The organism is Pelagimonas sp. (genome assembly GCF_050633425.1).
Classification (GTDB): domain Bacteria; phylum Pseudomonadota; class Alphaproteobacteria; order Rhodobacterales; family Rhodobacteraceae; genus Pelagimonas.
This window is the reverse complement of the sequence record NZ_JBOEGM010000032.1, coordinates 1-55,572: the sequence shown is the minus strand read 5'-3', so window position 1 is coordinate 55,572 and position 55,572 is coordinate 1. Positions and strand designations below refer to the sequence as shown.

The 55,572-nt window shown below is 54.3% G+C and carries 59 protein-coding genes (1 of these 59 only partly in view); 29 read left to right on the top strand and 30 right to left on the bottom strand.

Features of this window, described 5'->3' with window-relative positions; all coding sequences use genetic code 11:
• The 3 genes in view from ACRBB0_RS22980 to ACRBB0_RS22970 are tightly spaced (at most 3 nt apart) and all read left to right on the top strand, a layout consistent with a single transcriptional unit that may run on beyond the window.
• Window positions 1–850 carry the final stretch of a hypothetical protein gene (locus ACRBB0_RS22980; RefSeq protein WP_431376813.1) on the top strand. 1,004 nt of this gene lie to the left of the window's left edge, so only the last 850 of its 1,854 coding nucleotides appear in the window; its start codon lies beyond the left edge, outside the window; it ends in the stop codon at window positions 848–850.
• A complete protein-coding gene (locus ACRBB0_RS22975; protein WP_431376812.1) occupies window positions 844–1,221 on the top strand; it encodes a hypothetical protein in 378 nt (125 codons plus the stop codon). Before ACRBB0_RS22980 ends, ACRBB0_RS22975 begins: the two co-directional genes overlap by 7 nt.
• A gap of 3 nt (window positions 1,222–1,224) precedes the next feature.
• Window positions 1,225–3,741 (top strand): Hsp70 family protein, encoded by a 2,517-nt coding sequence (locus ACRBB0_RS22970; RefSeq protein ID WP_431376811.1) that lies wholly within the window; start codon window positions 1,225–1,227, stop codon window positions 3,739–3,741.
• Between the two features lie 132 nt (window positions 3,742–3,873).
• Here the strand turns inward: ACRBB0_RS22970 and ACRBB0_RS22965 are convergent, their stop codons facing one another.
• The 6 genes from ACRBB0_RS22965 to ACRBB0_RS22940 form a co-directional block, all read right to left on the bottom strand.
• Window positions 3,874–4,671, bottom strand: a complete 798-nt coding sequence (locus ACRBB0_RS22965) for an NYN domain-containing protein (protein WP_431376810.1) — start codon at window positions 4,669–4,671, stop codon at window positions 3,874–3,876.
• Between the two features lie 51 nt (window positions 4,672–4,722).
• Window positions 4,723–5,916, bottom strand: a complete 1,194-nt coding sequence (locus tag ACRBB0_RS22960; RefSeq protein ID WP_431376809.1) for a GIY-YIG nuclease family protein — start codon at window positions 5,914–5,916, stop codon at window positions 4,723–4,725.
• Window positions 5,909–7,960: a DEAD/DEAH box helicase gene (locus ACRBB0_RS22955; RefSeq protein WP_431376808.1), complete on the bottom strand. Its 2,052-nt coding sequence runs from the start codon at window positions 7,958–7,960 to the stop codon at window positions 5,909–5,911. Before ACRBB0_RS22955 ends, ACRBB0_RS22960 begins: the two co-directional genes overlap by 8 nt.
• A 2-nt stretch (window positions 7,961–7,962) precedes the next feature.
• Window positions 7,963–8,367, bottom strand: coding sequence for a hypothetical protein (locus tag ACRBB0_RS22950; RefSeq protein ID WP_431376807.1), 405 nt, complete (start codon window positions 8,365–8,367; stop codon window positions 7,963–7,965).
• Window positions 8,360–11,119, bottom strand: a complete 2,760-nt coding sequence (locus tag ACRBB0_RS22945; RefSeq protein WP_431376806.1) for a class I SAM-dependent DNA methyltransferase — start codon at window positions 11,117–11,119, stop codon at window positions 8,360–8,362. The genes ACRBB0_RS22950 and ACRBB0_RS22945 overlap by 8 nt, the downstream gene beginning before the upstream one ends.
• Window positions 11,120–11,480: 361 nt before the next feature.
• The gene (locus ACRBB0_RS22940) at window positions 11,481–11,702 is read right to left on the bottom strand and encodes a hypothetical protein (RefSeq protein ID WP_431376805.1); all 222 of its coding nucleotides are present in this window, start codon (window positions 11,700–11,702) and stop codon (window positions 11,481–11,483) included.
• Window positions 11,703–11,871: 169 nt separating this feature from the next.
• On the opposite strand from ACRBB0_RS22940, the gene ACRBB0_RS22935 reads away from it, so the two are divergent.
• On the top strand, window positions 11,872–13,482 hold the full coding sequence (locus tag ACRBB0_RS22935) for an RcgA family putative transporter (RefSeq protein WP_431376804.1): 1,611 nt from the start codon (window positions 11,872–11,874) through the stop codon (window positions 13,480–13,482).
• Complete coding sequence (locus tag ACRBB0_RS22930; RefSeq protein WP_431376803.1) at window positions 13,472–14,476, top strand: alpha/beta hydrolase family protein; 1,005 nt, start codon at window positions 13,472–13,474, stop codon at window positions 14,474–14,476. Before ACRBB0_RS22935 ends, ACRBB0_RS22930 begins: the two co-directional genes overlap by 11 nt.
• Before the next feature lie 7 nt (window positions 14,477–14,483).
• Here the strand turns inward: ACRBB0_RS22930 and ACRBB0_RS22925 are convergent, their stop codons facing one another.
• Window positions 14,484–15,569 carry an OmpP1/FadL family transporter gene (locus tag ACRBB0_RS22925; RefSeq protein WP_431376802.1) on the bottom strand — a complete coding sequence of 362 codons (1,086 nt, stop codon included), beginning with the start codon at window positions 15,567–15,569 and terminating at the stop codon, window positions 14,484–14,486.
• A 599-nt stretch (window positions 15,570–16,168) separates the two neighbouring features.
• On the opposite strand from ACRBB0_RS22925, the gene ACRBB0_RS22920 reads away from it, so the two are divergent.
• Genes ACRBB0_RS22920 through ACRBB0_RS22845 form a run of 16 tightly spaced genes read left to right on the top strand, consistent with a single transcriptional unit; the run spans window position 16,169 to window position 28,133 of the window.
• Window positions 16,169–16,537 carry a hypothetical protein gene (locus ACRBB0_RS22920; RefSeq protein WP_431376801.1) on the top strand — a complete coding sequence of 123 codons (369 nt, stop codon included), beginning with the start codon at window positions 16,169–16,171 and terminating at the stop codon, window positions 16,535–16,537.
• Window positions 16,538–16,583: 46 nt separating this feature from the next.
• On the top strand, window positions 16,584–17,213 hold the full coding sequence (locus tag ACRBB0_RS22915; protein WP_431376800.1) for a lytic transglycosylase domain-containing protein: 630 nt from the start codon (window positions 16,584–16,586) through the stop codon (window positions 17,211–17,213).
• Entirely contained in the window at window positions 17,210–17,500 is a 291-nt protein-coding gene (locus ACRBB0_RS22910; RefSeq protein WP_431376799.1) for a TrbC/VirB2 family protein, read from the top strand. Before ACRBB0_RS22915 ends, ACRBB0_RS22910 begins: the two co-directional genes overlap by 4 nt.
• A 12-nt stretch (window positions 17,501–17,512) precedes the next feature.
• Complete coding sequence (locus tag ACRBB0_RS22905) at window positions 17,513–17,791, top strand: type IV secretion system protein VirB3 (protein ID WP_431376798.1); 279 nt, start codon at window positions 17,513–17,515, stop codon at window positions 17,789–17,791.
• Entirely contained in the window at window positions 17,781–20,144 is a 2,364-nt protein-coding gene (locus ACRBB0_RS22900; RefSeq protein WP_431376797.1) for a type IV secretion system protein B4, read from the top strand. The genes ACRBB0_RS22905 and ACRBB0_RS22900 overlap by 11 nt, the downstream gene beginning before the upstream one ends.
• Window positions 20,141–20,368 carry a hypothetical protein gene (locus ACRBB0_RS22895; RefSeq protein WP_431376796.1) on the top strand — a complete coding sequence of 76 codons (228 nt, stop codon included), beginning with the start codon at window positions 20,141–20,143 and terminating at the stop codon, window positions 20,366–20,368. Before ACRBB0_RS22900 ends, ACRBB0_RS22895 begins: the two co-directional genes overlap by 4 nt.
• Window positions 20,368–21,513 carry a lytic transglycosylase domain-containing protein gene (locus ACRBB0_RS22890; protein WP_431376795.1) on the top strand — a complete coding sequence of 382 codons (1,146 nt, stop codon included), beginning with the start codon at window positions 20,368–20,370 and terminating at the stop codon, window positions 21,511–21,513. The genes ACRBB0_RS22895 and ACRBB0_RS22890 overlap by 1 nt, the downstream gene beginning before the upstream one ends.
• Window positions 21,513–22,355: a type IV secretion system protein gene (locus ACRBB0_RS22885; RefSeq protein ID WP_431376794.1), complete on the top strand. Its 843-nt coding sequence runs from the start codon at window positions 21,513–21,515 to the stop codon at window positions 22,353–22,355. Before ACRBB0_RS22890 ends, ACRBB0_RS22885 begins: the two co-directional genes overlap by 1 nt.
• 15 nt (window positions 22,356–22,370) lie before the next feature.
• Window positions 22,371–23,024: a virB8 family protein gene (locus ACRBB0_RS22880; protein WP_431376793.1), complete on the top strand. Its 654-nt coding sequence runs from the start codon at window positions 22,371–22,373 to the stop codon at window positions 23,022–23,024.
• A gap of 1 nt (window position 23,025) precedes the next feature.
• Window positions 23,026–23,724, top strand: coding sequence for a TrbG/VirB9 family P-type conjugative transfer protein (locus ACRBB0_RS22875; protein WP_431376792.1), 699 nt, complete (start codon window positions 23,026–23,028; stop codon window positions 23,722–23,724).
• Window positions 23,721–25,058: a TrbI/VirB10 family protein gene (locus ACRBB0_RS22870; RefSeq protein WP_431376791.1), complete on the top strand. Its 1,338-nt coding sequence runs from the start codon at window positions 23,721–23,723 to the stop codon at window positions 25,056–25,058. The genes ACRBB0_RS22875 and ACRBB0_RS22870 overlap by 4 nt, the downstream gene beginning before the upstream one ends.
• Window positions 25,059–26,054, top strand: coding sequence for an ATPase, T2SS/T4P/T4SS family (locus ACRBB0_RS22865; protein WP_431376790.1), 996 nt, complete (start codon window positions 25,059–25,061; stop codon window positions 26,052–26,054).
• Window positions 26,041–26,247 (top strand): hypothetical protein, encoded by a 207-nt coding sequence (locus ACRBB0_RS22860; RefSeq protein WP_431376789.1) that lies wholly within the window; start codon window positions 26,041–26,043, stop codon window positions 26,245–26,247. The genes ACRBB0_RS22865 and ACRBB0_RS22860 overlap by 14 nt, the downstream gene beginning before the upstream one ends.
• Window positions 26,244–26,648: a hypothetical protein gene (locus ACRBB0_RS22855; RefSeq protein WP_431376788.1), complete on the top strand. Its 405-nt coding sequence runs from the start codon at window positions 26,244–26,246 to the stop codon at window positions 26,646–26,648. Before ACRBB0_RS22860 ends, ACRBB0_RS22855 begins: the two co-directional genes overlap by 4 nt.
• Before the next feature lie 10 nt (window positions 26,649–26,658).
• Window positions 26,659–27,744, top strand: a complete 1,086-nt coding sequence (locus ACRBB0_RS22850) for a type IV secretion system protein (RefSeq protein ID WP_431376787.1) — start codon at window positions 26,659–26,661, stop codon at window positions 27,742–27,744.
• A gap of 26 nt (window positions 27,745–27,770) precedes the next feature.
• Entirely contained in the window at window positions 27,771–28,133 is a 363-nt protein-coding gene (locus ACRBB0_RS22845; RefSeq protein WP_431376786.1) for a helix-turn-helix domain-containing protein, read from the top strand.
• 64 nt (window positions 28,134–28,197) lie between these two features.
• Here the strand turns inward: ACRBB0_RS22845 and ACRBB0_RS22840 are convergent, their stop codons facing one another.
• The 3 genes from ACRBB0_RS22840 to ACRBB0_RS22830 are packed head-to-tail and all read right to left on the bottom strand — an operon-like array spanning window position 28,198 to window position 33,536.
• Complete coding sequence (locus tag ACRBB0_RS22840) at window positions 28,198–30,264, bottom strand: type IV secretory system conjugative DNA transfer family protein (protein WP_431376785.1); 2,067 nt, start codon at window positions 30,262–30,264, stop codon at window positions 28,198–28,200.
• Window positions 30,257–32,974 (bottom strand): relaxase/mobilization nuclease domain-containing protein, encoded by a 2,718-nt coding sequence (locus ACRBB0_RS22835; protein ID WP_431376784.1) that lies wholly within the window; start codon window positions 32,972–32,974, stop codon window positions 30,257–30,259. Before ACRBB0_RS22835 ends, ACRBB0_RS22840 begins: the two co-directional genes overlap by 8 nt.
• Complete coding sequence (locus ACRBB0_RS22830) at window positions 32,961–33,536, bottom strand: helix-turn-helix domain-containing protein (RefSeq protein WP_431376783.1); 576 nt, start codon at window positions 33,534–33,536, stop codon at window positions 32,961–32,963. Before ACRBB0_RS22830 ends, ACRBB0_RS22835 begins: the two co-directional genes overlap by 14 nt.
• A gap of 662 nt (window positions 33,537–34,198) precedes the next feature.
• Between ACRBB0_RS22830 and ACRBB0_RS22825 the strand changes: the two genes are divergently transcribed.
• From ACRBB0_RS22825 to ACRBB0_RS22815, 3 genes are all read left to right on the top strand, one after another.
• Window positions 34,199–34,909, top strand: a complete 711-nt coding sequence (locus tag ACRBB0_RS22825; protein WP_431376782.1) for a ParA family protein — start codon at window positions 34,199–34,201, stop codon at window positions 34,907–34,909.
• Window positions 34,909–35,523 carry a hypothetical protein gene (locus ACRBB0_RS22820; protein ID WP_431376781.1) on the top strand — a complete coding sequence of 205 codons (615 nt, stop codon included), beginning with the start codon at window positions 34,909–34,911 and terminating at the stop codon, window positions 35,521–35,523. Before ACRBB0_RS22825 ends, ACRBB0_RS22820 begins: the two co-directional genes overlap by 1 nt.
• A gap of 492 nt (window positions 35,524–36,015) precedes the next feature.
• Entirely contained in the window at window positions 36,016–36,432 is a 417-nt protein-coding gene (locus tag ACRBB0_RS22815; RefSeq protein WP_431376780.1) for a hypothetical protein, read from the top strand.
• A gap of 185 nt (window positions 36,433–36,617) precedes the next feature.
• On the opposite strand, the gene ACRBB0_RS22810 is transcribed toward ACRBB0_RS22815, so the two are convergent.
• The 11 genes from ACRBB0_RS22810 to ACRBB0_RS22760 all read right to left on the bottom strand — a co-directional run bounded on the left by ACRBB0_RS22810 (window position 36,618) and on the right by ACRBB0_RS22760 (window position 43,803).
• Window positions 36,618–37,463: a DUF3560 domain-containing protein gene (locus ACRBB0_RS22810; RefSeq protein WP_431376779.1), complete on the bottom strand. Its 846-nt coding sequence runs from the start codon at window positions 37,461–37,463 to the stop codon at window positions 36,618–36,620.
• 515 nt (window positions 37,464–37,978) lie between these two features.
• The gene (locus ACRBB0_RS22805) at window positions 37,979–38,935 is read right to left on the bottom strand and encodes a hypothetical protein (RefSeq protein ID WP_431376778.1); all 957 of its coding nucleotides are present in this window, start codon (window positions 38,933–38,935) and stop codon (window positions 37,979–37,981) included.
• Between the two features lie 1,012 nt (window positions 38,936–39,947).
• Window positions 39,948–40,757 carry an N-6 DNA methylase gene (locus tag ACRBB0_RS22800; RefSeq protein WP_431376777.1) on the bottom strand — a complete coding sequence of 270 codons (810 nt, stop codon included), beginning with the start codon at window positions 40,755–40,757 and terminating at the stop codon, window positions 39,948–39,950.
• Window positions 40,754–40,960 (bottom strand): hypothetical protein, encoded by a 207-nt coding sequence (locus ACRBB0_RS22795; protein WP_431376776.1) that lies wholly within the window; start codon window positions 40,958–40,960, stop codon window positions 40,754–40,756. Before ACRBB0_RS22795 ends, ACRBB0_RS22800 begins: the two co-directional genes overlap by 4 nt.
• A complete protein-coding gene (locus ACRBB0_RS22790; RefSeq protein WP_431376775.1) occupies window positions 40,957–41,163 on the bottom strand; it encodes a hypothetical protein in 207 nt (68 codons plus the stop codon). The genes ACRBB0_RS22795 and ACRBB0_RS22790 overlap by 4 nt, the downstream gene beginning before the upstream one ends.
• A complete protein-coding gene (locus tag ACRBB0_RS22785; RefSeq protein WP_431376774.1) occupies window positions 41,160–41,573 on the bottom strand; it encodes a hypothetical protein in 414 nt (137 codons plus the stop codon). Before ACRBB0_RS22785 ends, ACRBB0_RS22790 begins: the two co-directional genes overlap by 4 nt.
• Window positions 41,574–41,629: 56 nt before the next feature.
• Entirely contained in the window at window positions 41,630–42,010 is a 381-nt protein-coding gene (locus tag ACRBB0_RS22780) for a DUF3768 domain-containing protein (protein ID WP_431376773.1), read from the bottom strand.
• Window positions 42,007–42,210 carry a hypothetical protein gene (locus ACRBB0_RS22775; protein WP_431376772.1) on the bottom strand — a complete coding sequence of 68 codons (204 nt, stop codon included), beginning with the start codon at window positions 42,208–42,210 and terminating at the stop codon, window positions 42,007–42,009. The genes ACRBB0_RS22780 and ACRBB0_RS22775 overlap by 4 nt, the downstream gene beginning before the upstream one ends.
• Window positions 42,203–42,436, bottom strand: coding sequence for a hypothetical protein (locus ACRBB0_RS22770; protein WP_431376771.1), 234 nt, complete (start codon window positions 42,434–42,436; stop codon window positions 42,203–42,205). Before ACRBB0_RS22770 ends, ACRBB0_RS22775 begins: the two co-directional genes overlap by 8 nt.
• Window positions 42,437–43,011: 575 nt before the next feature.
• The gene (locus ACRBB0_RS22765; RefSeq protein WP_431376770.1) at window positions 43,012–43,371 is read right to left on the bottom strand and encodes a hypothetical protein; all 360 of its coding nucleotides are present in this window, start codon (window positions 43,369–43,371) and stop codon (window positions 43,012–43,014) included.
• Between the two features lie 84 nt (window positions 43,372–43,455).
• A complete protein-coding gene (locus tag ACRBB0_RS22760; RefSeq protein ID WP_431376769.1) occupies window positions 43,456–43,803 on the bottom strand; it encodes a single-stranded DNA-binding protein in 348 nt (115 codons plus the stop codon).
• A 471-nt stretch (window positions 43,804–44,274) separates the two neighbouring features.
• Here ACRBB0_RS22760 and ACRBB0_RS22755 point away from each other — a divergent pair, with 471 nt between their 5' ends.
• Window positions 44,275–44,724 carry a thermonuclease family protein gene (locus ACRBB0_RS22755; RefSeq protein WP_431376768.1) on the top strand — a complete coding sequence of 150 codons (450 nt, stop codon included), beginning with the start codon at window positions 44,275–44,277 and terminating at the stop codon, window positions 44,722–44,724.
• Between the two features lie 72 nt (window positions 44,725–44,796).
• Here ACRBB0_RS22755 and ACRBB0_RS22750 read toward each other — a convergent pair whose 3' ends face one another.
• From ACRBB0_RS22750 to ACRBB0_RS22720, 7 genes are all read right to left on the bottom strand, one after another.
• Window positions 44,797–45,123: a hypothetical protein gene (locus ACRBB0_RS22750; RefSeq protein WP_431376767.1), complete on the bottom strand. Its 327-nt coding sequence runs from the start codon at window positions 45,121–45,123 to the stop codon at window positions 44,797–44,799.
• Window positions 45,124–45,126: 3 nt separating this feature from the next.
• Window positions 45,127–45,375 carry a hypothetical protein gene (locus ACRBB0_RS22745; protein WP_431376766.1) on the bottom strand — a complete coding sequence of 83 codons (249 nt, stop codon included), beginning with the start codon at window positions 45,373–45,375 and terminating at the stop codon, window positions 45,127–45,129.
• A gap of 70 nt (window positions 45,376–45,445) precedes the next feature.
• Window positions 45,446–45,868 (bottom strand): hypothetical protein, encoded by a 423-nt coding sequence (locus ACRBB0_RS22740; RefSeq protein WP_431376765.1) that lies wholly within the window; start codon window positions 45,866–45,868, stop codon window positions 45,446–45,448.
• Window positions 45,861–46,103, bottom strand: coding sequence for a type II toxin-antitoxin system prevent-host-death family antitoxin (locus ACRBB0_RS22735; protein ID WP_431376764.1), 243 nt, complete (start codon window positions 46,101–46,103; stop codon window positions 45,861–45,863). The genes ACRBB0_RS22740 and ACRBB0_RS22735 overlap by 8 nt, the downstream gene beginning before the upstream one ends.
• 142 nt (window positions 46,104–46,245) lie before the next feature.
• The gene (locus tag ACRBB0_RS22730) at window positions 46,246–46,794 is read right to left on the bottom strand and encodes a YcbK family protein (RefSeq protein WP_431376763.1); all 549 of its coding nucleotides are present in this window, start codon (window positions 46,792–46,794) and stop codon (window positions 46,246–46,248) included.
• Between the two features lie 172 nt (window positions 46,795–46,966).
• Window positions 46,967–48,805, bottom strand: coding sequence for a ParB/RepB/Spo0J family partition protein (locus tag ACRBB0_RS22725; RefSeq protein WP_431376762.1), 1,839 nt, complete (start codon window positions 48,803–48,805; stop codon window positions 46,967–46,969).
• 67 nt (window positions 48,806–48,872) lie between these two features.
• Window positions 48,873–49,208 (bottom strand): DUF1419 domain-containing protein, encoded by a 336-nt coding sequence (locus ACRBB0_RS22720; RefSeq protein WP_431376761.1) that lies wholly within the window; start codon window positions 49,206–49,208, stop codon window positions 48,873–48,875.
• A 724-nt stretch (window positions 49,209–49,932) separates the two neighbouring features.
• Here ACRBB0_RS22720 and ACRBB0_RS22715 point away from each other — a divergent pair.
• The 3 genes from ACRBB0_RS22715 (at window position 49,933) to ACRBB0_RS22705 (ending at window position 51,435) form a co-directional block, all read left to right on the top strand.
• Window positions 49,933–50,208, top strand: coding sequence for a hypothetical protein (locus ACRBB0_RS22715; protein ID WP_431376760.1), 276 nt, complete (start codon window positions 49,933–49,935; stop codon window positions 50,206–50,208).
• A complete protein-coding gene (locus ACRBB0_RS22710) occupies window positions 50,189–50,497 on the top strand; it encodes a hypothetical protein (protein WP_431376759.1) in 309 nt (102 codons plus the stop codon). Before ACRBB0_RS22715 ends, ACRBB0_RS22710 begins: the two co-directional genes overlap by 20 nt.
• Before the next feature lie 257 nt (window positions 50,498–50,754).
• On the top strand, window positions 50,755–51,435 hold the full coding sequence (locus ACRBB0_RS22705; RefSeq protein ID WP_431376758.1) for an SOS response-associated peptidase: 681 nt from the start codon (window positions 50,755–50,757) through the stop codon (window positions 51,433–51,435).
• Between the two features lie 235 nt (window positions 51,436–51,670).
• Here ACRBB0_RS22705 and repC read toward each other — a convergent pair whose 3' ends face one another.
• A complete protein-coding gene (gene repC, locus ACRBB0_RS22700; protein WP_431376757.1) occupies window positions 51,671–52,873 on the bottom strand; it encodes a replication initiation protein RepC in 1,203 nt (400 codons plus the stop codon).
• 610 nt (window positions 52,874–53,483) lie between these two features.
• Window positions 53,484–54,248 (bottom strand): hypothetical protein, encoded by a 765-nt coding sequence (locus ACRBB0_RS22695; protein ID WP_431376756.1) that lies wholly within the window; start codon window positions 54,246–54,248, stop codon window positions 53,484–53,486.
• Between the two features lie 268 nt (window positions 54,249–54,516).
• Between ACRBB0_RS22695 and ACRBB0_RS22690 the strand changes: the two genes are divergently transcribed.
• Window positions 54,517–55,509 carry an IS30 family transposase gene (locus ACRBB0_RS22690; protein WP_431376755.1) on the top strand — a complete coding sequence of 331 codons (993 nt, stop codon included), beginning with the start codon at window positions 54,517–54,519 and terminating at the stop codon, window positions 55,507–55,509.
• Window positions 55,510–55,572: the final 63 nt, after the last annotated feature.

Below are 55,572 nucleotides of genomic sequence, written 5' to 3'. Positions count from 1 at the left end.
GGAATACAAGGCGCTTATTGATGCGTGCGAAGCCGCAAAAACTAAGGTGCCGACACCGGTTTCTACTGTCCTGAAAATTTTCAAGGATACGGTTTCCAGAGGGGCCGATGATCCCATTGCCTTCAACATTGTGCGCGACCTTGCATTGCACATTAACAACGATTGCAACGACCCACAGACCGCTTTCAAGCTGTTAGATGGAGTCCTGACCTTTTCTGGCGCTCGACCTTCCCAAGAGCTTGGAAAAACTCTTGAAGAAGAACGAGCGGTTCTGCATCGCAATTGGAAAATGAACGAACTTGAAAAGAATTCCGGCAATTTGACAGGCATGTCGGAAACTGTGGGCGATTTGCTGAAATATGCGAGTGGATCTGAGCGCGCGGAACTTCAGCAGCTAAAGGCAAAGTTGGATCGAAAGCGATTTGGCAAGAAGTTGAAGTGGGGTATTTATGCCTCAATTGCGGCCGTCATTGGATTCTTCGTGATTGCAGATGAGATGGATAGGCCGTCTAGCCGCTCTACCTATCAGCCATCCTCCCCAAGCGTAGCGACACCAACGCCCGCGCCAAGCGCATCGGCTGAGGCTAGGCCGCCCGTAGGGCAAGGCTTGACATTCAATCGTTCGCAAATTCGTTATTGTGTTTTTCAGGGACAAAGACTTGAAACGATTAGAACGTTGACGAACACAAATTACCAGATTGATCGGTTCAATGAGCTCATCGCCGACTTCAACTCTCGATGCTCAAATTATCGATATAGAAGTGGCGCTCTAAGCTCGGTTCAGCGCGAGGCGCGTGAAAAAGCTGCTGAGCTGCGGGCAGATGCAAGGAGGATTGTTTCTTCATGGTAGGCTCAACCCCACAGACATTAAGCGCCGAAGCAGTCGCACAGCTTTGCGTCGAATTCTGGAAACTGTCCAATGCGACGAGGAAAGCCATTGATCGACTTCCAGACGGCGCAAGCCGCAGGTTGAAAAGCCAGCTGAACTTCTCAGACCGTCAATTGACGATGCTTGTTGACCAGCTCGGTTTAAAAATGATCGATTTTGAAGCCGAAGTGTTCCACGACGGATTGGCCGCGTCGGCAGACAATGCTGGAGACTATCCAGATGAAACTGATCTCGTGGTATCGAAAACGCTGGAACCAACCGTTATGGCGGATATGAAGGTTATCAGGTTAGGACGCGTCCTTGTTGAGCCGGCAAAAAGTGAAAAGGAATAAGCATTGTATCTTGGTATTGATCTCGGAACTTCGAACTCGGCAGTCGTCGGCCACATCGATGGTGCAACGCGTCTCTTCAAGACGTCGGATGGCACGGATGTGCTGCCCAGTGTGATTTATCTGGACAAGCGCGGGCACAGGTTCATCGGGAAATCAGCCTATGATCGCTTGCTTTCGGCTCCGCAGAATGTCGCTCAAGGATTCAAGCGATCGATGGGGACCAAGAATCCTATCTCCTTTGCGGGGCAAACGTGGACGCCGGTTGAGTGTAGTGCCGAAATCATCAAAGCGCTGGTAGGTCAGGCGATGACCGAGGCTGGCAATCAGGAAATTGAGGGCGTGGTCATCACAACACCCGCCGCATTCAACCAAATGCAGAGCGAAGACACCATCTCTGCCGCGCGATTGGCCGGTTTGGAAAAAGTAAGCCTGTTGCAGGAACCAGTTGCAGCTGCTTTGGCCGCAATTGCACACAGCAAACAAAATGACGGTGTTTTCTTAGTCTACGATCTCGGAGGCGGGACCTTTGACTTGGCTTTGGTCATGAGCACGGCGGGTGTCGTCAACGTGATCGCCCATGAGGGCATCAACATGCTTGGCGGTCGTGACTTTGACAGGATCATTTTCGACAGCATTGTGCGGCCCTGGCTTACGCTGACGTTCAACCTCCCAGCGGATTTTCAACGCAACGAAAAGTACAAGCATCTTTCGGACGTCTGCCGCCATGCTGCGGAAAAGGCGAAGATCCAACTTTCGGCGTCTTCGACGGCCTCCATTTTTGCGACAGAGGACGAAGTGCGTGCGTCTGATGAGGACGGTGAAGAAATCTACATCTCCATCGATTTGACGAGAGAACAGATGACCGATTTGATCAAAGATCGGATCGATGACTCGATTGCTCTTTGCCGCAAGATTATCACGGCCAACGGATACAAGAATGACGACATCTCAAAAATCGTCCCGATCGGTGGCCCTTCGAAGATGCCTATCATCCGAGACATGTTGCAGGCTGGCTTGGCAATCGAAGTGGAAAGCGGCCTTGATCCTATGACCGCCGTTGCAACGGGCGCTGCAATTTTCGCGGAGAGCCGAGAATGGGCTGGTGAAAGCTCCACGCAGAAGAGCGGGAAACAGAGAGAAGCCGTCACGGGCAGCGTCTCTTTGGCTTTAGACTTCAAGTCACGCGTTGCCAACGAAGCGACCAAGGTTCGGCTGAAACCGGCGGCAGACATGCCAACCGGGCATGAGGTGGAAATCCTTGATGAAGAAGGGTCTTCGACAGGCAGAATTCAAATTGATGGGCCACTCAGCATCAACGTAAATGTTCGAAAGAACGGCGAAAACCGTTTCAAGGTGACCGTGTTCGACCAACAGGGCAAGGCCGTCGAGGATGCGTCACGCGAAATCGTCATCACCCGAGCGGAAGCAAGTGCTGCAAGTGTCCCGATGACCTACACTCTGGCGGTCAAGATTCAGCATGGCTTTGTCGGATATGAGCGGAACAAGTTGGAGGTCCTTGTAAAGAAAGGGACGGCGTTGCCTACACAAGGTAAGCAAACCTTCCGAACTGGCAAGACACTCGTCGGGGGCGAGGATGACTTCATCGCAGTTGAATTTTATGAGATGGCAGATGACATCGACACCCCGGAACACAACCTACATATCGGTAATTTTCGCCTGAACAGTCGAGATGAATTGGAGCGCGGTGAACGGATCAATCGAGGTGACGATTTTGTCATCGATTGGAAAATGAGCGACAATGGTACGCTCAGCTTTTCGGTCGAATTGCCCTCATTGGGGCGTGTAATCGATGCGACCAACCTTTATCGATCCGAAGATGGCGGCATCAACTATGACGGCCAGCGTGGGGCAGAGGTTGCCACAACTATGCTCGCACGTGTTGAGAGCGATCTAGACGAGCTTGAAACCACGCTCGATGAAGATGCCGATCCAAGTGGCGACATTCGCAAGCGGATTGAACGTCAGCATGCGGCGCTTTCTACGTCTGTTGATGCAGACACGCATCGTTCGGTAGCCGAAGAAGCCCGCAAGCTTCGCCAGGAGGTTGCTTTGCTAAAGATGTCACCCGAGAACGAAGAACGGGTGCTGGATGACGAAGTCGCCAAAGCGGAAACATCCTTTGACGAGCTGCGAGATATTGCGCAACCAGTTGACACTGAGCGGCATGACAAGCTTTTGGTCACGACCCGCCGATCGATTCGGGAAAAGAACTATGATGCCGCACGTCGCTCACTAGATGAGATGCAAGGTATTCGCATGAAAGTCTTGGCCGAAAGCCCTGATTTCTTGATTGAAATTTTCAGACGTTTGGCAGAAGAGCATCACTTGGCGGTTGATGAAGCGCTTCATGCACAGCTGGTTGAAGCAGGTGTTGAAGCGGCAAAATCCGGTGACGTCGAAAGGCTGCGGATGATTATAGGGCAGATGTTTGGCAACCGAGTCTCGACCGGAGCTGATGCGACTGAAATTGTTGAACTGGCACACCTTTTAGGATCCTAGGACAATTGTTGCGGTTGGTGGATACCCCAGCCTATCTTCTTGCGCATATCTCACCCCTCGGATGGGCGCATATCATTCTAACCGGCGAATACAGATGGCGGAAAATTAAGACTGAAAGGTGAATATGGTGTTCTATGCCTTGCGAACTGACTTTGACTCGCCGGTAAGACGTACTCGAACAATGGTCGGGTTTTCCCCGACACGCTCGACTTCAGCGACACCAGAGGCGTCCACCAAATCAGTTAACCGCCGAAATCCGAAATTACGAGCATCGAAGTCGGAAGCTTGTTTGGCGAGGTGCGCGCCAACCCTTGCAAGATTTGCCTTCCCGTCATCTTCAGTAGTTGCATCAATAGCTTTGACAAGCATGTCGAGTGTGGCCGCATCCAGCACGACTTTCTTCTGACCAGTTTTGGTAGCAGGTTTTTTGAGCGCGGACGGACTGCCCTTGTCAAGGTTTCCGCCGTCCTCGTGTTGTTCAATTTCTGGCGTGTTCAGGATGTCGAAATAGACGAACTTGTCGCAAGCGGTGATGAATGGTCGAGGTGTTTTACGTTCGCCGAAACCGTAGACCGTTACACCCTGTTCTCGGACTCGGGCGGCCAGGCGAGCGAAGTCGCTATCGCTCGAGACAATGCAAAATCCTGAAAAACGACCAGTGTAAAGGAGGTCCATCGCATCGATGATCATAGCTCCGTCAGTCGCATTCTTGCCAGTAGTGTAGGCAAACTGCTGAACGGGCTGAATAGAGTGTTCGAGCAAACAGTCCTTCCAACCATTGAGATTCGGTTTGGTCCAATCACCATAGATGCGCTTAATACTCGCAGAGCCGTAGTTTGCTATTTCTGCTAGCAATCCCTCAACAATCTTAGGAGAAGCGTTATCACCATCAATCAATAGCGCAAGCGATTGGTTCTGTTCGTTCGTCATCGTATTCCTCAAAACCTAAAATGCCATTTGGCAGACACTTTCAAGCAATGTCTATGCCCCTCGCCTTGTTAGTTTTGCCCCTTGCGGATCATACCGGAAACCAGAGATCGTTCCGTCCTTGATCCGCTCGACCGCTTCCTTGATCACAAACAGCGGCACGAGAAACCACTCGCGAGGCACAACTGGCCGTCCAAAACGATCCATGATCTCGATCTCAAGCCGCGCGGGTTCAAAGATGCGATGGATCAGGTTTTCTAGCTTGGTCCGATTGATGTTATAGAGCTCGTATGTCGCTACGATTTCGACATTGGCCATCAAGAACGTGGGCTGAAGATGTGCCCCCGCTATGCGCTTTTCCACACTCATGTTGGTCACACCAATCTTATGCACCAACTCTCTATTTTCCGCGACGAGCGGATGATCGGCCTTGCTTCGCAGTACATAGATCGTGCCGCTCGCCTCGTCTCCGTCGATGGTTTGGTCTGAAAACAAAGGTCCGGCTGTCGGCTCGGTGATCCGCCGCCCCGCCTCGTCTTTGTTTAGGGAACGCTGAAGCGAGCGCATGAGCATCTTGCTCTCAGTGCCGTTGTCGAAAATCACGCGCAAACGGGCATCCGTGCGCCCTTGGTCGGTAATGGTCGTCTCACCCTTCTCGGCAACATAAGCTATTTGACCGCTGACAATGAAAAACCGCCCTTTCTCTATCTCAGCCTTCATCTCGAAAGGTCGCGTGTCCCGCAGTCCGCTATCCAGCTCCTTCTGCACCTGCTCAAAGAGGGGTTTAAAGGTGTCAAAGTCTTCGCATTTGTCACGGCTCGCAATATCTTCAGCAGCCTTCTTTTCAGCGGTCGATCGGACGTGCTTCAGCTCCGTGATCGGGGGGGCTTCGACCTCGATACCAAGCTCGGCCAGAAGCGCATCATCATCGAGCTCTCCCGCATCGGCTAATGGGGCTTGAGCCGCACCGGTCAAAAGCCCCTGACCATCCAAAGGCTCAACAAGCTCACGACATTCTTGCAGCTCACGGATGCGATCCAGCCGAACGGCGTAGAGGCGTTCGAAGATGTCTCGGTTTTCACCGTGCTTAGGCGCGGAACCATGTTGCCCAGTGAAGCGCTGTATCTCTTCAAAACCTGCAATGATGCGCTCTTCGCGGGGTGTCCGCGTGACGGCTTTCTTGGTCTCGACCTCGACGCCGAGCTCAGCCAGGAGCGCATCATCTTCCTGAGTGAATTCTTTAGCCATTGGCGGCCTCCTGCTTCATGCGCACGAGGTAAGCCACGCCCTCAGCCATCTTCTTTTCCCAGGCATCCGGGGAAGTGATGTCAGGCAAGCGTCCGCGCTCCTGCTTGAACTTCGCGGCGCGGCGCGCCAAGTCTCGCGCCTCTTCTGGCGAAAGCTGCACCTTCTTCGCTGAAATCACGGATGCTACCTGTTTGAGGCTTTCCTCGCTCATGGTCTTGGCCAGGATCGCATAGGCTTCGCCAAACGGATTGATCCGGTCGATCAGGTCGATGTCGAGCTCGCGCACGTCCATCGCAAATTTCCGCACCCCGTCGATCAGCGCCGTGTTGCCATTCACCTGCGCATCATCGGGGGCAGAAAGCGCGACCTCCTTGGCTTTCTGGGTCAGATTCAAGGCTGCAACGGCATGCTGGCGCACGGCCTCCTGATCCTCTGCATCAAGCTCGGGGAACTTCGCCCCGACGATCTTGCCCATGCGCACCTGTGTCAGCTCTTCAGGCACAAGCTCTTCATCGAACAGCCCGCGCTCGATCGTTGTCTTGTCCTGAACAAAGGCGGTGATCACCTCGTTCAAATCCTCTTGGCAAATGCGCTCGGCCTCTTTGCTATTCGGCTCTGCCAGCCCCTTGATCTCGATCTGAAACTGTCCGCTTTCCTCGTTGAAACCGACATTCTCCTTCGCGGGGTTATATCCACCTTCGCCATAGTCAAAGCCTTCAACCGGCCCGCTCTTGGGGCTCTTCGGTGTGAAGTTGAAACGCGGGGCAAGCACCTGCTCCATGAGCAAGCTGGCAGCGATCGCCTTCAGCGTATCGTTAACCGCCTCGGTGACGGCGGCTTCTGCTGCATCAGGCTCGGCAATCAGGTTGGTGAAACGGGCGCGGCTCTTGCCTTCGGCGTCACGGGTCGCGCGACCAATAATCTGAACGATCTCCGTTAGGCTGGCGCGATATCCGACTGTGAGCGCATGCTCGCACCAAATCCAGTCAAAGCCCTCCTTGGCCATCCCCAGAGCGATGATGATATCCACATGATCGCGGTTGTTCTTCTGGGCGGGGTCTTTCAGCGCGCTTGATACCTTGTCGCGCTTCACCGCCTCGTCGTCCACCAGATCAGCGATCTTCAGCACCCGCCCCTCAGGCGTCTTCACAAGCTGAAAGCCCGTCTTGGGGTCTGATCCTTGCCAGTCGCCCAGGGCGTCGATGATGTGCTCGACCTCCTGATGCTTGTCCTTCGTGCTTTCGCGCGAATTCACATTCGGGATGTGCAGGATCGTTTTCTCATTCGCATCGAGCACTTTCAGGATGTCGTCAGCATAAGAGCCCGAATAGAAGAAATAGCCGATATCGAGCGTTTTCAGGTATTTGTAGCCGTTCAGCTGCTCGTAGTAGGTGTAGGTGATGGTATCGAACTTGGCCTCGTTCTCAGGCACCAGGATCGGAACAGCATCCCCGCGAAAATAGCTGCCGGTCATGGCCACGACATGCACGCGGTCACGGGCGATGAATTCATTGAGCTGCGAGCCAAGGATACTGTCTTCGCTCGCCGATACATGGTGAAATTCGTCCACGGCAATCAGTCGATCGTCAAACGCCTCGATCCCAAGTTTTTCCACGGCGAAGCGGAAGGTGGCGTGGGTACAAACAAGAATTTGATCGTCGCTCTCAAGGAATGCCCCAACTGATTTAACCTTGCCGCCGTCCGTCCCTGGCGAGTTGCATAGGTTCCATTTCGGAGCGACCGTCCAATCTGCCCAGAACCCGAACTTACTCAGCGGCTCGTCGTTGAAGCTTGCCCCGATCGACTTTTCAGGCACCACCACTATCGCCTGCTTAATCCCTTGGTTTGCCAGCTTGTCGAGCGCTATGAACATCAACGCGCGGCTTTTACCCGAGGCGGGTGGCGACTTGATCAGAAGATACTGCTCGCCCCGCTTCTCATAGGCACGCTCCTGCATCGCCCGCATGCCAAGCTCGTTGGATTTGGTTGATGCGCCATTCTGGGCGTAGGTTACTGAAACTGAGGGAACGTTCGTAATTGTCATTTTTAAACCTTATAGTCATCCAAAATATCTTTTGCCCATACCGGGGGCTGGGGCCATGAGTAAGCGCCTGCTTCCAACCACGATTTGGACGACCCGATCTTGTCGAGTTTCAAAATCCGCTCCAGCATTTCATCGTGAGGGTAGACGTAGCAATCATCGCCATTGAGAAAGGCAATGTGGATGTCCTTGCCCAAGTATTTCTTGTCGATGGTCATGCGGCCCTTGAGCTGAATCTTCAGAAAAACAACGCCATCAACATGGCAGGCCAGGAAATCAGCACCTTGCCAATCATCATTCAAGCGCAAGCAATTATAGCCGTAGTCTGCAAGCTCACCTGCAACCTTATGAAAGTTGTAGTTTTCCTTTTGGCGCGAGTTCAGTTTGGAATATGGGACACGTTCAAACATGCTGCGCCGCCCCGACCTTCGTCGTCATTTTGGTGTAGAGCTCAAAAAGCTTTTCAAGCCGCTCGGTGTCGTTGCGGAAGCGGCGACCGATGTAGATGCGTTCAAGCACCTCATCGTTCCGGTCATGGGCAGCGCGCAAGTCGTCGGGCATTTTCTCTGGATCGTAGAGTTCGGCGATGGTTGCGGGGTAATGCGCCTCGCGCGCCAAAAGGATGTCTTCGGCACAGCGGGTCAGGTCTTCCTTGTTCTTCTCAGTAAGCCTAGGCATGGGAAAGGTATTCCAGCCAAGTGTGTTCGAATAGCGCAACCTAGTTTCCAACTGGCCACAAACAGTGGCAACCCAAATCAGGTGAACCCGCGAAGACAAGAGAGCTAAAGACCAAACTGGCGCATCGTACAGAGCAAATGCTAGATTGGTGACAATCGAACGTTTGTCTAGAAGCCCCGCTTGCAAATAGTGCCTACCCTCCGAGGAAACTCCAGGAAGAATGATAGTGTGACTTTCAGCAGAGTGCATTTCTCGAAATTGATGCGATCGAGCAGCCATCTTCTGAGTGCCTTTGTCTCGACTATTAGATCGCATCTTCCGTACTGCTTCGATTCGATCACGAATGGCAGGAATTGCAATCGCCGCGTCAAAATCGGCATCCTCGACCCAAACGCAATATCGCTCCTGGCCTCGTATAAACTCAGCTGATCCAAAGGCACGGCGCGTCAACTTTCGCCTCTGACCTTCAGAGAGGCCCATAGCTTCAAGCGCTTGCGGACTCACCAGAAGGTTGCCACCATCTACAGGCATATTACCAAACGCCATATCTACAAGTCCCGAGAGGTTTTTTCGTCGTCCTTCGACTACGATGTTTTCTCCAGATGTTAGGTATGGTGTTATGTTGTTGACCACACGGGAAATCGTTTCCCCGCCTTCGTCTTGATCAAATATTCGACTTGGTTTCGAAGCGTCCCTCGACAGCCCTACAATCACAACGGTGACGCCTGCATTGTGGCTGGCCAAATTCGCCCATTTGAAAGATGTGTGAGCGATATGAATTTGTGTCCCGGTCTTAAAGATTGAAGGCCACAAAGCTGGAACGCTTCGGCCCTGACAAACCGAGTTCGTACTCACAAGCGCGGATTCGGCTTCTGTATATTGCGCGTACTCGGCTGCCTTCATAAACCAACCGCCGACGTAATCAATTTGCTTCGATGAAACTCCGTGCTTGTCGAAAACTTGCGCCAAGTCTTCTTTCTGCTCTTTGTTTTGCGTTTGACTGCCTTTGTACGGAGGGTTCCCGCATATGTAGGTTTCTCCACCTTCGTTCTCAAAGTCGATCTGCGCCTGGTCGAGCGGCGACATAAACAAGTCTTCGGCATGGTGCTTCACGCCTGTGCCTGTAGGCGGGCAGATACTTAACCAATCAAGCCGCAATGCGTTACCGCAGGTGATCCAGTTCTTTGCATCAAGTGGCAGGAATTCTGCCAAGGCTTCCTTCTGCCCGCGATAGGTCACATCGCACTGATACTCGGCGATGATCAGCGCCAGACGCGCGATCTCGGCGGGGAAGTCCCGCAACTCGATGCCGCGATAGTTGGTCAGAGGTATTTCCGTGCGGCGATCGGCCTCGTCCCGCCGTTCGTTGATCTCAGCCTCTATGCTGCGCATTTCCTTGTAGGCGATGACAAGGAAGTTGCCCGACCCACAAGCCGGATCAAAAACTCTGATCTTGGCAATGCGGTTGCGCAGATTCAAAAGCTTGCGCGGGTTGCCCCCCGCCTCTTCCAGTTTCTCACGCAAATCATCTAGAAAGAGCGGATTGAGCACTTTCAGGATGTTCGGCACGGATGTGTAGTGCATGCCAAGCGCGCCGCGCTCTTCATCATCGGCGACGGCCTGGATCATCGAGCCGAAAATGTCGGGGTTGATCTTCGTCCAATCGAGGCTGCCGATATGGATCAGGTAAGAGCGCGCGATCTTGCTGAAGCTCGGCACGTCCGTTGTGCCCGAAAACAACCCGCCATTCACATAGGGAAAGGCATTCGCCCAACGGGCAACGCCCGCCGCCGTGCGATCGTTGGCCTTGGTATTCATGGCGCGGAAAAGCTCGCTGATCACCTCATGGGTGTTTGAACTGTCCTTCTCGCTCATCCGCTCGATCGTGCCGGTGAACTGATCGGGAGTGGTGAAGATGTCGGTGTCTTCGGCAAAGAAGCAGAAGATCAGCCGCGCCATGAAATGGTTCATGTCGTGACGGCGCGCTGCCGTGCCCCATTCGGGATTGTCTTTCAGCAGCTCGACATAGAGCCGGTTGAGACGGCCAGTCGCCTTGATGTCAAAGGCGCTTTCGCGGATTTGCTTGACGGTGCTGATCCCTGCCAGGGGCAGGAAGAACCCGAAGTGATCAGGAAAGTCGGTGTAGGCGCAGGCGATCGTCTCGCCCGTGGTCAGGTCTTCGGCCTCAAGATCGCGGCCATCGGTAGCCAGGACAAATTTCGCCTTGGCCTTGGTCGTGGCCCGGCTGGCCTTCAGCTCGGCAAGGGAATTTGTGACCTCGCCTTCAGCACAAACCTTTAAATGGATTTTGTTGGTTTGAAGCACGCCGCCCAGGTCGGACTTGTTTCGTGCTCCTTTGCGCAACATTTTGATGGTCGTGGCTTTGTTTCCAAATGCCAATAGAAAAGCGAACGGAAACTCATCACCATCGAAAGGCAGTTCGGCCAATGCCGATATCGCTTCCTCGATCTCAACAGCATTCATGCCTGTTTTCCCTCACTCAGACGAAAGTCTTATTTTTGAAAATAGTAACAGCAGGTTACTAGCGATGCACTCGCAAATCACGCTCGGCGCGAGCTAGGCCTCTTTTTCCTCTTTCGCTGCGCCTTGAACCAACGTCCGCTTTTCGGTTGATGGGCTTGTAATGGCAGGTTTTCCGAGTCTCAGAAACTCGAAACCCTAAGCATCTGATTTTGTTGCAACCGCAATCTCACTATTAGGGAAATCCGACAGTCCAGCAATATGTAAGGGAAACAAGGGGTTAACCTCGCATCCACCCTATCAGAGAAAGGACGTTACGTCTAGTCTAGGTGCGGCGGGCACCGACAGGCATGTTTTGTCCCCGTTATTCGTAGATGACATCGCTCTTGCGCCCGTCTTTCCACATGGGAACCTGAGCGCCAGTGTTCCATTCATAGAGCCAGCCGACGACCTCGCGCGAATGGCGGTCGAGTATGCGTTTGATGGGCGTCGCGTGAAGTCGTCTCTTGCCAGTCGGCAGGTTTTTAGCATTGGCCAAGGCGATAGCGTGAGGATCGCTCTGTGAGCGGCAGGCAGTGTCCAGCATTTGGTGTTCCCCGGATGGATTATTGAGCGGCATCGCCGCTTAAGGAAGGTTGCGGCTTGCCCAAGAAGCAAAGAGTCGCCGCCCGTCTAGGTTGAACTTCCCAAAGGGTGAAAAGCACGATATGAAACGAATGGGGGCGAAACAAAACGAATTAGAAGTTAGTAAATAGTTGATAAAGAACGGTAAATACTTTCTGCGCCCGGAGAAAAATGGTAGTGATTTCAAGGAACTCTTTAGGCACCTAGCATCGTCAGGTGCGGGACGACCGGTAGATTCAGATGGTTTTCCCGAAGGTCCGTGGACTCCAGATCTTCTCGCAGCAGCAATTACGGAGCTTGATCCCAGCGGTGCCGGGATTGAGCTGCGAACAGTCCAGCTTTGGTTTCAAGACAACGATAAGGGCATTAGCTCTGACAACATTCGATGGCTTGCGCGTATATTCGGCTGTGACGATCCAGAGGCGACAAGCGAGTGGCAAGCGGAGCTTAGTGCGGCGAGAACCAAATTTATCGCACAACGGCGAGAGAAGCGTAGTCCAAAGGATCATTCCGAGCCGGATGCGCCATTACCGCCATCTTCTCAGGTCTTAGACGCCCAAAGGATCGCTATAGCAGAACCGAACGACAGCGTTGAGACACAGCGTAATAAGCCTCGTTTCGGGCTGGCAAGAGCCTCAGAGGCAATGTTTGGTGGGTCCCCGTTGAACCTACCAGCATCGGTGTTTGCCGGTGCAGTAGCCCTTGGGTTCACATCTTACTTCCTGGGCATCCATGAAGCGACCTTTGACGCCCCAGATGGGCACATGAAACAGGTAGGATTTCTCTGGGCACCCAATTGGACATTCTTGTTCATGGCCTTCATGCCTCTGTTCTTTGCATTCGTATCTGAGCTGCTTTTCTTCTGGAAAAATGAAGGGCGCCATCGTGTCGCCGGTCATGGCGACTTGGACGACAGCGCAGATGCTTGGACGCGCAACATCGAGGCGTCAACGTATACCTTTTGGGCCGTTCTGTTGATTTGTCTGTTGTTCGCTGGTGTTTTTCAGTGGGTCGGGGTCCGACTTTTACCGTTGATGCGTGGTGGCGGTGACTATGCAACCGATTGGGGTTCCTTGGCGATTATGCGTCCTGAGGTGATTTCAGTGCCAGAAGCTATCACATTCACGGGGTTGGCTTATCTGTATATGTGCATCTGCTTCTATCTGTTTTTTGCCGCCCTGATCTTGCTCTATTCCGTGGCTCAGGACTTCGGACACGCTCAGGCAAGTTCAACGAGCCTGACGGGTGCAGAGCATCAGAATGACGTCCACCTAGTAGGCGTGAGGGTGACGCGCGGAATATTCCGGTGCACCGTTTTGGCAATCTTCGTCGCTGTGTGCATGAAACTGCAAAGTGCCTATCTCGCCTCAAGTGCAACGGACATACTACAATGGCTGTCCAGCGACATTGCGTCGATCTTCACCGCAGCGGACAAATCCGGCAGTTTAGGCGACTTCAGCGCGCCCAACCACTTCAGTAGCTTGCTGATCGTCTTGGCATCGGTATTCGTCTTTCTCTATGGTGCTTTCCGTTTAGACGTGGGAAGGCGGAACCGGATTGCCGTATGGATGATGTCAGCAACCGTAGGCTTGCTTGTTGTAGGTTACTTGATGATTGGCGCTTTCGCAGGGTTTTCCGCACTGCTCGGCATGGGGGTCATGCTGGGACTTTATGCACTAATTGTTCCGGGGTTTAGGGCGGAAAAACGGCACGAATTGAGGGACGAGCAGAGTGTATCATAGCTGGCTTGATAGGTGGGATGAACGGCGCGTACAGCGCGGCAATGAGCATAAGAAAGTCGCCAAGTTCGCCCTTGATACGGAGCTTGCATTCCCTGGGGCGAAACAAAGCGCAAGTCTCATAGACTTTTGCACTCTCGCTGATCAGGCTGTCGAAGATCCAGCCTTCTTTTGCGAAACAAACGGGTATGGCGGCGAGTACGAGCGAGGAAAAGATTGGGTCAAATTTCAATCGGACATTCAAACGGAAACGCCTGAGAATAATACCGTCTTTGCTTCGGTCACTGAAAGCGGATCAAAAGGCAAAGCTCTGGTTGTTTTTCATCATTGGAACGCCAGTAAACAGCAACGTCAGATAGCCAGCTTTTTCTCAAAGCGCGGTGTGACAGTCGTTGAGATTGCTATGCCCTATCATTTTCAACGATCACGTCCTGGCTCTGCCCATGCAGACTACATGCTTAGCTCCAACATCGGTCGAACGGTTCAGTCTGTCAGGCAGGCCGTTTTAGACGGTCGCAAGCTGATACGGTGGCTAGAGAGTGAGGGCTATGGTGACATTGCTGTTCTTGGGATGAGCCTCGGTTCTTGGGTTGCTGGCTTGGTGGCTGCTCATGACAAGACAGTCTCCAAAGCATCGTTGTTCTTAACCGCAGGAAGCCTCGCGGATATGGTTTGGACTGGTCGTGCAACACTGGCGATAAGACAAAGCCTAGAGTGCAATGTCGAACTGACCGACCTGCGCAGAGCGTGGGGACCGATCAATTTGGAAAACCACGCGGCAAAGTTGGCGCGTGCAGATCTTGATCTTCAGATGGTGTTGGGGAAACGCGACAAAGTTGTTATCCCAGACTTATCGCGGCGTTTCATAAGCAGCCTAAGAGCTGCCGGGGCCAATCCTGATGTTCTTGAGCTCAACTGCGGCCACTATTCGTTGGCACTCCCACCCCATATCCTGTTTGCTGGTCTCAGATTGAACCGGCTGCTACAACGCGGCTGACGCAGGATTAGAACTTGTAAGCAACTTTCATACCGGCAGAGATTGCATCGTTGTTGGAAAACGACGTGACCGAGGAATCAGCGTCACCAATATCAATATAACGAATACCTGTCGTCACCTTCCAATCTTCGGTTTCATAAGACACCGCTAAACCATAGCTCACATATCCGTCTGTGCCGGAAAAATTGCCCACGGTATCTCCGAGATCCTTTTCATAACCGATGGCCGCCGCACCGCTCCAATTTTCGTTGAACTTGTGTCCGATGCCCAGCTCATAGGTCCATATGTCGCTCGTGCCACTTGCAATCGGTGTGTTGACTGGTCCTACGCCTGGGACCAATGAAAAGAAGTCAGCAGGTTGTACTCTGAACTTTGACCATTCACGCCACTTTACCGATCCGAATAGAAGCGTATCGGCTGCAATTCCTGTCTGAGCGTGCAATGTGAGTGCTTGCGGAATTTCTACCTGAAACGGTGTGCCCGTATTGTCGCGAAAATCGTGGTCGGTTTTGGATTCGTAGGTGGCAGCAACGCGCAAGGCAATATCAGGAATTTCATAGGCGATCCCAGCGAGATAGCCAACTTGATAGTCCTTGCTGACGTTTAGATTGTAGGGGCTAGGAGTCGAGGCGGGTGAAACAACGGTGATCGCGCCGTCAACACCAACAAGACGCAGGCCGCCATAGACACTGAACCTATTGCCAATCTGGTACTTTGCCATGCCTGTATAAGCGATTGATGAAACCTCAGCGTTTGACCCACCAAAGAAGGCGAGCGGGCTGGAATATCCCAAAGATGCGCCTACTGGCTCGTCAATGACAAATGCCAATGTCAGACGGTCGTTCAGATCGTGTTTGTACCCGAGCGCATAGGTTTGATAGCTATCGGTGATACTGCCTGTGGGTCCGGCGGGTATGCCCGGCAACGGAACGCCTGAAACGGTCGGACTTACGGTTACAGCAGAAAATTCGAGATAGTTCTTGCCTTCTTCGAATAAGATTTGCGATGGATCACCGCGCCGTTCAATGCCGCCAGCGAAAGCCATCGACGCAGCAACCGTGAGCGCGCTGGCAGAGAGTATTATGTCTTTCATGAAACTAAATCATCTATGATTAATACCACCCGCCTCATCATCGAAAAAAGGGCTGTTTGCAAGCGATTGCAGCCGCCACAAGCAAGTTCTTGCATATGAACGGCACTTAAGGCGCGATCAACCTACGGTTATGCGGCACTTATTGGCCGACGCTTTGGATAAATCGTCCATACTCTTGGCTGACTTCCTGTGCCTCTGTAAACGCTCGACCACGTTCTACCTCCAGGCATCGGAAGTATGATTGCACATCGCTTATGTAGGTCTCGAAATCCCGCCGAATGAGGTCAGCATACTCCTTCGCTGCAATCGGATCGGAAGGCACGAACGGCCTTTCTGGGGCATAACAGGTCTCAGCGAGGGCCATTGAAGCCATAAGAACAAACAATGTTGTAAGGGCGTAGGTGCGTTTTTTTGTGAGTAGCAAGACCTGATGCCCCCCTTAGATACTGGAAAAATTCGCTGTGTAGGCTAAAAGGTGGCCTAGAAACCGCGTTTCTTCAAGTGACAATATTATAACTTGATGGACGCATTATAATAACGTAAGAACGGGGTGCCCGAGGAGGGTGCCCTGTTTGCCAACTTGAAGAGAGAGCGCAGACGTGGCGACAGACATAAACAAAGAAGCGCCGAATGTGGTTACCGAAACATTGCTCCGGTCTCTCGTTCAGAACGGATATCAAGCTGAGGTTGTATGCAGAGCCACAGCGACAAAGAAGGCCGCTGTCTGGTATGGCGTCTGGATTATCCGCGTGGTCAATAAAGATCGCACGTATGAAAAGCTGCTGGTCTCGGCAAGAAACCGAGCAACACCAGACGACGAAATTACAGCCCGAGCTTTTAAAACTGCCAACGGCCTTATCTCCTTCATGCAGGGGATGGGATTCGAACACGTTGATATCCCGCTTGTTGAAGGCGGGCGTTCAACCCACATCCTCACGGACAACGCTTTGGATACTGACAACAGCTAGCGCCACGGCGCTATCTCTTCTCAGCACCCCCGCAATCGCGCAAAGTATGGTGCTGGTTATGCAGGGCGATGGCTCTTTGGAAGCCTCGACCTCACAATCAAACTTCGCAAGAAACTACAATGATGGGGTGGGGCAAGGCTCCGCCTCGCAAGAGCTACAGCTCTTTGGTAGTGGCACTGAAGATCGAGCCACGCCAGAAGGTGAAGGCTTTCGGGTTGCTTCGGTAGCACCTCGCGCTGCCCAAGCCCGCCCCGAAGTACTTGCGGCTATTGACGAGACAGCGTTGCGCTATGCAAGCCACCCTGCCCTTAGACGGGCAGGATTGTCGGTCACCGAATGGCGTCTCCTGTTCCGTTCAAACATTGAAATTGAGAGTGCCTACAGAACCAATGCCCGCAGCCACGTCGGCGCGATTGGGCTGGGTCAGCTCATGCCAGAGACAGCGCGCGACCTTGGGGTCGATCCGCACAACTGGCGACAGAACCTCGATGGATCGGCCCGGTATCTCTTGATGATGCTGGTCCAGTTCGGGGACGCGCGACTTGCTCTGGCGGCGTACAACGCCGGACCGGATGCAGTCACGCAACACGCGGGTATTCCGCCTTATCGCGAAACCCAAAACCACGTCAGCCGCGTGCTGGCCGTGTTCAACCGGCTAGAGGGAGAAAACTCATGAAGCCTACCACTACCAATATGGTGACACTGTGCGGTGTGCTGCTGATGCTGGCGCAACCGGCCTTGGCACAGTCCATCGACTTGTCACCTGTCCAAACGCTGTTGCAAGGGATTGTTGACGCGATCACCGGCCCCCTCGGGATCGTTATCGGCACACTCGCGCTAATCGGCGTTTTCTTGTCCTGGCTCTTTGGCATCCTCGATTTTCGGCAAGCCCTTTGGGTGGTTGTCGCTATCGCAGGTATCGCTGCCGCGCCGACGATTGTTGCTGCGATCTGGACTACGTAAGGAGCCGACAAGATGGCAGAACAGTCCCGTCTCTTCCTTGGCCTTGTAAGACCTCCCAAATTGCTGGGCTTGCCCATCATGTATGCAATGGTCTGGTTGTTCGGGTCTGTTCTCGTCTTCTTGTGGGTCCAGCATTGGGGCGTCGCTATCGCGTCGGCCCTTGCCTATCCCGCCCTGTGGAAAGCCGCAGATTGGGACCCGAATTTCTTGGATGTTGTCGCAACCACGTTGCAGGAAACACCCCCGACCCCGAACAAGAAAATCCACGGAGGGGACAGTTATGCCCCGTGACGACAGCTTTGATCCGATGACACTTTTGCCAGATTGGGTAAGAAAAGAAAAAGAGCTTGCCCACATGCTCCCGTATGTGAGCCTAGTCGATGATCACACCGTCCGGACGCGCGGAAACGAGCTGTTCCAGTGTATCCGTCTTGAAGGGGTGAATAGCTACACAACCGACGACGAGCACCTTGACAAAATCCGCGCGCTTTTCGCGTCGATCATTGCTCAGATTGGCCCAGAGTTTTCATTCTATGTCCACAAAGTTTCCAAGGCAATCGACCCTGCCTTAGACCCCGTGAAAGGCGAAGATTTTGCAGCGCAAGTCGATAAGGCTTGGAACACCTTCCTGAGTGGAAGCGGTCTCCGCGACAAGACGCTGACCTTGACTGTTTTGCACCGCCCTGCCCTCACGTCCAAGCTACCATTCAGCGCGAAGAAATCAATCGCGTCGATCAAGGAACAGACAGAGAAACGAATGCGACGCATGAGCGAGGTCATTGGGTTTCTCAAGTCCACCTTCGCGGACATGGACCCCCGGCTGCTGTCAGCGTCCAAGGGTGAGTTGTTGGGCTTTTTGGGCGGGCTGAACACCGGGCAAGAACTACCACTCTATCCAGCATCAAAATACGGCTTTCTTGCGCAGGATGTTGCCAATTCTAGGATCACTTTTCGGGGCACTATTTTCGAAGTCTCCGAAGGTGCGGTTGGCTCTCGCTATGGCACAAGTTTTGCCATTAAGAACTACCCTGCGAAAACGTCCTGCACGATGTTTGATGAGTTGAACCTACCCGTCGATATGGTGGTCACACACTCGTTCACTCCTATCAATAGCAACCTAATGGCTGGCCGCATCAAGAGGCAAAAACGCCTCATGCGGGCAGCGGATGATGGGGCTATTTCTCTCGAAGCCGAGTTGGACGAAGCGCTTGATGATCTGGAATCGAAGCGTTTGAGCTTCGGGGATCACCACATGACTGTGACGGTGTACGCATCCACCTTGGAAGACCTCGACACAATTGCCGGGGAGGTCCGCAACACCGCTGCGACCGAAGGCGTCAATATGGTGAATGAAGCCTTTGCCTCTCGCACCCATTTCTTTGCACAGCACCCCGGTAACTCAGCAAAACGCAGCCGAAAGGCGGCGGTGACGAACAAGAATTTTGCAGACTTCGCAGCCTTCCATCGCACTCCGCTTGGAAAGCAAGGGCATGAAGTGCCGTGGGGAACCACCATTTCAATGTTCCCGACGCCCGAACGGTCTGCTCACTGGTTCAACTATCATGAGCAAGGATCACCGGACAAAGAGCCGACCGGAGGGCACACACTGATTCTGGGGCGACCAGGCTCCGGTAAGTCAGTCTTGTCGGCTTTTCTGATGACGCAAGCACGGCGGGCGGGCGCGCGGATTTTCGTATTCGATTATCGCCTCGGTATGGAAATGGCCGTTCGTGCGAATGGTGGCCGCTATGCAGCGATCAAAGCTGGCGAAGCAACCGGGCTGAACCCGCTGTGGACGGAGATTGACGAACGTGGACAAGCGTGGCTTGCTGATTGGCTCGCGTCGCTCATCCATCGAACAGACAAACCGCTTACTCCGTCTCAGACCAACCGTATTCAAGAGGTAGTTCGCCAGAACGCGACGGTTACGGACCCAACTCTGCGGAACTGGAAAGACTTGTCGTCGCTGTTCGTTTCGGTGGATGACAACGGCGATCTTCACGACCGTATGCAGGAATGGACAGCAGAAGGTCGTTACGGGTGGATCTTCGGCCAAAACCAAGAGGACACCTTCTCTCTCGATGGCGACGTTGTTGGTTTCGACCTAACGGGGATCTTGGACAGTGAAAGCGAAAAGGAACGCATGGCCGTTCTGTCGTACCTGTTCCGCCGCGTAGAGCGGGTGATTGAAGATCGCCAGCCCACAATCATCATCATTGATGAGGCTTGGAAGGCTCTCGACAACGGATACTTTGCTGAACGTCTTTCGAACTGGCTCGTCACTGCACGGAAGCAAAACGCCGTAGTCGTGATGATGACGCAGTATGCCAGTCAGCTCGAACAAACTCGGACAGGCAAGACAATCATTGAGGCTGTCCCGACGCAAATACTGCTCCCGAATATTCGAGCCAACGCGTCGGACTACGCCATGCTGAACCTGCACAACAAGGAACTTGATGTGTTGCTGAACACCGGCAGCAATTCGCGCCTTGGCTTGGTCAGAGACGATGAAGGGTCGGTGGTCATTAATGCCGATCTAAGCGCCCTAGGGCCGCTTCTAACCATCCTCGGCGGGATGGAAAAAGGTGAACAGTTGGTGGGTGCCGATTACCGCCAGCGACCGGATTTTTGGAGAGTAAAATGAAACGGACAACAGTTATTCTTGTAGGCGTCCTGTCTCTGAGTGCCTGCACAAACTATCAGGGACCGAAAGCGAATTGCTTTGATGATGCGCAGGTCACTCGCTCTGCCAATAACTTCATGTCAATTGCTGCAAGCGACAACGTAGTTGTCTCGACCCGCAATGCTCCCGTGAAAAACTGCTCATTCGAGACGCTTGGCGCTCCAGCGGGCACAGGGGGGCAGTAATGCGTAGAACCCTCACATATACGGCGATTGGCCTGATCTGGGCCACGTCTGCGGTCGGTCAGGGCGTGCCTACCGTGGATGGGGGTTTGGCTATCAGAAACCAAGCCGCGAACGCTCATCGCGAAGAAGACCTTGCAACGCAACGGGAACGCTTGACCACTGCCGAAGCGATAGCCGAAATCGAAGAAGAACAGCTTTCGGTTCTTCAACAGATTTTGGATGCTCAATCCAGTTTTGGAGGCCAAGGCATCCCGGCGATGGTAACTGGCCTCGAAGATGGCGAACTACCAGAACAGTCGGCGGATGCACTGTATGCGCCGGTTGATAGCAACCCTGCCGGAAACCAGATGTTCGGGGACGCAAACCTGAACATTGAACAGCTCATCATCCGCGTGGCTCAGGAAACCCACGGATTGAGTGGCGTTGGAACAGCCGGGTTGTCGGTCGTACAATGGCGTTGCCTTCTGCAAGCTTTAATCTGGCAAGAAAGTCGCTTCACCATCGGCGCACGCTCGCCAGTTGGTGCCTTCGGTCTGACGCAAATCATGCCGGGTACAGCGGGCGATCTTGGCATTTACCCAGCCTACTATGACAACCCCTATTTGCAGGTCGAAGGTGGCGCGCGGTATCTGGCGCAAATGCTTCGCATGTTTGATGGCAACATTATCCATGCACTCGCAGCTTATAACGCCGGTCCAGGCAATGTGCAGAACTATGGCGGCGTTCCTCCTTTTCAGGAAACGCAGCACTACGTTCAAGTGATCCCGCGCAAATACAACGAATACCTGGCCCGCGTGGGCGGTATCGACGCGCTTGGAACCATCGACCCTGCCCTGCTCGCCAACTCAAACCTCTCAATCTCTGGGGTTGGTGCAAGCTATTATGGCAATAGCTCGATGCAGAACGTCGAAGCTGCCGCATTGCGTGTCCAGAACATCGTTCGCCGGATCGGTCAGACGCAGGACGTTCAAGAAGCGATGGCCCTCAACTCTTATGCGCGGGCGGAACTCGTTCGTCTCGTTGCTGTTCTGACCCGCCTGAAAGCGGCACGCACTCGTCCTTTGAGTGACGCAGAACTGGCGATGGCCGCTGCTCAACTCAAGGAATCTGAATTTATGGACTTCACATTGGAGGATCTCGACTAATGGAAAAATTCGTCACAACACGGGCGTTCATGCGCTCAACCACCGCAGCAATCGTTCTTGGCGCAATCGGATTTATTGCTGCGCCCGGCCTCATCGGGGGCGGCGCAGCATATGCCCAAGGTGTCCCAACTGTGGATACCCAAAACATCGCGCAGGAGATCCAACAACTACGGCAAATGATCGAAGATGAAGTTCTTCAAAATGAACAACTTCAACAAGCTCTAGCCCAGCTCGAAACGCTGCGCGAACAGTATGCCCAACTCCAAGAGACCTATGCCGCTCTAACCGGTCTCATGGAACTGCCTGAAATCATCACGACGCAGTTTGAGGACGAACTTAACGGCATCTTGGATCAAGAGTTTGGTGACATTATCGCGACGATCGACGCGATCAAAAACGGCGATTGGTCCCAGCTTGCAGGCAATGGTGCGTCGGGCATCCAGACGCAAATGACGCGTGTTTTGGCCGACGCCGGTTTTGATGAAGATACCTTGTCGGAAATGGCGAATAGCGGTGCCGCTGGCGCAGAACGCACAGCTCAGCAGGCCACGACTGGCGCGATGATGTCTGCCGCTGCTCAGAACAGCTACGAGGAAGCCGGTCAATCGCTTGAACGAGTGGACCGCCTCGTCGGCATGATTGGCGACATGGAAGAGCTGAAGGACAGTGTTGATCTGAATACGCGGGTCACTGCCGAACTTGCAATCGCTCTTGTCGCGCAATGGCAGTTGGAAGCTGTGCAAACCGTTGGAACCGGGCAAGCCGGTGTGATCGACGCTGCGACTTTGGCCGAAGAACAACAATTCATGGACTTCACATTGCCGACCCTTTCGGCTGACTAACCAAGGAATAAAGACGTGACGAAGGAACAGGAAATCATTGAGGAAGAACTGATCTACGGCGCTCGGCGGCGTGAACAGTTTTGGCAAAAGCTGGGGCTTTCAGGATTGGCGTTTGGCGCGATAGGCTGCCTTGCGGCTGCGGCTGTGGCAATCCTCGATGTAGACCCTGAGCCGGTTGTCGTGCCTTACAACCCAGAAACAGGGATGGCGCTCCCCAACGCTTCGGTGGGCGCTGTCCGTGTAACGGAAAATCAAGCGGTGATTGAATCGGTTGTATTCCGTTATGTGACTGACAGAGAGACGTACAATCAACTCGATAATGATCTACGTGTGCGCAGTATCTTGGAACGATCAGATCGCGCTGCCGAAGCCTCGATGCGTTCTCTCTGGGATAGCGCCAATCAGAACTATCCGCCGACTGTGTACGGGCCGAATAGCCGCCTTGATGTGGAAATTCTCAGCATCAACCGGATCGGCTCCAACCGTGCCCAAGTACGAATGCGAAAGCGTCTAACCTCTCCGCAAGGGGTGCAGGCTGGACTTTTCACCGCGACCTTACTTTTCGAGTTTCGCCCGGAAGAACGTCGCTCAATTGATGATGTGTGGAGCAACCCTTTCGGCTTCACCGTCATCGAATATGCCATCCGCTCGGACAGATTGGAGAATTGATATGAAGGCATTAAAACCAACCATTCTGTCTCTGGTTCTCGCTCTTGTGGCTGAACCCGTGCTTGCAGAAGCCATTCCGCGCTCAGGAACTCATGATCGCCGTGTTCGGGTCGCCACCTATCAAGACGGTCAGGTCTACCGCCTCAGCGTGAGTTTGACCCACGTAACGACCATCGAATTTGGTCAAGGCGAAACGATCCGCTCAATTATTGCAGGTGACACAGAAGGATTTCAGCTTGACGGTGTGCCGGGTGGCCGCGCCTTTGCTGTGAAACCGAACGCACGCGGTGTTCATACAAACATTACAGTCTACACCAACCGTCGCAGCTACTACTTCAATGTCCAAGAAAACTCGTCCCCAACTTACTATGTGGTGCAGTTTCGATATCCTGAAGACAACGCCCGGGTCAGGAACGCGGTCGCGCAACAGGCCGCCAACTACAACTACGCAGTCAGCGCCCGGAAAGAGTTTACGCCAACCTCCGTTTGGGACGATGGGACGTTCACTTATTTCCGTTTCGCACGCAATGCTCCAGTTCCGGCCATCTTCCGAGCCACTGGCGGCAATGAACGCACGGTCAACAGCCAACGGGTTGAAAACGGCGTGATGCGAGTTTCGGGCGTCAGTAGGCAATGGGTACTTCGTCTCGGTGATGAAGTCGTGTGCATTCAAGCAACAGCAGGAGGGGCAGGCTCATGAGCGACACTAATGATCTTGAAAAACGTCTAGCAGCGCTGGAAGGCGGCAGCACATCCGCTCCCGCCAAGAAAAAGCCTTCCGTCGCGGTGGCTGCGGCCGGAGCGGCAGGTATTGCCCTCTTGGGCGGGTTCGCCTACCTAAGCCTCCAGGGCGACGATGAAGCTTCGTTACCCACTGCTCAGCCCGAAGAATTTCAGGCTGAAGGGCAAGGGTTTGGCGAGATTGATCCGTTCGTCCCCCCTCCCCCACCTGAACCTGAAATCCAGATTGTTGAGACGCCGGTTGAACCCAATGCAGAGTTGTTGGCGCAACTGGCCGCGCTTCAAGCTCAGATCGAGGCAATCAAGAATGCGCCTGAACCTGTCGCAGAGGATGACACGGCGGCTGCCGAAGCGATGCAAGCCTTGACTGAACAGATTGCAGCCTTGCAGGAGTCATCCGAAGCAGCACAGGAACAATTCCAAGACGCTCTAGCAGAACGCGACCGGGAACTGGAAAAACTTCGGATGGACCTTGAGCTAGCGCAATTGCAGGCCCCTGCGCCAGCTCCGGCGCCCAATGCTATTGACGACGCCGAAGCACGACGCCTTGCGGAGCTGGAACGCCGCCGCCAAGCCGAAATCGCTTTCCAACAGGCGCGCATCGAATCCCCGACCATTGCATTTGGTGGTGGCGCAGGATCGGATGGCGGGTCCGAACTGACTGAACGGACGCTTGGCCGAGTGCAAGACTTCGTGGTCAACGGCGCATTGCCTGCACCCGTCACACAGGCAGAAATCATCGCCAACCCTTCGAACACTGTTGTTCAAGGCACAATGATCCAAGCTGTAACGGAAACCGCGCTTGATAGCTCTCTGCCTGGGGCCGTGCGTGCCATCATTTCGGAAGACGTACATGCCTATGATGGTTCTCGCGTCTTGATTCCACGAGGTTCTCGACTGATTGGTAGATACCAGTCCGGGGCTGAAATCGCCCAGAAGCGTGTAACTATTGCTTGGGACCGCATCATCATGCCGGACAACCAAACCGTTGTGATCAGCGCGTTTGGCGGTGATGAACTCGGCCGGTCCGGTGCAACCGGGTTTGTAGACACTCGCTTCGGTGAACGGTTCGGGTCAGCAGCTTTGATATCGCTGATCAGCGCCTTACCCGGTGCGGCGGCTGCGCAGGTTGAAGATGAAACTTCGGCAGAAGTGCTAGAAGATGTTGGCGATGATCTGGCAGACGCAACCGATAGCGTAATTGGCGACTACCTGTCACTTGGTCCTGTGATCTATGTCGATCAGGGTTCGCGCATCACAGTTATGGTAGATCGGGATTTGGAGATTTTCTAAGTGGCATCGAACTATCTCCAACAAAGCCTGGATAAGTTGCCAGACGCCAAACGGGATGATGTAATCGAAATTTGCGTCAACCCCGACGGCTCTGTGTGGGGCGAATTTCAAGGCGACCATTTCATGCGTCGCCTTGAGACTGTTCTGACCCAGACGGAAATAAAAGACCTTTCTAATCAGATTGCATCCGCTGCCAGCACTACGATGAGCAAAGACAAACCTATTGTCTCTGTCAGCGTGACCTATCGTGGGCGGCCCATACGAGCGCAGGTTATTCAACCGCCAGCCGTGAGGGATGGATATTCCATCGCCCTACGTTTTTTTTCAACAATGTCGCTGGACGATATTGAACTCAAATTCCTCTACGGCACTGAACGCAGCCTAGAAGTGGATCGCCAAAACAGGAACCGCGAACTACGTGAGGTTGTAAAGGGCGGTGACATTTATGCTGCCATTAAATTCTGTGTGGAAAATAAGCTGAACATGATCGTATCGGGCGGTACATCCACCGGGAAAACTGTCGCCGCGCGGAAGATCCTCGCATACGTGCGGGATGATGAGCGGATCATCACGATTGAGGAAGCTGCTGAACTACTGCCATCGCAGCCCAATGCGGTTACGCTGATTTCGAACCGCGATGTGGCGGCGCAATCGGCTGATACTTTGTTGACCTCAACCCTTCGAATGCGGCCCGACCGGATCGTGTTGGGGGAGGTGCGCGGCCATGAAGCCATGACCTTCCTTGAAGCTATCAACACGGGTCACGGCGGCTCGATGACGACGCTCCATGCAGAAACACCACAATTGGCGGTTCAGCGCTTAGCAATCGCCGCTCTTAAAACTGATGTGCCAATGACTTACCGGGACATGATACAATATATAGAAAGCTCGATTGACGTGATCATTCAAGCTGGTCGCCATGAAGGTGATCGGGGGATTACGGAGTTTTATCTACCCGGAACGTCAGAGAAGGAGGCGGAAAATGAAACAGTATGAACACGAAGTTCTGATCTTCGATGTGAGCAACAACAAGGGCGTGACCAAAATGCGCGACCAACTCGCTGAGTGGGGTGCGGCAGGTTACGAGCTGGTGTCTGTCGTTTCTGGCGACATGCACTCGCGGAGCGTCACCGCATTCCTGAAACGCGAGGTTGATGGCCTTCACGTAGAGAATGGAGAAGCGGCATGATACGGGTTGCGATCACGGCCGGTATTGTTGCCGCGACATTCGCTGCTACGCCACTATCCGCCCAAGTCAAAGTTACGCTTGGAAGCGAAACGCCAAGGGCTTGTCCTGATCAGCCACCACAACCTGAGTGGGTGGATAATATCCCTTTGCGCGAGGCACATAACAAAGTGCTGATACAGCAAATGTATCGCGCTCAAAGCATGCAAGCGGTCGCGGAATCGGGTGACTGTTCCTGCGCCACCAGGTTCCCATCTTGGGAAGCGGTCGGAACTACATTCTTGGAAGCCTACGCCTCCTTGGACCGCTGGGGCGCAACTGAACGAACCGAGGAATACCGTGACCTTGCCAATGAAAATCGGAAGGTAGCAAAGCCAATTTGCGAGCAACAAGGCAACTGGTGAGGAAGAATAAATGAGTGTCGTTACATACTTTGTGGAAACAGCCGAGGGCTACTTGAACACTGCTGCGGAAACACAGTTTGGATCGGTCGCAGCTACAGTCGGCACTTTGATTAACCTCGCCTCGATCATCTTGGTGATCATGGTTTTCATTAACATGGCATATCAATATCGCTCTATGGATGGCCGAACGGCATTCTGGCTAGCGATAAAAATAACGCTTGTCGGGGTGTTCGCGCTCAACTGGACGCAATTTAACTCCTTCGCAACGGCAATTCTTAATGGGATTGATAGCATTGCTGGCGCACTCGTAGCGTCCGTTGGTGGCGGAACACCTGGCCCATCAGGCACGTTCTCCGAAGAATTTGACAGCCTCATTGCATCCCTTGGCGATTACCTCAATGCGGCTGGATCGGAGCTAAACTGGATGGCCGGGGCGATGCTCGACATTCTCGGTGTTCTCTTGCTCTCCATCCTCGGTGGCCTTGCTGCTTTCATCCTCGTCGCGTCGCGCCTGATGATCGCCCTCCTAATCGGGATGGCCCCAATCATGATCTTCCTGACGCTTTTTGAAGTTACCAAGGATTATTTCGCACGTTGGCTTTCAGCACTCATTTCGTTTGCACTGTATCCGGTCGTCGTTGCGGGCGTCTTTGCAACGATAACTGGTGTGTCCCGTGCGCTGCTGGGCGAGTTGGGTGATCCCGAAGGTGCCTCGAATATCGGCGCACTTATTCCCTTCTTCATGATGGTCCTTATGGCAAAGGGCTTCATCATCGCGACACCATTTATCGTGCGGGCTATTTCCGGCAACATCGTCATGCCTGCGCTGACTAGCGGTATGGGCGGCGCGTATGCCTTCGGACGGGCCTTGGGGGGCAGTCAGCAAGCTTACAATCGCATGGGTGTTGGCACCGCCAGCGGTGCGGAAGTGATTGCCATTCGTACACGTCAGGCGATGGGACTTGGCCGACCAAGCGAGACGATCAATCGACAGCAGCCAGCGAACAATCAACCCGCGCCGCCGCCGCAATCAACCGGTACGGGTCAGCAAATGGAGCGAATGAAAGCGCGCTCAGACCGGCTCAAAGGCAAATAGACAGTTATTGGAAAAGGTCGCGCATAGTGGCAAATTCAGTTGATAGACACGTTGGCCGCAGAATCCGAGCGCGGCGCTGGCTTCTCGGACTTACTCAAGCGGATCTTGCAGAAATTGCAGGCGTAAAGTTCCAGCAAATCCAGAAGTACGAGACAGGTAAGGACCGCGTTTCGGCGTCAAAACTGTGGTTGATTGCTGCGGGATTGGAAACCAACATCCCCTTTTTTTTCGAAGGTCTTGGAGCTGACGGTACTGTTTCTGCCCGCTCCACAGACCTGGCTAACGTGCTTCAGGACAAAGAAGCTATCGAGCTTGTGAGGGCTTACTATAACATTCCACAACATCTTCGCGAACAACTATTCAAGCTCGCGCGAACCCTCGCATCTTAATCCGTCTTTGAAGAACGTGAAAAGGCCCGCTTGATAGCGGGCCTTTTCTCTAGGCTTCAGATCCTTAAGCAATAGCGGAAACTTTCGCGCCCCCCTGCCCTTCTTTCGTGATTTCTGCTGCCAACTCGGCCAGCTCGTCCGACGCCGAGTCCAGGGCGTCTAAATCGGCGTCCGTAACGGTATCTGAGTTAGGCAAGTCGAGACGTTGCTGAACCGATAGATCGAACTCGCCCTGCCGGTCCTCAAAGTCTCGTGTAGCCTGCACAACCGCTTTTGCGCGCCGTTTACGTGAGGACGTTTTGACGGTCGCCCGATGGGGCTGGTTGCTAGCAAGGCCAACGGATGCGTCCTTATCAGCCGTGGTTCGTTCGGCCTTTTCCGCCACTTCGGCCCCTGCCCCGCCTTCGGGCATCGGGGCTGGATTGGCCGGAACCATGTCCTCACTCTCGGCTGGCTCGTTCTTAGACCCGGATGTGAGCGACGTTTCGGGGAAAGGAAGATCGCCGGTTTGCGCTTCGCTGATCGACTGGAAAAACGGGTCGTCAAAATACTTGATCCGTTTCGCGCGGATCGGCATTTGGGCATCCACAACAATAATAATATCATCGAGCGGCAACCGTCGTGCCTCGTCTTCGGGCAAAAGCGATGTTTCTTCGGTTCGCTCTGACATACTGCGGCCCTCGAATGGGTTCTTTCCGATGGCCCGGGACCGAGTAACAACCCGTTTGGTCGTCTTGCCAACCGCCTTGCTTAGTTCCTCCACAGTTTTTTCGTCCGAAGGTGTCAGGTAGAGCTTTACGCCCGCGTTCCCCTGCAGGGCGCGACGGGTGTTCTCACCGTAGATCTCATCCAGGGCCGGGATGGTCTGAGTGACGATTGCCAAATGTCCTTTGTAGGAGCGCAGCGTCTCAATACTGTCGGTGACAATTGGCATTTTCCCAAGCCGGTTGAACTCATCAAGCATAATCATGACCGGCCACGGCTCGTCCGGACCTGGTTCTTTGTCCTGCAACGATGAAATCAAATCAGAAAAGAACAGTCGGATGAGGGGCGCCAATGGCTTCACCATGTTGGGGGAAACAACAAGAAAAACGGAAAAAGGTTGCTTGCGTATGGTTCGGAAATCAAAATCTGAAACCTGCGTCGCCTTGTCGATCGCGGGGTTGCTCCACTGGTCCAGACCAGAAGTCATCAGCAACGAAACATATGAAGTCAGCGTATCGTTGTTTGTTGATGCCAGTCGCTCGAATATCAGTTTCGCCGCTCGGTTCTGAACTTCATCACGGCGCTTCATAAACTCTTTCTGTTTGTTACCACCGCTCGCGCTGATCTGGTAAATCTCGCCCAATGTTGGCCGGCCACGCTCGAACGCCAAAAGGCCGGCAGCGACAAACAGATCAATACCACCTTTCAAGAGCCCCTGAACACGGTCGCTATCTGCCTGCAAAAACAAGGAAGCAAGCAACTGTAGTTCCATCTGCTTCCGGTCTGGATCTTCCAGCTCCGCGATGCGAAGCAAGGGATTGTAACGATGGCTTCGACGGTCATGCCAGTCAGTCGGGGCAAAGCGGAAAATCTTGTCGCCTTGCGAAGCTCGATGGCGCGCGGTCGCTTCGAAGTTTTCACCCTTCACGTCAAGAACCACGGCAGATCCTTTGAAGGTCAACAGGTTCGGAATCACAAATCCGGTTGTTTTACCACGGCCTGTCGGCGCGACGATCAACGCATGTGGAAAAATCTTCGAGCTGATCAGTGTCTTTTTGCTCCTTGGCTTTCCCAACTTGCCCAGGATAAATCCGCTGCCCGGTTTACTGAAAAATCCGTTCTTCCTCATGTGTGCGGGCTTTTGCCATTGTGTCTTGCCGAATTTCGTCAGCGCGTTTCCAGACAGCACGGCGCTTAGTAGAAGGCCAGCAAGTCCGAAGCCTCCAACAATCAAGTTGACCAGGCGAACGTCCTGTGGCCGATAAGATCGCATGTCGAGGTAGTTTTGGGCCAGCCACCAAAAATCTAGCTCGGCTCGGATGCCGTAGTCTCGGAACGTCAGAAAAGCGGTCGCAACCACGTATCCGAGAACAAGCGACAGAATGGTCAGTAGGACGATACCAACGGCGATTTTTCCCTTATCCATGTGTCTGCCCTTTCTCTGTATTGGCATGGACATGCTTCAACCGCTGCGCATCGTACTCTTCCTCGGCAATCTCAGAGACAACTTCGCGAGTGGCCTCGCTATTCGCGGTTGCTTCATCGGATTGTAGGTAAGCCTTGGCGGCGTAGAGACGGTCCAGTCGATTATCAATGACTTCCGAAAGCGCTTCGCTGTCACCGTTACGCAGTTCCTCAAGGCGCTCGTCGCTCAATTCACGCTCTATTTCCCCACGGTAGATTTCTCGGCTGCGGTCGTCGGGGAACGGCGAGTTGATCTTGTCGTTGCGCTCATGCTCGATGACACGGGAAATTTCCTCGTTTTGGACGCCTGCACCGCGATAATCACGCATGGTAAGTTCAAATTCCCGAACCTCCCGGTCGCTGAAACCATCCCGGCGAAGCCCATCACGCATTGCTGTTCCGTATCTCTCGGCTGTGTCACGCAGCAATGCATCGGTACGCCGCTGATCTTCAACCGATAGCTGACCGTTGTGTCTGTCGTTAGCCAAGTCACGGAATGCAACCGCCATTGCTCCTCCATCCACCACGCGGTTGTCGCTGGCATCAATTCGGTTCCGCTCAACTACCAGCGGCTCAAAGTGAGTGTATTCATTTGCGCGGTCGTCAAACTGGTCTCGAACGCCACGCTCAATATCGGCAATCGTGTCTCGATCTTCTTTGGCAATTCCTTCACGCTCAGCCCGTTCAACACCAACCTCCGTTCTGATCCGGTCGGCAACATCTTCGCGATAGTCCGCTTCTGCTGCCGCTTCGCGCTGTGCTTCTTGGATTGCCTCTTGGTCATTGAGGCTGGTCGAAGTCGCATAGGTTTGTCCAAGACCGCGCGCCAGATGATCAGGCATGTCGGGATAGCGCTCTTTCATATCCTTCGCGACAGCCTCGGCAATGTCATCCCGCGTATCGGCCCGCTCCATAATCTGATCCACTTCGCCACTGATACGGTCGGCAAGGCTCTGATCGACGATCCGCTCTCTGTAGGGATCATCCGCATACACCATCGCCGGTGAGCCGATGATTTCCGGCCGGTCACGCAGATAGTCTTGCTGCTCTGCGGCGATCCGGTCGCGGGCAAGCACCTCAATTTCACCCCGTTCAACCATCCCCTGCACTCGGTCAAAGCGGGTGTCGAAATCCTCTGTATCCGCCCGCTCTGCCATCAGCTCGTCACGGATTCGGCTACCCATGCGGTCCACACTGGATTGGTCCATGTGTGCCGAAACCCGGTCTGCGGCCTCTATTTCCTCAATGACACCATCGTCGCGCAAAACCTCGGCGCGTTCCAATGTTTGTCCTAGCTGCACATGCACTTGATCCAACTTCGCCGCCGCCGCTTCCAAACCCTCCTTGCGTTCAAGATTGAGGCCGTCCGTCTTTGCAATCTTAGACAGATCATCGGCCATCCAGCGTTGCTCAAGCCAAGCATTGCTGGCCCCCTGCTCTACCCGGGCAATGACAGCGGACGCCGAAATACCAGTACCACGCAACGCTGTTTCGATCTGGGCGCGTGTTTCCGGCTCACGCAAAGCGGAAACGGCATCCTTGTTAATGTTCGTCTCAGAATAAACGCCTGTGTCAGAGGCAGCATCGTTCAGCGTTGCCGAACGGACCCCGACAGGCTGCATATGTGCAACATTCCGATAAATCGCGTCCAATTGCTTTTCATACTTCGCCTTCATCGCATCCGGCGCATCACGCACGAATTTTTCTACCGTTTCTGCACGCTCGGCAAAACGGCTTCTCAGTTCATCAAAGGATTCCTGCGTAGCCATGTAAACTTCTCCATTCTGTTCAAGCTGCCCGCCCTGCCCCAGCATTTCGCTGGCGAGGGCTAAGGCGTTTGCTATGTCTTCCCGGTTTTCGGCCGACGCCTCTGCGGCCAAGGAACGGTAAATTTTCGATGTGCTTGCGATTTCGGCCAATGCCCGGTCCAGGTCGCGCCCAACCCGCTCGCGGGCTACGGGTTCTCGACCTTCTGCCTTCGCGGCGTAAACCTCTTTTGTCCTGGGCGCGTAGGTCAGAACACCGCGATCAATGCGTCGTGTTGCTTCCAGCCGCACCCCAACCTTTTCGGCTTCTTCGACCATCGCGGTTCGAAAGTCGTCATAATTGAAATGATGATCCCGCCCGAGATAGAAATACTCACCTTCTTGAGAACGGCGATTAAGAACGACATGGGCATGAGGGTGTGCCCTGTCCTCATGAACCGCGATTAGGTAATCGAAATTTCTCTCTTCGTTTGCAAAGAACCGTTCCGCCACAGCGGACGCAATGTCACGCACGTCAGCGCCCCTTGTTCCGACAGGGAAAGACATAAGCATGTGGGTTGTGTGTCCCATTTTGGGACGATAACCCTCGTCCCATCGGCTCGAAAAACGATCAACAACCGATTTGATTTCATCCGCGTTCAATTGCTTCTTCCCATCGAGAACACCGCGGCTATCCACGATGAACGACGATTTCGTTGTCAGGTATTCGAGCTGGTTGGAAAGCTGGCTCTTAGTATGAGTTCCGCCGGATCGGATGGCCTTGAAAACGGCGGCTCTATGGCCTTTGGCCGCACGCGTCATCTGTTTCCGCTTTTCGCCAAGCCCTTGCGTGGACCCGCGCACACGGCTCCAGCCTTCGCGGAAAATCTCACCGGTTACGGCACTGACTGCATCACTCTTCGCCATCAACAAGCTCCCTTAATGCCTCGTTGACAGACAGTTTGATTCCGTTCGTTCGCCGTCGAACCAGTAGATCAACTTGATCTGCGAAATCCAAAACAAACCCTGCAAGGCTGCGCATCTGGGTTAAGCTCGCTCGCCCGAAGGGTGGCTTTATGCCCTTGTTGTTCGCCTCATTCATCCGCTTAGCGATCTGCGTGACGTTGTTGCCAACACGGTTTAGCGCAGCTCGAAACCCTCTCAACTCATCGGCCAGGTACTCGTCAGGTTGGAAAATCTCGTTTGCAGACTGGATCAATCGCCGCATTGCTTCCGACCGACTTGAAACACCATGACGCGATAGGACTGCTTCAAACGCCCTCAATTCCTCGGGGGTGATTGTCGTACCGATTTGGACAGTACGAATGCCGCTATCGCGTTTTCGCGTTTTTTCGCGCCGCACAGTGTATTGGATTGTCCGGGGGGTAACGCCAAAACGCTTTGCAAGCACCTGAGTAGAAACGCCTTTTTGCGTTTCTCGGACGATTTCCAATCGCTCCAAATCAGACAAGCGGTGGCGACTAGCCATTGCGAACATACACTCCCTATTTCCTGCCAACTTCATACAATCACTTAGGTTTTGACGCAATTATAAAAGTGTGGCACACATCATAATATTGTCAAAACCGTTAAGAGTGAATTGTATTCCGCTGCAAACCGAACCCTCCGGGTGAGGTTGTCGAGCCGCAGGTGAGACCGGCCCAAAACCGAAGGTGACGGCCCACTAGTCAAAATTGGCCGCTAAGCGGCCTCAACTTGCTTTCCGCCCCCTTACCCCCTCCATAGAGCGGCAATGGCGTTTCTCGCGGCTCTCCGTGGCTCACAGGCGAGTTGCGCCCCCTCCCCTGCCCCGCCACTACATCGATCCTCCGCCCGTAAGGCCATTCCGAACACCAATGACGGTAAACTTTGCCGAACAAGCAACACGGTACACGGTACACGGTACACGGTACAAAGCGCAGGCAACACGGCACAAGGAACAGGCAACACGGCACCTGCAACACGGCAATGTGAACAGTCTACACGGCACACGGCACAGGCAACAGGGCACACGGCACAGGTAACAGGGCAGAGTGAACACGGCACAGGCAACACGGCACACGGCGCAAGGAACACTTGACAGGCAACACGGCACAAGGCACAAGGCACAAGGAACAGGAAGCAGGCAACAAAGAACAAGGAACAGGCAACATGCCCAACGAAGATATGAAAGTGATTTCGGTAATGACCCGAAAAGGTGGTGCCGGAAAAACGACTTTGACGCGCGCACTCATTAGCGCCGCCATGTCACGGGGCAAACGCTGCCTTGTGTTCGATGCTGATCCGCAACAGGCCCTCGCGCGTTGGGCGACCAAACTCAAGATTGACGACCCTTTGTTCAAGATCGAGCCTTTGACCAAAGCCAGCGAGTTGGAGGAAAAGGCAGAGGAAGCCTACGAAAACGACACAGCGGACTTTGTGTTTGTTGATACCATCGGTGCAGCCGGAGCCTGGGCTGATGATCTGGCGTCGGAAAGTGACGCGATTGTTGTGCCGATGATGTTGAGTGACGATGATCTGGAAATTACAACCGATACCTTCAATTGGTATGTAGGGCTACGTGAACGGGCGGACGATCCAGAAGCCCTACCAACTTTCCACGTTCTCCTATCGAACGTGCCAGCTAAGCAAAGCAAGTCTGAGCTGCTGATCGAACAGAAAGCTCTCTCACAGTTTCCCGTCATGGACGACTATTTCGTGCACCGGATACAGCACAAAGACGCCTCGGCAGAAGGCTTCATTCACCACATTGCGGAAAACCGCCGCACCGGCCCCGGCCATCTTCGAGTTCAGGCAGCCCGCTTCAATGAAGCGCTCGAAGAAGCCTCATCCATTCTTGATGCACTAACGGGGGGTAGCTGATGGCACGGAAGAAAAAGCCAAAGATCGCTGGATCGGACCCAACCTATACGTCCGATTTTTCGGAGTTCAACAAACTGCCGACCAACAAACCCCCTGAAATTCAGGCACCCGAACCGCAGCCTGTTCAACCCCAAGAACCCAAGCCGGAAACTACCACCGTCCCACCAGCAGCTCGGACACGCAAGCCAAGGGCAAAACCAGCGACAGCACCAGTACGGAAGCAGACAGCCCCAGAACCAAAGAAGGATCTCGGATCAAAACGCGAGCTAACCTTGATCGCGGCGGTCAAAATTGACCAGCACACCAAACTTGAAGCGCTGGAAAAAAAGGGCCTACCGCAGAAAGACATAATCGCCTTGGCTGGCAGACGGGCGATTGAGCGTTTCGACCCAAAACCGGAATTTGTCGAAAAACCGGAAGCTGAGCGCAGACCGATGCGGGAAGGCTACAAGAGTACGAAGCGCGTCGATACTACGTTGCTTGAAAAACTGAGAGACAAGCACGATCCGTTGCGCGTCTCATCGGATGCCGCAATGGTGCGAGGTCAATTCGAAATTCTGTTTTGGTCCTGCCTTGATGAAGTCATCAAAGAACTGAACAGCAAGTATTCATAGAAGGCGCGGCCAGCCGCGCAGTTTATCCTTAGAAGGGGGAAGGAGTTTCGGCTTCCTTCCCCCTGAAACAAAATAGACAGGGCCGTGTCCTCGCGCTGCGCGCTGCGGGCCGCACCAACCCTGTCGATTTGGTTTCACCCCCAACCTCTCAAGCTCCGCGCATACTCAGGGATAAGCAGTCGCTTACCCTGTTCCAATTCCGAGAAACGGGCAAGGGAAGTGCTGTTCTCAGTGCAGACAGAGGAAAGATCATGGCACACAAGAAGAGGCTCCACGCAGAACCCATAAAACGGATTTTAGACAGAGAGACGCGTGAGGTGGTGGGATGGCTTTACAAATGGAATACAGGCTCATTGGTGCCGATGTGGAAGGACGGGCGCAAGACGGATGTGATCTATGTGGAAGCGACCGGATAGAAGCCGCCGAAACATAAGCAAGACCTTGGATTTACGGGCCGAAAATGCTAGGCTGTCTCCAAAAAGGAGGCAGCCTATGCTTTTTAACAAACCACTGATTTTGGGTATTATTGTTGGCAGTCTGCCGGTCACTGCGCAAGCATGGGAACATAGTATGGAACGTGGCGTTGACCTTTATCAGACGCTTGACGGCGCTGTCTCGGTGTCGATGGTCTGCGACCCAAATACCGTCTATGGAACAACTGTTAGTGCCGTTATGGTCGGCGTTGGTCCTGAACTGGATATGAGTGTTCCTGTGACATTCCGTTTTCCCGACTTAATCTCTATTCAAGCCACGTTGGACCATGGCCGAATTTCGAAAGCTGATAACGCTGGCGGAGCATGGGAACCGCTGCTCACTGGCTTTCGCACGCACAGCGCGGTGGCCGTCTCTGTTGGCGATGAATCCTATGACGTTAAGCTGGGCGACCCGATGCCGTTTAGTTGCCTTTGACCAGGCCCGAAGGGCCTCCGCGTGAAGCGCAAGGGCGGGGCAGGGGACGGGCGTAGCCCGTTCCAAGCCGCGTCACAATCACCACAATAGAAAAAGCCCCCGCCATTTCAGGCAGGGGCCGCATGGGCCAGATAAACCAACAGGGAGTGGGGTTAGCTTATCACCAGTTGACCGACATTCAATTTTCAAAGCTCAACGCCTAGCTCCTTTAGGGCCAACCGAGCCGAATAACGGGCGTTTCCGGTGAGTTGCCGTTGCCACGCTCCTTGTGACGGTGCCCAGCGAAAGCCATGCGATTTCATAATGCGGCGCACCTCCGCGCTTGGCTTGGCATCGAAGATAAATTGAACGCGGTTCTCTTCGACATTCTCAACCACATTACAAACACCCTGAAACTCGTGACGTTTTGTTGTGGCCGCGCTGGCTTTTTCGAGTTGTTCAATGCGTTTTTTGGTGGCTTTGATCTTCGCGTTAAGGTTCGTCAACTGGTAGGGCGCAAAACCGATAGGTCCTGCATGACCCCATTGCGGTTTGAGCAATTCGCGGGCCATTGCCGGAGTGTAAAAATCCGCCACACCCGCCAATTCTGCCGCGTAGCTGTCAAAGGTCTCGCCCTCTGTCTCTGGTGTCACGCCCTTCTTGTTCCACTTGCGCACAACACGGTTTACCGCCTTCATGTTGGTTTGCTGGGATTGCAAATTGGTCAATTTTTCAGTCAGTTTCGGGATAGCGTCGGGGTCGTCGCTGCTGATCCCGCCAGTGCCAACACTCGCCGCCTTTGCGCGCAACTCCTTGGCTCGTTTGTCTTCCTCAACGCTTTTGCGCATGGCATTGTCTGCCCGTTTGATAGCGGCGCGGTGGCGACCTTCTGAATGGTGGCCGCGTAGGATCGGCTGACCAAAAGGAATGCCTGTCGCGTCTTCGCTCATGTCAGCACGTTTATATGCAGCGTTTGAACGTTCGTCGGCCCGATCTGCTGCGGCTTCCAGACGGGCGCGGCGGTCTTCTTGTTTTTGCTCGTAGCTGTTCATGTCGTTTGATCCTTCGTGGTGTGGGCGGGGTCTTTGCCCCTTTGGAATGGTTTTTTGGACAACCGCTGAAAGCGGCTGATCCTGAAAACCTGACCCGCTGGCGAAGCGTGGGGGTTAGCAACTGCAAGGCAGGATCGACGGGGGTGGTGCGGCCCGCAGCGCGCAGCGCGAGGACACGGCCCCGTCTATCCGAACTTGCGGGCGCGAGGGGGCGAAGTCCCCTTAGCGACGTGACGCAGTGGCGTTCGGCTTGTCCGAACCCCAAGTCACAAAGGAAAAATCAGGATCGCCCGAGATCCGCCGCCCCATGCGACCGTCACCCGAATGGGCAGATCGGCGCGGCCCAGGGCAGGGCATGAGACAAAGGACAGGGCGCGGCTCGGAGAGACGTGACCAGGACTATTGGATCAGCTCGCACGGGGGCGTGACGTTCTGGGCGTAAGCCGGTCTGCCGGCTGAAGCCTAGGGCGCGGTGACACGGCCATAAGGCCGGGGCAGGGGCCAAACTGAAAGCGCTATTCTAAGTACCCGATACGCTCCAAGAGCGCCTTCTTGGTCCCGAAAACATCACGCAAAACCTGAACGAGATTTTCATTGGTAGCCGTCAGATCGGCATCAGATTCACTCTCAAACGCTTCCATCATCGGACGGATTTCGTCATCTTCAACAAAGTGCAGCGCGTTCCCCTGCCACTCGATAATATCGGAAAAATCATTCGAACCTTCTCCGTAAGAAGGACTGACCGAAAGGCGAACGGTTGTATTGACTAGCGCCAACTGCTCATCGGTCAAATCATGAGCTTCAGCATACCAATCTGGGACATAAGGACACTCAATACCGACGGTATCGAGCCGCCAGCCGAAGTCATCCATGGACGACGGTTTTGGTAAATTAACCTGCACGTTTTCAAGTGTTCCAAGCTCTTTGCGCAGATGATCGTAAAGCGACACGTCAAAACGCACGATTTCGTCCTCCCGCTCAAGGCAAACATCCATGACCATGCCGCGTTCAATCCAAGGGACCAGCCAAAAGTTTGTTTCGCAAAACTCCTCTTCGGGTTCGCAGGGTGTCAGGTAGCAAAATTTCTCTGCGCCAGCCGCGTAGCATCTGGCGGCAATATCCGCGAAAAACGCGTCAAAAAAGCCCTTCGAAAATGGAAAAGAGCCGCGAACCAACTGCGTAGGGGTGGGCAAGCTGATGTACTGAGACGACATATGTTCGCCCGTCTCGTTGTCCAGAGCCTGTTCGCAGTAACGGCTGGCGATAAAAGCGGCCAGCGAAGACAACTTGTCGAGCTTGACCAGGCTAGCTAAATACAGGTCGTCTGGCATTTCCATCCTGCCGCTCATCCATTTTTTGATGGTGTCCAACCGAACACCATAGAACGCCGCCGCTTCCTTCTGGGAGAAGCCGAACCGAGCAATTACGGACGAAGCCGGAGTAGGCAATTTGAATGGATAGTCGTCTGGCATGGGAATATTCATATATAAACCTCAATTTGAGCTGTGCTGTGGATTTGAAACCAGAAACGGTGGTTAAGACCTCCGACGGTGCAGCAAGAGTAGGTCATCCCGACACTTTGTTCAATAGAACAGAAAGGCAGAAGCCCCGTTCGAGGCTTTGCCGTGCAGCCGCTATTTTTCACGGCGCTTTATCGTGAACTTGATCTTGATGATGAGCAAATTCAGCTCGACGCTTAGGCTCAAGTCGATTTTACGTAGCTGCTTTCTGAGTGTTCTTAACCGCCGCGCAGCAATGCGACGTAACCGATTAGATTTTTTGCGAAGGTATTTCATAATTGTCTCCTTAGTGAATAAACAGGGCCTTGAAACACGGCGGTCATAGGGGAGCCTGTCAACACGCGCGTAGCGCCCCGAAGGGCTTGGCGTTGACAGGTTCCCGCGCCGTGTATCTTGCCCGACCGTTTTTCACGGAGACGGTTATGCTATTCGGAAACTCAGGTTTCTTTTGTCGCTGCGGGAAAGATAACAACACGTCGGAAAAGCCGTGCCAGTACCAGCTTGCGCCAATAACCAGGGCAAGCCACAATCAAGCCATTGCGCGGCTACATTGAACGAGCCATGGGGGCGTCTGCCCCCGCGCCTACGGCGCTCCCCCGAGGATATTTTTAGGAAGATGAAAGCGGAAAATATGAGCAAGACAGGAAAGTGCGGTCACTGTGGATTTGAGCCTGTCGCGGTTCGAGCCAAGACCTGCCCGAAATGTAACGGTGAAGATCCAGTGCTAGCCGGTGCAACCTTGGGCGATTGGGGGAAGGGCCTTGGCTTCGCCGCATTGGCGTTAGCGGCGATGGTCGGTTTACTCGTGATATTCGGCTTTCCCAACTAGATGCTGAACAATCTTGCTGAAACGAGTCTCCCGAAGTCGCCGCGATTAGCGGCTTCCGCGCGAATAGCGCACGTCCTTGTCACGGACGGCCGCAAGGTCGTCTGGGGCAGGGACTACCAAGGCAGATAGCCACCCTCAAAAGAGGGTGAGCTGATCGCCTGCAATGGCTGGGCCTGTTTCAAGACTTTCAAGACGTTCTGCGCGCTCGGTCTCGATGCGCTGCACCCGCTCTTTGTCAGCCGCTTCCCATTGTGCGGCCCGCTCTTTCTGCTTAGCAAAGGGGTCGCCGTTGGCATTGAGAAAGACCGGCGCGGCGGCGGTATAAGCGCCAGTGAACACCTCAAGGGAAATGCTGTTGCCGCAAACGATCTTGCCAGCAAGGCCACGGGCGGCGCATTGCAGATAGCACATATGGTAAGTCGATCGCGAAAGCTCTACCGCCTCGATCCAGACACTCGTTTCCAGATTGTGGCCTTTACCCTCGATCACATCAGCCACCGCCATGAGCATACCGCCTGCGCCTGCGGCTGGTTCTTGCAAGGTGACGAACCCTTGTTCATCAATCATCTGGTCAACGTCAGTCAGGTTAATTTCAGCCATGAGGCGCGACACCTCATAAGGCGTGAAAAACTGCCCAAGGCGGCTTTCCAGAGCGCCGATTTCACCCGCAACCATGCCCAGAAAATCACACCCGCCACCACTGATTTCTCCAAGGGCAAGGCCCATAAGTTCGGGCATTTTGCGCACATCGTCTTTGTCGCGGTAACGCCCAACCACTTCCATATATTGGGCTTCAAGGGCGTCCTGCTGCTCGGTGAACGGGCTGGCCTTCTTTGCCAGTGCGCAATAGCCCATTTCGCAGAAGTCAGAAAAAACCTCTGTGCGGTGTTTCGAGCGGTCAATATCATTCATCAACCGCACAAATTCTTTCGCTGCTGGTGTCATGCCGCCACCTCAGCAATGTAAAAGTCTTCGGGCTGGCCGTTCAGCTTGTCGCCTGCGCGGTTGGTTAGGCCGATGGTGTTCTGATTGGGTTGAAACGTGATCAGATATTGCCCGTGACAGTCCTTTGTTACGTGGTATCCATCATTGGCCCAGCGAACGGGTTTTCCTGCATCAACGGCGGCTTGGATTTCTTCGATGGTCATGATTCAATCACCTTTTCGATGGCTGAATTTTCGCTGCCGCAATCGTCGCAAACGGTATGGTCAAAGATTGCGCTAAGCTCCCATTGCTGAAGCTCTGCGTTCCATTCGGCGTAGGCGTCCTTTCGGATGTTCTCGCCGCCACAAGCGCCGCAATGGATTATCACGTCAGGATCGGGGTGGGGGGTGCTGGCTGTCTGGTTCATTGCCCCAATGCCTCCGGCTCGGCCTGCCGTTCCTCGCGGTAATACTGGTGCGCGTCCTTGTCGTGCCGCCCGAAGGCAAGCCCGTGCTGATCGGCAAAATGGCGCAGATCGCAAAGCGCATAGGTCAAAAGCTCCCGCGCTTCTTCGGTGTCGATATAGAGGTCCTGCAACGCGGCCTTGATCCGGTCGCTTTGGCGGATCGCCCCTTGCCGCGCCTCGGCGTTGCCATAGGTCAGGGCTTCGGGGGAAAGGTGCTGAATGGTGACGCCACAACAGGCAACGCCTGTGGTGCTGTCGGCATCCAGAAGCCGCACTAGATCGTCGTGAATGCTCTGCCCCTGCGCGGTCAGGCTGTCGTTTGCTGAACAGGAATAGACAAGCTGGGCGGTGACGGTGATTTCTTCTTGCATTGGGGTAGTCCTTGAAAAACGGGGGAATGGCCCCCCTGTAACGGGGGGCGCTGGCGCTAGTATTCGCTGCGCAACATGATCGTGAGCGCGCGCCGCGTGGCCGTGGGGTTCGCCGGGTCTTCGCTGCCGTAGTGGTAGGCTGTGTCGTAAAGGTCGATTTTCCAGAACAGCTTTTCGCCTGCGACCTCAAACGCCCCGAACGTGTGATCCCCGTAAGGGTCATTGTCTTCGGTAAAGGTGTCGAACTGCGCCACTGCTGCCAGAACGGCTTGACGAAAACCCTCCGCTTCTTCGGCAACACCCGGCGTCAGGACGATTTGACCGATAATTCCCTGCCGTGCGACTTGAATAGCGGCCTCTGGGTCCAGAATGGCTTGGCGGAAAATATCGTTCTGCTTCGCAACCTCGGAAACGACTGAGCAATATTCTACGGTCATTGGCCTGCCTCCGCCCAATCAATCGCCCATGCGTCCATTGTTGCCAGCGCTTTGCCGTATGGATCGGCAAGCGAAAGGTCGGGTTTTGTGGCGGCCGCGCGGTGATGATCGCGGCCCAAAACCCGCAATGTGACTTCGCAGTTTGATAAGACGGTTTCCGTTCCTGTCCGGTCGGGGTGGTCAATCGTCAGCTTAAACATGAGCTTCATCCTCCACCGAAAAAACAACGGTTTCGCCTTCGACGGTGTAGGCAACTTCCTTGGAAAGAAGTTGACGCGCTGCATAAGCGGGAAGGGTTGGGAAGGTATCGCAAACCACTTTCACCATCTGCGCCTGATCTTCTTCGAACGCATAACCATTGATCGCCCAAGCAATGATGCCCGGCGTGTGAACGGCTGGGGATGATCCCAATCGAAATGTTTTCATGTCGTTTGATCCTTCGTGGTGTGGGCGGGGTCTTTGCCCCTTTGGAATGGTTTTTTGGACAACCGCTGAAAGCGGCTGATCCTGAAAACCTGACCCGCTGGCGAAGCGTGGGGGTTAGCAACTGCAAGGCAGGATCGACGGGGGTGGTGCGGCCCGCAGCGCGCAGCGCGAGGACACGGCCCTGTCTATCCGAACTTGCGGGCGCGAGGGGGCGAAGTCCCCTTAGCGACGTGACGCAGTGGCGTTCGGCTTGTCCGAACCCCAAGTCACAAAGGAAAAATCAGGATCGCCCGAGATCCGTCGCCCCATGCGACCGTCATCCGAATGGGCAAATCGGCGCGGCCCAGGGCAGGGCATGAGACAAAGGACAGGGCGCGGCTCGGAGAGACGTGACCAGGACTATTGGATCAGCTCGCACGGGGGTTCTGGGCGTAAGCCGGTCTGCCGGCTGAAGCCTAGGGCGCGGTGACACGGCCATAAGGCCGGGGCAGGGGCCAAATACCGAAAACCGAACCTTTGACGCCAACATCTAATGGTGTCTAAATCTTCAAAATCGGCGGGACAATGAAGACGAGCTATACTGGGTCTTTGGCGACTAGCTCTGCTGCGATCAAGCCGACGATACTGGCGTAAGCCATCGACCCATCGGGTTGCTCGACGCGAGAAAGCGACTTCGCAACATCTACGGGGAGAAGCCCATGTTGCAGCAACAGCGAAAACATCACGCAAGCGTCTTGGATCTGAAATTCGAGCTGTGAGCCTGATTTGAAGCCCGCAGAATAGAAAACTTCACGCGGCCTGTCTGGTTCGTCGGGATCGTAGCCGATAGACAGATGGACGGTGTGTCCTTCGGGCGTCGTGACTTTCCGATTTTCTGCCAAGCGCCGTGTCGGCAGAACGTGACGAGGATCGGGGGTCGCTTTGTATTTCGGCATTGGTGCGTCCTCTGGCTCTGTCTGGTCTCGGCCGACATTCAAGACGGGGTGAAAGGCGGGCCGTGGGGCCCGCCTTCAGGGCGTTTAGTCCTGGTTACGCTCCATCGAGCGTTTCACCGCCTGGGTGATGTTGTCGAAGTCTTCCGCCGCCATCGTGATCCCGTATTCGGTGCCGCCATCGGATTTTTCCCATTGGGTCTGGCGGATGGTCCCGCGCGCGTGAACGATGTCACCGGGTTGGACGTTTTCTTTCGCCCACTTGATGACGTTCTCGTTGAAGATCGTCACTTCGTTCCAGAAGGGATTGGACTGGAACTCGCCTTGGTTGTCCTTGCGGCCATACTCAGCGGCGATGCTGACCCGAAGGGTGCTGCCGACTTCTTTGGTTTTGCCAACGCGGCCCATGATCTGAAATTCTGCAAAGGTTCTCATTGTGGTGTCTCCTTGGTGAGAGTGTTTCGATAAAAACGGTCATGCCAGTGTTCGATGCGATCAAACCAAAAAACGGAGGGTCCGAACGATATTATAATATTGTTTAGCAATATTTCATATCGGGTGGAAGCCGTTTTTTTGTTTGAAGGGGAGGGCGCTAGCCCGCGCCGGTCGCTAAGAGAAGACTGAGCAATGTTCCGTTTGAGAAACACGTCCAAGGGGACACTTAAGAACCTGCCCGCTCAGTTTTTTGAGGGCCGGATAAAACCAAAGTTGTTGGCAGCGGGCGCAACACATCGTGACGAAAATGATCATCACTAGGACAACCAATGCGATGACGAAACCTAGAAGGGACAGAGGATCTTCTGTAGAACGGAAAAGGGCGAAAGGTCCGGCGCAGACAGCCCATGCTTGTGGGCAACGGTCCAATAGGAAAAGCGGCGGGACCGAATACGGGATTACGAGCGAGGAATGACAGGCATACTCGGCATGAAGCGGCGCAAGCAACCCAGATACCGCCAAGCGGTTCTTTGGCTCGTTTTGACCGCGGCGGTGTTGGTCGGGATCTCGATGTTTTCGACGGGCGAAACCAAACGCCTGCAACCCGCCTCGATCTATGTTGTAGACGGCGACACTATCGACGTTGCGGGAAAACGGTTCAGGTTGGTGGATTTCGACACACCGGAAACCTATGAGCCTCAATGCGATAACGAGCTGGCCCTTGGAAACGCTGCAACAAAGAGGTTGCGCGACCTGGTTGAATCAGGGCAACCGCTCGATCTGGTTATCTTGCCCGGGCTGGATGACTATGATCGCAATTTGGCGCGTTTCTATGTGGGCGGAAAAAATCTCGCTGATATTTTGACCGCCGAAGGTCTGGCCCGAGCTTACCAGGGCGGGCGGCGTCAAAGCTGGTGCTGATCCCGCGATAGCGGTTCTGCGCGAACAGCGCAGGCCCGTGGCGGCAGGGCGGTGCCCTGGCGCCACGGGCAATCATTCAGAGGCGGTGGATTTTCCAAAAGCATTCAATAGGCCAAGAGCGATAGCAACGAGCGCCACATAGAGCGTAAAGAACAGCCAGATACCGGCAAAAGCCAAGCCGATGTAGGTGAGGGTTGTGGGCTGGGTATCCAGTCTGAATGGATCGCCACTCAACCCTTTGCCAAGCCAAAGCCCAAAACCCAGAGTCGGCAGAAAAACGGCCCACGCGGCTAAAGTGTATTTTGCAGACACAGCGCGTCCGCCTTTCCACGACAAAGACAAGACCCTGAATGGTCTGAAAACGACCTCGGCCATCCTGTATTGAAGACGTTCAAGCATTTCTCACCCCGGAGGCAACCCATAGCGCACAAGCTGTTCCGACCACTCTGCCTTGTTGTCCTCTTCCTGCGCAACAGCAGGGTATGGATTGGCCGGACCGTACATCACGCCATCTTCTTCAAAGCGGCCATGAAAGCCGGAAAGCCAAGCCTTGTGAAATTCGGTCCGAGCCAGCATAAGGCGCATCCAGCGGGGTGCTGCCCACCCTGAATAACCGGCAAGATAAATGCGATGGTAAAGAACACCGAACATCGGTCAGCACCTTTCTTAATCTCCGTAGGGGTCGCGTAGACTAACGAGACCACCATGTTTGTTTGGGGCCTCAGTTTCGACCTACACCCTTAGCTTTGCGAGCTTTGATGGCCTCGATCATCTTTCCCTGCACGAGTTTGATGAACATCGAGGTAAACTCGCCTTTCAGTGCGCGTGGCTCAAGGTAATAGGTCCGCTTGTAGGCTTCGAAATTGTACTCGTTGGCTATGACCCAAGCCTGAACAGATGTGTCCAGACCTGCGCGGCGCAGCTCGATTTCTGGAACCTCAACTGCGTAAGGGTTGTTGTCTGGTTCCAACGTCGTCAAGGGCACCAGCATCACAACAGCCTCACCGTCTTTGTTGGTGGTCAACAGCGAAACGGTTGTTGGCCTTTGCTTCTTGCTCTCGACGCGACCCGCCTCTGCCTCATGCGACCAAAGGTAAGGATAGCGCCAAACTTGGCCGATTTTTGGATCGTTGCTATCAGTCATTGTCGATGCTGTTCTGTAGTTCGGTCATAAGGCGAGCGGCTTCGGCATCGTCCAGATCGTCCACATGGTACGCGGTGCGGCTGTCTTTGCCTTGCCGCAGGGCTTCAAATTCCTCGGTGGATAGAACCACAAAACGTCGCTTGCCGTGGCGGGCGATAGCGACCGGCTGCTGTGCAGCAAGGGCCAGAACATCGCCAGTCCTGTTGGCTAGGTCTGTTGCGGAAAACTGTCGCATTGTGCCTCCTTTCGTGAAACAGCTAATTTAGCTAATATATATAAAACATGATGAGGCATTGCAATACCCAATTTAGCTAAATTCCAGAAAAAGAAGCCCCGCCGAAGCGGGGCCAGGTACATCCTCACCACAAGGAAACTGGTCAACCACTCCAACGCCGCCCTGCTGGGCCAACGTCGATGTGGGTAAAATTCGTGTAGCGGCCTAAGCCATGAACTCCGTAGGCTTCAGCATAGCCGACGACAAGAGCAGGGCTGACGCCTACCATATTGAAATCACATGCCCGACCTCGGACATGCTGTGAATCTCGGGCTGCACCTTCGATGGTCGCGTTTCGACCAGCGGTACGATAACCCGAGTTAATCAAGATCAGTTTTGGTGAGCCAAAATCCAGCGACATGCGCGTCTGGATCAACGCTAGGTCGCTGAACAATAGCGGGTCGATCGTTCGTTGCGCACCACCGTCGCGCCAATCGCGCCATAACCAATTCAACCTTCTCAGATTGCTGGCGTCGTATTGCTGACCAATCCGAAATCGCAGCGCGAGCCGGTCGCCGTTTGTATTCGCAACCATGATACGATCATAACCAACATCGGACCAAGGCGTGTCTTGCGCGAGGCAAACAGCCGGAGCGGCGAGCAACATCGTCGCCATGCTCACGGTCTTCAGAAATTGCCTCTTCGTTTGCATCGTCATATCCTTATGCAGAAAGTCGCGGTTTAACTGCGCAGCGACCCCAAAAACAATATTACAATATTGTCACAGCGTCACCAAGTCGTTTCAATCAAAAGCGCCGCACAATAGAGAAAATCTTTGGCACTCAATGAATGGGGCAGGGCGCTTGTGCGCCCCGCCCAGCCCGTTAGACCATACCTTCGGGCAACCATGCTGCGATCCGCGCTTCTTGCGTCTCTGTGACGCCAAGCGCCTTGCGTGTGGATTCGTCGCCAAACAGCTTTTCCAGCTTCGCGGCCTTCTCGCCTTTTTTCAGTGCCGCGAAGGTCTTAGACGCATCATGGCTGTCGGACAGGTCCAACAATTCGTTCCACAATTCGATCATGTAAGGGCCACCAACGCGGCTGAAAAAGTTCTCCGCTGTCGGCGTGAAGTAAGTCCGCGTGTCCTTCTTCGTCTTCTCGTCAATCAACTCGCCAAGGTCGGCGTGTGAGATTGAAAGCTGGCCGATAAGGGTCCGCACAAGCATATCCATGCACTTCTTATGGCCGCGCTTGCGAAACGCGATGAAGTCCTCGGCCTTGCTGCCTTTGCTCTCCACCGGATCGGGCAACGTCAAACGCTTATCTTGCGTGTAACCCGTCTCACACTCTGGCACATTCGCCAGATAGGGCAGGGACACATCATAAGCATGGATGCGCTGCCAACCCTTCGATTGCGTCAACTGGAACGCCAGAAGATCAAGAGCAAGCGTAGGATCGTCCAGTAGGGCGTTCTGACGTGTGCCGATGACAATGCGGTCAAGGTCTTCCTGCAACTTGGCTGAAATAGGTGATTTCTTCGGCGTCTCCTTGTGGGCAGACTTCTTTAGTACACCTGCTGCAATGGCCGCTTGCTGGTCTTCCTGCCGCACAAGCCCTTCGATCACCTTAAGTTCGCCGCTATGGTCAACATAGATCACAATGCCAGCATGTGCTTGCTGCTCGTCGGTGAATGCACCGTCAACCTTCGCTTGCAACGCCAGAAATTCAGCCGTGCCAGCTTCATCGCAGGCGTCGGCATTCACCAACTCCCCCAACTCGTCGTAGCGGTCGCTTTCTTCCTCGGTCAACACGCCTTCGATTTTGTAGACCCGCGCCATCTTCATGCGCTGGATCGTATCGCCGTAGACATAATCATCGGTGATGCCTTCGCCCCATGTCCAACCGTTATCCTTTGCGATCTTCGCGGCGGTGCCGGCAAGTTTGGCCTCAAAGCACTCTTGCAGAATGGTCGGATCATCGAAGATCGTCTCGTCTTCAAAAAGATCACCACCAACACGGCCTCCTGCCGCTTTGTAGTCTTCTACACCAACAAACACGGCGCGGCGGTCTGTGCCTTTGACGTGATCGGGTTTCAAACCTTCCTTGATCTGATAGTCGGTCATTGCGCCCCATCCCTTCGTGCCGTTCGCCTTCACGCGCTCCAACACTTCAAGGGTCAGCTTCTCGTCGTTGCTGATCGTAAACGCCTTGGCTTGGGACAGGCTGATTTCGCTCGCCTTCAAAGCGTCCAATACAGCCGTATGAAGGCCGGCCAAGGCCAAACGGCGGTAAACCTTCTTCTCAGTCACACCATAAGCCACGGCGATCTGTCCAGCGGACAAACCTGTCTTTTCCAACGCGCCATAGTCGCGGATTTCATCGGCAGGGTGCAGGTCTTGGCGTTGCGCGTTCTCGCTCGTCGCCCATAGTTTCGCGGTGTCTTCATCTGCCGCAATCTGAACCTGAACGGTTTGAAAACGCGGATCATCCTGCAACAACGCAAGGGCGCGGTATCGACGCCCACCAGCTACCACGCCCACACCCTCGGTCCCGTCATGGCGGAAACCTGCAAGATTGTGGATCAAGCCAGCGATTTTGATATTCTCGGCCAGCGATGTGATTTCATCTTCGGAAACCACGGTGCGCGGGTTCAAAGGCGAAACGTAAAGATCGGAAAACGCTACGGTTTCGGTGATCTGCGGAATGTTCGTTTGTTCAGTCATGGTATTGGTCCTTCTGGTGGTGAGTTTAGTTAAGGGTGCCGCACCCTTTGCGGATGCGGCTTTCGGCCTATGCGGCCAACTGCTCGGAAACGTGATTTGTGAAAGCCTGAACGGTCTCGCCAAACACCTGCTGGCCCGTGTTCTGTACGGCCAAACAAAAGGCGCGATCACCGATCTTGATCCATGCGTCAGACAGAAATTCGGTTGCTGCCTCGGACATAACGAACGCTCCGCCCAACCAATGCTTAGGCGGCAATACGTTCAGAAAATGATCCCACGTTTCCGGCTCTACCTCGAACCATTGACCCGCTTTGCGCACGTCTGGCCCATAGCCACGGTTCAACAGCTTGAACGTCTCAGACTCGTTAGAAACGCCTTCGCTGATCTTCTCAAAATTTTCCATATTCGGTTCCTTTGTGGTGTGACCTTGAGGCTTTGCGCCCCTTAATTGGCCTGATTGGCAGGTCAGACGCCGAAGGCGCCTGTTCCTGCTGATCTGCCACGTGGCGAACGCGGAGGGGGGCGAGAACAGATGGAAAATGGGGAGGGGGATCACCCGGCAACGCAGCCCGAAGGGACCGTTGTTGGGGACACCCCATTTTCTGTCTGTTCCGAGGGGGGAGGCCGCGCCTTCCCCCTGGCGCAGCGCTGCGGCGTTCGGCTTGCCCGAACCCCAAGCTGCCAACAAGAAACCGGATCGAGCGAGATCCGATGCCGAAGGCATGGGACCGTGTGATTGTCCAGTCTTGTGCAGCTTCGACCCTGGGAGAACGCGCATGACCGAAGCAGGTCAGAAACGGAGACACAAATATCGGAGTGCTGATCCTGTGGGCAATCTCACGGTCTAGCAGGGCAGGGGCGTCTGCCCCCGCGCCTACGGCGCTCCCCCGAGGATATTTTTAGGAAGATGAAAGCTGAAAAAGGGGCCGTTGCCCCGAGTTTTCGCGTCTTGGCCTTACTGATGACACACTGAACGATATTATTGTATCATGGACGATGTTAGTATATTGTAGTGATGCGAAACAGGCAGGGATGCCGATGATCGTGGAAGGTGAAAAGTGAATGCTTTTCGTCCAAGGGGGCCGGAGCCGATGGGTTTCGGTCCCCGGCTTATAAAGAGGGTAGCCATGAAAATCATTCTGATTCTGGTTCTGTTCAATCTGCAATCCGGCTCCGAAGTCATTACGGCCGAGTTTGATGACATTGAAGCATGTGCAAATGCCGCTGTCCGCACGTTCCAGGGCGTCGATAGCGAAGTGGAAACAAAGGCATTAGTGCCCTTGGAGGGAACAACTATCATTGACGGAACAATGATTGCTTACGGAGCAGACGGGAACCCTGTTGGGATGTATAGCTGTAGCCCATCGAAGACAGGTAGACCAAATGAGTTCAATCCCTATTGATGCAACTGCGCATGATCGCAAAGAACTGGACAAGGCGCTCTCCCTGCTTGGTTCGCAAGGTTATTTTTCAGAGTACGAGGTTTGGCTTGGAATATCCAATGCCGGACGATCCTCTGCGGTAATTGAGTGGATGCAAGACTATTGGGACGGAAAACTATTGTGCATCGCAACAGAGTGCGGTGATGAAGGCTGGATTTATTCCTGTTTTGATCCCGCAGAGCTTCGGATCGCGACAGTTCACGAGCTGGTGCGCGACGAAGCTGAGTTGCAGAGCAAATTGCAGATTTAAGGCTGCAAGGGCGAAGATCGTCACCCGAATGGGCAGATCGGCGCGACCCTGGGCGAGCATGAACCAAAGGATAGGGCTCGGCTCTGAAAGAGACACGGCCTGACTATTGGATCAGCACGCAGCGGGTAGCGATGTTCTGGGCGGAAGCCGGTCTGCCGGCTAGAGCCTAGAGCTGTTCCGGCGCTTGCGTCGGACGCCTCCAAATACCAATATTGCTTCAAAACCAACGGAATTTCGCTCTACGCGCCGGAAAAACTATGTGTCCACTGTACTCAAACACGCTGCCGCCTGAGCTAATGCGGCAACTTTTTCAGATTGACCCAAGCCGCGATCATCTTGGCAACGCTCAATCTTTGCCGTCAATCTTCCCGAAAACCATGTCGCCAATGGTGACGATCGACCCGACCGGCCACCGGCAACTAGAAAACGCTCACTGGGGTTTTGTGTTGCCTCAGAAATCGACCCGAACGGGACTTCCAATCCAGCCGAAGGCAGTGAACAACGCCCGAGATGACAAACTGAGAGTATCCCGGTTTTGGAAGTCTAGCTTTGAAAAAAGGCGTTGCCTGGTCCCGGCCACCAGTTTTTGCGAGCCGAAAGGAAAGAGACCAGCCACCTATTTTTGGTTTGGTTTGAAAGGCGAAGATCCGCGACCACCTTTTGCGTTCGCCGGAATTTGGACCCTTTTTGATGGAATCTACGGGCAAGATCCTCGGAAAACTCTGACGTCCACGATCATCACCACGAAACCAAATGAGCTGGTAGCCGAAGTGCATCCAGACAGAATGCCAGTCATTTTGGAGCCACACAATTACCAGACCTGGCTTACCGGTTCCGCGACTGAAGCCTTCGATCTGATCGAGCCACTTCAAGCGGAAAAAATGACCATTCATCAATCGGGCGCACAAATGAAATCCGATCATGGGGCGACCCCATGAGGGCGTGGGATTATCCCTGCGAAACCGTCGTTATCCGCTGCGATCGGTGCAAGCGCGAGGGCCGATACTCGAAAACTCGGTTTATCGAGCTGGTCGGTGGCAACACGCATTTGCCTTCGGCGCTTGGCATCATCGCGAAGGATTGCCCGCGGGCGAACAAACCGAGCGGCATTCTGAACAACCGATGCAAGGCGCACTATCCTGAGCTGGCGCAGATCCATAAACGGCGCGGAACTCATTGACCGCGCCGCCGCGCGAGACCGATGAGGCTTCCGACCAGGTTCAACGACCCAGATTGGTGACGGGCGGTCATGGCGCGTAGCGCCCCGCCCGGATTGCGGATCGGGGTGGTGGGATGGTTCCTGTTGGCGTCGATCAACAAGACACACAGGGAAGCGCCAACATCGCCCATGAGACTTACCGCCTTGATCCAAGCGTCATGGTTGATGCCTAGTGGATGAATGATTTGCGTGGCCGCGTCGATGATGTGAATCTCGCGAAGGGTAGGGGTATCGCCCTGACATGCGAGGATGTAAGACTGCATATCGTCACTGGCGAGCTTGAAAATGCGCTCCGGTGTCAGATGATTGATGAATTGGGTGTTGCGCGCTGCCCTCTCCGCTCCATGCTTATTTTCTAAGCAAATTTCGGAGCCGTCAGGCGACGAACAACTAAATTCAGAGTGCGCGGGCTTGCCCGCGCCCCGTTCATCTACGCTGGCGTTACAGATTACAGATGAACTATCTTGGTTGTTCTCTTGTATAAAGCACGGGAAGTTTTCTGCCGCTTTGGCGGTAGAATCTGGACGTGTTTCAAGGAAATCATCCAAGGTTGTGCACAGGGCTTGTGCCTCTGAAACGTGCCGCTCAAGCGCCTCGATCGGCATGTTGGCGAGACGCGCGGCCAAAGGCCAAGCGTCAAACGCCTCGATGATGCTCAGAAGGCGTGGATGGGCCAGCGTATCGGGTGTCATATCCCTCAGATGGCGCTTGATGTGGCGGACGTAGGTGCTGCGGCGGTTGCGCAGAACCTTACGGTGGGACCGCTCGGCCGTCAGCTGCTCCTTGAGGTTCAACAGATCGGGGACCAGGGCAATCAGTCTGGAAAACACGATGCCACAGCCACCGAAGGGCGAGCGAGATCCGTTGCCTTTCACACGTTTCTCTATAAGACCGGCGGCCTCAAGGGCAGCTTCATCGTCATAAAGCGCACGACGGGTTTTGCTCAACGCCTCGGCGGTTTGATCCTGGGGCGCGAAAAAGACCGGCTCGCGGTCTGGGGCCGTCCAGTCGCCGGGGGCGGTTTGCTTCATCATGTAGAGAAGTGCGTGAAGGCGGCTGCTGCGCAGTCCGAGGGCGGGGGCCAGCTCGATAAGAAGCTGCTCAACGGAAAACCGCTGATGCCCTTGTGGTAGGGATGGGAATGTCCTGTCAGTCATGGTTCTGTCCTTGCTCGTTGGTGAAACAAGGCGGTGGCGGGCAAATCTTCTTCGTTCGCACAAATGCGTTTTTTGTTGCCAGCTCGAAGAGGGGGTGGTAAAACCGAGGTCGAGAGAATTGGACCTACTGAAGAATTGGCGTTCTTTGGTTTCTGAACCCCCCCGTTAGGTTTCCGCCTTGCGGGGGTTTCTACTTTCTGGGGCTATTTTCCTCCTTCCGATTCTGTTCCTCTAACCAGACGTTAACACACAAGACCTTGCCTGTCGGCGCGCTGATCCTGCTGATTGTTGTGTCTGAGGCTAAACCTTGTGGTTTTCCGAGGCTCAGGCTGAGACACATCTTCCTCGTTCGCAAAAACTGCGTTTTTTGCTTGCTTGCGACGATGTTGTGATGATAAAACCGGAGCTAACTTCTAGAGCTACTTCGGGATTGCCGTCCCTTGGCTTTATCAAAAACCCCCCGTTAGGTTGACGCCTTGCGGGGGTTTGTTTTTGGGGTGTGCTGCTCCTTTGCCTGATTGCCTCAATGATTCTTATCTTTAGCAACAGGCATACAATCTTTAGATGCCTGTCGCAATTATAGTATTGTCGCGTTTCGGCGGCACTAGGCTTAGTAGTTGACCTGCTCAAAGCCATAATTACCTTCATAGTCGCGCCAGTCGATGAACACAGATCGGTGCCAAATGCTCGGGCAGTTCGATCCATATCCCTCCATGCCCGTGTGGGCGTCGGGCAGATCGCCAGCCGACGCCCTGCGCCATCCGAAACTGCCTTGCCTGCCGTATGTCCCAAGTTCTACGACCGACCATCGGTCACATCCGCGCTCGTCACCGTCACTTTGTCGCGCCCAACGAACGTGGAAAACACGGATCGACCGCACGAAGTCAAACTCTCGGCCACCAATATCTATATCGGCAGTACCGTTCTCGGTGCTAAGACCGTTGATGAGCTGAAGCATGGTTTCTTCGGGAAGGCGTTGTGCAGACCCGCCGCTTCGGCGGAAAACGGCGGGCTGCGGTTCCAACTGAAAGTCCGTGAGTGGTTGCGTTGGAACTGATTGTTGCGGTGTGCTGTCGTCCATCAGGATTTCATAAATGCGGTTTGCATCGAGTGTCGAAGGATCAACCTCAAAGGAAGCGCCCATCGGACAGCGCCAAATTTGGAGTGGGGGTTCAATGGGCCAAGGGGTGATGCGTCGGATAAACTCGGCGCGGGCCCGGGCGCACGGAACCGAAGCAGGCCAGCCGCCAGATAGACAAAGTAGGATAGCGCAATCAATTTGATAGGACTGCGCCTGGGCGCGCTCAGGGGCCGCAACGAAACTGACGGAGGCGGCAGCCAATGCCAGTGCGCTTGTGCGGAGAAATTTCAGCATGGGTGTCTCCTTCGCAAGAATGAGTGGTTATAAGCCGTCCACGACTTTATAATATTGTTTAATGCCTCAAAGATTACCTATTTTCAATCCCTTTGTGGTTGATCAACGACGTGTCCGTTTCTGGCAGTAAGATGAGCTGTTGGGCCGGTCTCAATGTTAATACAATTAACATAATAAACCTTATACGCCGTGACAGGTGTAGCCGGGCACATTCTAAACTGGGTTGCGACGAATCCCCTATCTTGCTGGAAAGCAAGGAGAATGGAAGATGGCCCACACAGAGCTGGATTTGCGTGAACGACGCGCAATCGAGGATATGTTGAATGCAAAGATGCCGGTCGGCAAGATCGCAGCGGAGATCGGCAGACATCGCTCGACAATCTATCGCGAGATCAAGCGCAATTATTTTACCGATGATGAGCTGCCGTACCTGACAGGATACTACGGTATGAATGCGCAGCGTTTGGCGTCCGCCAGACGTGCCAGGCGACGCAAGCTGGTGCGATTGGAAGATCTGCGCAAAGCGGTGATTGCCGGGTTGAAGGAAGGCTGGTCTCCGGAACAGATCGCCGGTCGGCTTGGTTTCGATGGCCACCCAGTTCGCGTCAGCCACGAGACGATCTATGAGTATGTCTATGGCCCGGATGGCCAATCCGAAGAACCGGCGCGCTATCTGCCCAGCCGTCGGAAGAAACGGCGCCCACGCTATGCACGACGGCCCAGAGGTCAGGTTTTCCCACCCCATCGGTCCATTCACGAGCGCCCTGAACATGTGAAGACACGCGAGGCGTTCGGTGACTGGGAAGGCGATCTGATGATCTTTGAACGTGCCAATGGCAAGATGAACGTCGCTTCACTCGTCGAACGCAAGACCCGTTTCGCTGTCCTGTTCCGCAACAACGACCGCAGTTCGACCCACTTCATGAACAAGCTGATGAACGTGATGGAACCCCTGCCCCAACCGGCACGGCGCTCCATCACCTTTGATCGTGGCTTCGAGTTCCGCGCATGGCGCAAACTCAAAACCGGTATCGGCACGGAAAGTTGGTTCTGTGACCCGCAAGCGCCCTGGCAGAAAGGATCGGTCGAAAATCTGAACAAACGTGCCCGACGATATCTGCCGCGTGACACCCAGCTCGCGGCGCTCTCAAATCGCAATATGAAGGCGATTTGCGACCGCCTCAACGGCACCCCCAGAAAGTGCCTGGGATGGCAAACACCCACCGAAGCGTTCAGAGAAGAAATGATGAAACTGAGATAGCGGAAAACGTCGCAACGACCCTTGAGCCTTCAAGCGCGCCCACAATGGGGTCTGCTCCGGCTG

Excerpts from the sequence above, each read along its gene's own strand:
- ACRBB0_RS22975 (WP_431376812.1), top strand. The coding sequence starts at position 844 with ATGGTAGGCTCAACCCCACAGACATTAAGCGCCGAAGCAGTCGCACAG.
- ACRBB0_RS22965 (WP_431376810.1), bottom strand. The coding sequence starts at position 4,671 with ATGACGAACGAACAGAACCAATCGCTTGCGCTATTGATTGATGGTGAT.
- ACRBB0_RS22960 (WP_431376809.1), bottom strand. The coding sequence starts at position 5,916 with ATGGCTAAAGAATTCACTCAGGAAGATGATGCGCTCCTGGCTGAGCTC.
- ACRBB0_RS22955 (WP_431376808.1), bottom strand. The coding sequence starts at position 7,960 with ATGACAATTACGAACGTTCCCTCAGTTTCAGTAACCTACGCCCAGAAT.
- ACRBB0_RS22950 (WP_431376807.1), bottom strand. The coding sequence starts at position 8,367 with ATGTTTGAACGTGTCCCATATTCCAAACTGAACTCGCGCCAAAAGGAA.
- ACRBB0_RS22945 (WP_431376806.1), bottom strand. The coding sequence starts at position 11,119 with ATGAATGCTGTTGAGATCGAGGAAGCGATATCGGCATTGGCCGAACTG.
- ACRBB0_RS22940 (WP_431376805.1), bottom strand. The coding sequence starts at position 11,702 with ATGCTGGACACTGCCTGCCGCTCACAGAGCGATCCTCACGCTATCGCC.
- ACRBB0_RS22925 (WP_431376802.1), bottom strand. The coding sequence starts at position 15,569 with ATGAAAGACATAATACTCTCTGCCAGCGCGCTCACGGTTGCTGCGTCG.
- ACRBB0_RS22915 (WP_431376800.1), top strand. The coding sequence starts at position 16,584 with ATGGTGCTGGTTATGCAGGGCGATGGCTCTTTGGAAGCCTCGACCTCA.
- ACRBB0_RS22910 (WP_431376799.1), top strand. The coding sequence starts at position 17,210 with ATGAAGCCTACCACTACCAATATGGTGACACTGTGCGGTGTGCTGCTG.
- ACRBB0_RS22905 (WP_431376798.1), top strand. The coding sequence starts at position 17,513 with ATGGCAGAACAGTCCCGTCTCTTCCTTGGCCTTGTAAGACCTCCCAAA.
- ACRBB0_RS22900 (WP_431376797.1), top strand. The coding sequence starts at position 17,781 with ATGCCCCGTGACGACAGCTTTGATCCGATGACACTTTTGCCAGATTGG.
- ACRBB0_RS22895 (WP_431376796.1), top strand. The coding sequence starts at position 20,141 with ATGAAACGGACAACAGTTATTCTTGTAGGCGTCCTGTCTCTGAGTGCC.
- ACRBB0_RS22890 (WP_431376795.1), top strand. The coding sequence starts at position 20,368 with ATGCGTAGAACCCTCACATATACGGCGATTGGCCTGATCTGGGCCACG.
- ACRBB0_RS22885 (WP_431376794.1), top strand. The coding sequence starts at position 21,513 with ATGGAAAAATTCGTCACAACACGGGCGTTCATGCGCTCAACCACCGCA.
- ACRBB0_RS22875 (WP_431376792.1), top strand. The coding sequence starts at position 23,026 with ATGAAGGCATTAAAACCAACCATTCTGTCTCTGGTTCTCGCTCTTGTG.
- ACRBB0_RS22870 (WP_431376791.1), top strand. The coding sequence starts at position 23,721 with ATGAGCGACACTAATGATCTTGAAAAACGTCTAGCAGCGCTGGAAGGC.
- ACRBB0_RS22860 (WP_431376789.1), top strand. The coding sequence starts at position 26,041 with ATGAAACAGTATGAACACGAAGTTCTGATCTTCGATGTGAGCAACAAC.
- ACRBB0_RS22855 (WP_431376788.1), top strand. The coding sequence starts at position 26,244 with ATGATACGGGTTGCGATCACGGCCGGTATTGTTGCCGCGACATTCGCT.
- ACRBB0_RS22850 (WP_431376787.1), top strand. The coding sequence starts at position 26,659 with ATGAGTGTCGTTACATACTTTGTGGAAACAGCCGAGGGCTACTTGAAC.
- ACRBB0_RS22840 (WP_431376785.1), bottom strand. The coding sequence starts at position 30,264 with ATGGATAAGGGAAAAATCGCCGTTGGTATCGTCCTACTGACCATTCTG.
- ACRBB0_RS22835 (WP_431376784.1), bottom strand. The coding sequence starts at position 32,974 with ATGGCGAAGAGTGATGCAGTCAGTGCCGTAACCGGTGAGATTTTCCGC.
- ACRBB0_RS22830 (WP_431376783.1), bottom strand. The coding sequence starts at position 33,536 with ATGGCTAGTCGCCACCGCTTGTCTGATTTGGAGCGATTGGAAATCGTC.
- ACRBB0_RS22825 (WP_431376782.1), top strand. The coding sequence starts at position 34,199 with ATGCCCAACGAAGATATGAAAGTGATTTCGGTAATGACCCGAAAAGGT.
- ACRBB0_RS22820 (WP_431376781.1), top strand. The coding sequence starts at position 34,909 with ATGGCACGGAAGAAAAAGCCAAAGATCGCTGGATCGGACCCAACCTAT.
- ACRBB0_RS22815 (WP_431376780.1), top strand. The coding sequence starts at position 36,016 with ATGCTTTTTAACAAACCACTGATTTTGGGTATTATTGTTGGCAGTCTG.
- ACRBB0_RS22810 (WP_431376779.1), bottom strand. The coding sequence starts at position 37,463 with ATGAACAGCTACGAGCAAAAACAAGAAGACCGCCGCGCCCGTCTGGAA.
- ACRBB0_RS22805 (WP_431376778.1), bottom strand. The coding sequence starts at position 38,935 with ATGCCAGACGACTATCCATTCAAATTGCCTACTCCGGCTTCGTCCGTA.
- ACRBB0_RS22800 (WP_431376777.1), bottom strand. The coding sequence starts at position 40,757 with ATGACACCAGCAGCGAAAGAATTTGTGCGGTTGATGAATGATATTGAC.
- ACRBB0_RS22795 (WP_431376776.1), bottom strand. The coding sequence starts at position 40,960 with ATGACCATCGAAGAAATCCAAGCCGCCGTTGATGCAGGAAAACCCGTT.
- ACRBB0_RS22790 (WP_431376775.1), bottom strand. The coding sequence starts at position 41,163 with ATGAACCAGACAGCCAGCACCCCCCACCCCGATCCTGACGTGATAATC.
- ACRBB0_RS22785 (WP_431376774.1), bottom strand. The coding sequence starts at position 41,573 with ATGCAAGAAGAAATCACCGTCACCGCCCAGCTTGTCTATTCCTGTTCA.
- ACRBB0_RS22780 (WP_431376773.1), bottom strand. The coding sequence starts at position 42,010 with ATGACCGTAGAATATTGCTCAGTCGTTTCCGAGGTTGCGAAGCAGAAC.
- ACRBB0_RS22775 (WP_431376772.1), bottom strand. The coding sequence starts at position 42,210 with ATGTTTAAGCTGACGATTGACCACCCCGACCGGACAGGAACGGAAACC.
- ACRBB0_RS22770 (WP_431376771.1), bottom strand. The coding sequence starts at position 42,436 with ATGAAAACATTTCGATTGGGATCATCCCCAGCCGTTCACACGCCGGGC.
- ACRBB0_RS22765 (WP_431376770.1), bottom strand. The coding sequence starts at position 43,371 with ATGCCGAAATACAAAGCGACCCCCGATCCTCGTCACGTTCTGCCGACA.
- ACRBB0_RS22760 (WP_431376769.1), bottom strand. The coding sequence starts at position 43,803 with ATGAGAACCTTTGCAGAATTTCAGATCATGGGCCGCGTTGGCAAAACC.
- ACRBB0_RS22755 (WP_431376768.1), top strand. The coding sequence starts at position 44,275 with ATGACAGGCATACTCGGCATGAAGCGGCGCAAGCAACCCAGATACCGC.
- ACRBB0_RS22750 (WP_431376767.1), bottom strand. The coding sequence starts at position 45,123 with ATGCTTGAACGTCTTCAATACAGGATGGCCGAGGTCGTTTTCAGACCA.
- ACRBB0_RS22745 (WP_431376766.1), bottom strand. The coding sequence starts at position 45,375 with ATGTTCGGTGTTCTTTACCATCGCATTTATCTTGCCGGTTATTCAGGG.
- ACRBB0_RS22740 (WP_431376765.1), bottom strand. The coding sequence starts at position 45,868 with ATGACTGATAGCAACGATCCAAAAATCGGCCAAGTTTGGCGCTATCCT.
- ACRBB0_RS22735 (WP_431376764.1), bottom strand. The coding sequence starts at position 46,103 with ATGCGACAGTTTTCCGCAACAGACCTAGCCAACAGGACTGGCGATGTT.
- ACRBB0_RS22730 (WP_431376763.1), bottom strand. The coding sequence starts at position 46,794 with ATGCAAACGAAGAGGCAATTTCTGAAGACCGTGAGCATGGCGACGATG.
- ACRBB0_RS22725 (WP_431376762.1), bottom strand. The coding sequence starts at position 48,805 with ATGACTGAACAAACGAACATTCCGCAGATCACCGAAACCGTAGCGTTT.
- ACRBB0_RS22720 (WP_431376761.1), bottom strand. The coding sequence starts at position 49,208 with ATGGAAAATTTTGAGAAGATCAGCGAAGGCGTTTCTAACGAGTCTGAG.
- ACRBB0_RS22715 (WP_431376760.1), top strand. The coding sequence starts at position 49,933 with ATGAAAATCATTCTGATTCTGGTTCTGTTCAATCTGCAATCCGGCTCC.
- ACRBB0_RS22710 (WP_431376759.1), top strand. The coding sequence starts at position 50,189 with ATGAGTTCAATCCCTATTGATGCAACTGCGCATGATCGCAAAGAACTG.
- ACRBB0_RS22705 (WP_431376758.1), top strand. The coding sequence starts at position 50,755 with ATGTGTCCACTGTACTCAAACACGCTGCCGCCTGAGCTAATGCGGCAA.
- repC (WP_431376757.1), bottom strand. The coding sequence starts at position 52,873 with ATGACTGACAGGACATTCCCATCCCTACCACAAGGGCATCAGCGGTTT.
- ACRBB0_RS22695 (WP_431376756.1), bottom strand. The coding sequence starts at position 54,248 with ATGCTGAAATTTCTCCGCACAAGCGCACTGGCATTGGCTGCCGCCTCC.
- ACRBB0_RS22690 (WP_431376755.1), top strand. The coding sequence starts at position 54,517 with ATGGCCCACACAGAGCTGGATTTGCGTGAACGACGCGCAATCGAGGAT.